The sequence below is a fragment of the Streptomyces sp. NPDC041200 genome, assembly GCF_055591805.1.
Genome location: NZ_JBVIZF010000012.1, coordinates 57,672 through 113,670, shown reverse-complemented (window position 1 = coordinate 113,670; position 55,999 = coordinate 57,672). Strand labels below are relative to the sequence as shown.

Annotated in this window: 50 protein-coding genes and 1 tRNA gene (2 of these 51 only partly in view); 18 read left to right on the top strand and 33 right to left on the bottom strand. The window is 72.2% G+C overall.

What is annotated here, in order from left to right; translation table 11 throughout:
- Positions 1-145: the 3' portion of a mannosyltransferase family protein gene (locus tag ACZ6CL_RS25210; RefSeq protein ID WP_468939022.1), read on the top strand. The gene continues 1,127 nt to the left of window position 1, outside the view; the window shows 145 of its 1,272 coding nt (coding positions 1,128-1,272); its start codon lies beyond the left edge, outside the window; it ends in the stop codon at positions 143-145.
- A gap of 42 nt (positions 146-187) precedes the next feature.
- Here the strand turns inward: ACZ6CL_RS25210 and hppD are convergent, their stop codons facing one another.
- Positions 188-1,333, bottom strand: coding sequence for a 4-hydroxyphenylpyruvate dioxygenase (gene hppD, locus ACZ6CL_RS25205; protein WP_468939019.1), 1,146 nt, complete (start codon positions 1,331-1,333; stop codon positions 188-190).
- A gap of 134 nt (positions 1,334-1,467) precedes the next feature.
- On the opposite strand from hppD, the gene ACZ6CL_RS25200 reads away from it, so the two are divergent.
- The 3 genes from ACZ6CL_RS25200 (at position 1,468) to ACZ6CL_RS25190 (ending at position 2,808) form a co-directional block, all read left to right on the top strand.
- Positions 1,468-1,935 carry an Lrp/AsnC family transcriptional regulator gene (locus ACZ6CL_RS25200; RefSeq protein ID WP_468052780.1) on the top strand — a complete coding sequence of 156 codons (468 nt, stop codon included), beginning with the start codon at positions 1,468-1,470 and terminating at the stop codon, positions 1,933-1,935.
- A 74-nt stretch (positions 1,936-2,009) separates the two neighbouring features.
- Positions 2,010-2,603 carry an ArsR/SmtB family transcription factor gene (locus ACZ6CL_RS25195; protein ID WP_468939016.1) on the top strand — a complete coding sequence of 198 codons (594 nt, stop codon included), beginning with the start codon at positions 2,010-2,012 and terminating at the stop codon, positions 2,601-2,603.
- A gap of 22 nt (positions 2,604-2,625) precedes the next feature.
- On the top strand, positions 2,626-2,808 hold the full coding sequence (locus ACZ6CL_RS25190; protein WP_468939013.1) for a hypothetical protein: 183 nt from the start codon (positions 2,626-2,628) through the stop codon (positions 2,806-2,808).
- A 17-nt stretch (positions 2,809-2,825) separates the two neighbouring features.
- Here the strand turns inward: ACZ6CL_RS25190 and ACZ6CL_RS25185 are convergent, their stop codons facing one another.
- The 7 genes from ACZ6CL_RS25185 to ACZ6CL_RS25155 all read right to left on the bottom strand — a co-directional run bounded on the left by ACZ6CL_RS25185 (position 2,826) and on the right by ACZ6CL_RS25155 (position 10,788).
- Entirely contained in the window at positions 2,826-3,626 is an 801-nt protein-coding gene (locus tag ACZ6CL_RS25185; protein WP_468939010.1) for a S16 family serine protease, read from the bottom strand.
- 66 nt (positions 3,627-3,692) lie between these two features.
- A complete protein-coding gene (locus ACZ6CL_RS25180; protein WP_361487424.1) occupies positions 3,693-4,334 on the bottom strand; it encodes an IclR family transcriptional regulator in 642 nt (213 codons plus the stop codon).
- 228 nt (positions 4,335-4,562) lie between these two features.
- Complete coding sequence (locus ACZ6CL_RS25175) at positions 4,563-6,359, bottom strand: DEAD/DEAH box helicase (RefSeq protein ID WP_468939007.1); 1,797 nt, start codon at positions 6,357-6,359, stop codon at positions 4,563-4,565.
- Between the two features lie 119 nt (positions 6,360-6,478).
- Entirely contained in the window at positions 6,479-7,993 is a 1,515-nt protein-coding gene (locus ACZ6CL_RS25170) for an MFS transporter (RefSeq protein WP_468939006.1), read from the bottom strand.
- A gap of 97 nt (positions 7,994-8,090) precedes the next feature.
- Positions 8,091-9,161, bottom strand: coding sequence for a YeiH family protein (locus tag ACZ6CL_RS25165; RefSeq protein WP_468939004.1), 1,071 nt, complete (start codon positions 9,159-9,161; stop codon positions 8,091-8,093).
- Between the two features lie 37 nt (positions 9,162-9,198).
- Positions 9,199-9,759: a cysteine dioxygenase family protein gene (locus ACZ6CL_RS25160; protein WP_468939002.1), complete on the bottom strand. Its 561-nt coding sequence runs from the start codon at positions 9,757-9,759 to the stop codon at positions 9,199-9,201.
- Between the two features lie 123 nt (positions 9,760-9,882).
- On the bottom strand, positions 9,883-10,788 hold the full coding sequence (locus ACZ6CL_RS25155) for a LysR family transcriptional regulator (protein ID WP_468939000.1): 906 nt from the start codon (positions 10,786-10,788) through the stop codon (positions 9,883-9,885).
- Positions 10,789-10,936: 148 nt separating this feature from the next.
- Here ACZ6CL_RS25155 and ACZ6CL_RS25150 point away from each other — a divergent pair, with 148 nt between their 5' ends.
- From ACZ6CL_RS25150 to ACZ6CL_RS25135, 4 genes are all read left to right on the top strand, one after another.
- Entirely contained in the window at positions 10,937-11,821 is an 885-nt protein-coding gene (locus ACZ6CL_RS25150; RefSeq protein WP_468938997.1) for an alpha/beta fold hydrolase, read from the top strand.
- A gap of 117 nt (positions 11,822-11,938) precedes the next feature.
- Positions 11,939-12,013 (top strand) — tRNA-Cys (locus ACZ6CL_RS25145).
- A 312-nt stretch (positions 12,014-12,325) separates the two neighbouring features.
- Positions 12,326-16,360, top strand: coding sequence for an amino acid adenylation domain-containing protein (locus ACZ6CL_RS25140; RefSeq protein ID WP_468938996.1), 4,035 nt, complete (start codon positions 12,326-12,328; stop codon positions 16,358-16,360).
- Positions 16,361-16,549: 189 nt separating this feature from the next.
- On the top strand, positions 16,550-17,320 hold the full coding sequence (locus ACZ6CL_RS25135; RefSeq protein ID WP_468939319.1) for a sulfite exporter TauE/SafE family protein: 771 nt from the start codon (positions 16,550-16,552) through the stop codon (positions 17,318-17,320).
- Position 17,321: 1 nt separating this feature from the next.
- On the opposite strand, the gene ACZ6CL_RS25130 is transcribed toward ACZ6CL_RS25135, so the two are convergent.
- The 12 genes from ACZ6CL_RS25130 to ACZ6CL_RS25075 all read right to left on the bottom strand — a co-directional run bounded on the left by ACZ6CL_RS25130 (position 17,322) and on the right by ACZ6CL_RS25075 (position 31,506).
- The gene (locus ACZ6CL_RS25130) at positions 17,322-18,047 is read right to left on the bottom strand and encodes an SDR family NAD(P)-dependent oxidoreductase (protein WP_468938993.1); all 726 of its coding nucleotides are present in this window, start codon (positions 18,045-18,047) and stop codon (positions 17,322-17,324) included.
- A 77-nt stretch (positions 18,048-18,124) separates the two neighbouring features.
- Complete coding sequence (locus ACZ6CL_RS25125; RefSeq protein ID WP_468939335.1) at positions 18,125-18,514, bottom strand: DUF3592 domain-containing protein; 390 nt, start codon at positions 18,512-18,514, stop codon at positions 18,125-18,127.
- A gap of 160 nt (positions 18,515-18,674) precedes the next feature.
- Positions 18,675-20,996, bottom strand: a complete 2,322-nt coding sequence (locus ACZ6CL_RS25120) for a xanthine dehydrogenase family protein molybdopterin-binding subunit (protein WP_468938991.1) — start codon at positions 20,994-20,996, stop codon at positions 18,675-18,677.
- Entirely contained in the window at positions 20,993-23,233 is a 2,241-nt protein-coding gene (locus ACZ6CL_RS25115; RefSeq protein ID WP_468938989.1) for a 2Fe-2S iron-sulfur cluster-binding protein, read from the bottom strand. The genes ACZ6CL_RS25120 and ACZ6CL_RS25115 overlap by 4 nt, the downstream gene beginning before the upstream one ends.
- Positions 23,230-24,129 (bottom strand): FAD binding domain-containing protein, encoded by a 900-nt coding sequence (locus ACZ6CL_RS25110; RefSeq protein WP_385436921.1) that lies wholly within the window; start codon positions 24,127-24,129, stop codon positions 23,230-23,232. The genes ACZ6CL_RS25115 and ACZ6CL_RS25110 overlap by 4 nt, the downstream gene beginning before the upstream one ends.
- A 275-nt stretch (positions 24,130-24,404) precedes the next feature.
- Positions 24,405-26,072, bottom strand: coding sequence for a beta-N-acetylhexosaminidase (locus ACZ6CL_RS25105; protein WP_468938985.1), 1,668 nt, complete (start codon positions 26,070-26,072; stop codon positions 24,405-24,407).
- Between the two features lie 4 nt (positions 26,073-26,076).
- Complete coding sequence (locus ACZ6CL_RS25100; protein WP_468938983.1) at positions 26,077-26,970, bottom strand: carbohydrate ABC transporter permease; 894 nt, start codon at positions 26,968-26,970, stop codon at positions 26,077-26,079.
- Positions 26,967-27,953 carry a carbohydrate ABC transporter permease gene (locus ACZ6CL_RS25095; protein ID WP_468938981.1) on the bottom strand — a complete coding sequence of 329 codons (987 nt, stop codon included), beginning with the start codon at positions 27,951-27,953 and terminating at the stop codon, positions 26,967-26,969. Before ACZ6CL_RS25095 ends, ACZ6CL_RS25100 begins: the two co-directional genes overlap by 4 nt.
- The gene (locus ACZ6CL_RS25090) at positions 27,950-29,278 is read right to left on the bottom strand and encodes an extracellular solute-binding protein (protein WP_468938979.1); all 1,329 of its coding nucleotides are present in this window, start codon (positions 29,276-29,278) and stop codon (positions 27,950-27,952) included. Before ACZ6CL_RS25090 ends, ACZ6CL_RS25095 begins: the two co-directional genes overlap by 4 nt.
- A gap of 150 nt (positions 29,279-29,428) precedes the next feature.
- Entirely contained in the window at positions 29,429-29,866 is a 438-nt protein-coding gene (locus ACZ6CL_RS25085; protein ID WP_468938977.1) for a recombinase family protein, read from the bottom strand.
- Positions 29,867-30,012: 146 nt separating this feature from the next.
- A complete protein-coding gene (locus ACZ6CL_RS25080) occupies positions 30,013-30,309 on the bottom strand; it encodes a DUF3039 domain-containing protein (protein WP_079152402.1) in 297 nt (98 codons plus the stop codon).
- 15 nt (positions 30,310-30,324) lie between these two features.
- Entirely contained in the window at positions 30,325-31,506 is a 1,182-nt protein-coding gene (locus ACZ6CL_RS25075; RefSeq protein WP_468938974.1) for an MFS transporter, read from the bottom strand.
- Positions 31,507-31,605: 99 nt separating this feature from the next.
- Here ACZ6CL_RS25075 and ACZ6CL_RS25070 point away from each other — a divergent pair, with 99 nt between their 5' ends.
- Complete coding sequence (locus ACZ6CL_RS25070) at positions 31,606-32,520, top strand: LysR family transcriptional regulator (RefSeq protein ID WP_468938973.1); 915 nt, start codon at positions 31,606-31,608, stop codon at positions 32,518-32,520.
- Here the strand turns inward: ACZ6CL_RS25070 and ACZ6CL_RS25065 are convergent.
- Positions 32,513-33,103, bottom strand: a complete 591-nt coding sequence (locus ACZ6CL_RS25065; RefSeq protein WP_398304505.1) for a YqgE/AlgH family protein — start codon at positions 33,101-33,103, stop codon at positions 32,513-32,515. The genes ACZ6CL_RS25070 and ACZ6CL_RS25065 overlap by 8 nt on opposite strands.
- Before the next feature lie 240 nt (positions 33,104-33,343).
- Here ACZ6CL_RS25065 and murA point away from each other — a divergent pair, with 240 nt between their 5' ends.
- Positions 33,344-34,687, top strand: coding sequence for a UDP-N-acetylglucosamine 1-carboxyvinyltransferase (gene murA, locus ACZ6CL_RS25060; protein ID WP_450878817.1), 1,344 nt, complete (start codon positions 33,344-33,346; stop codon positions 34,685-34,687).
- Positions 34,688-34,864: 177 nt separating this feature from the next.
- Here the strand turns inward: murA and ACZ6CL_RS25055 are convergent, their stop codons facing one another.
- Positions 34,865-35,146, bottom strand: a complete 282-nt coding sequence (locus ACZ6CL_RS25055) for an HU family DNA-binding protein (protein WP_009717479.1) — start codon at positions 35,144-35,146, stop codon at positions 34,865-34,867.
- A 255-nt stretch (positions 35,147-35,401) separates the two neighbouring features.
- Positions 35,402-36,823 (bottom strand): NAD-dependent malic enzyme, encoded by a 1,422-nt coding sequence (locus tag ACZ6CL_RS25050; protein ID WP_468938967.1) that lies wholly within the window; start codon positions 36,821-36,823, stop codon positions 35,402-35,404.
- Between the two features lie 282 nt (positions 36,824-37,105).
- Here ACZ6CL_RS25050 and ACZ6CL_RS25045 point away from each other — a divergent pair, with 282 nt between their 5' ends.
- Positions 37,106-37,312 carry a cold-shock protein gene (locus ACZ6CL_RS25045; protein ID WP_009717477.1) on the top strand — a complete coding sequence of 69 codons (207 nt, stop codon included), beginning with the start codon at positions 37,106-37,108 and terminating at the stop codon, positions 37,310-37,312.
- A 241-nt stretch (positions 37,313-37,553) separates the two neighbouring features.
- Here the strand turns inward: ACZ6CL_RS25045 and ACZ6CL_RS25040 are convergent, their stop codons facing one another.
- From ACZ6CL_RS25040 to ACZ6CL_RS25015, 6 genes are all read right to left on the bottom strand, one after another.
- A complete protein-coding gene (locus ACZ6CL_RS25040; protein ID WP_468938965.1) occupies positions 37,554-40,037 on the bottom strand; it encodes a HelD family protein in 2,484 nt (827 codons plus the stop codon).
- A 76-nt stretch (positions 40,038-40,113) separates the two neighbouring features.
- The gene (locus tag ACZ6CL_RS25035; RefSeq protein WP_468938963.1) at positions 40,114-40,884 is read right to left on the bottom strand and encodes an anti-sigma factor family protein; all 771 of its coding nucleotides are present in this window, start codon (positions 40,882-40,884) and stop codon (positions 40,114-40,116) included.
- Positions 40,881-41,369: a sigma-70 family RNA polymerase sigma factor gene (locus tag ACZ6CL_RS25030; protein WP_468939316.1), complete on the bottom strand. Its 489-nt coding sequence runs from the start codon at positions 41,367-41,369 to the stop codon at positions 40,881-40,883. Before ACZ6CL_RS25030 ends, ACZ6CL_RS25035 begins: the two co-directional genes overlap by 4 nt.
- A 265-nt stretch (positions 41,370-41,634) precedes the next feature.
- Positions 41,635-42,252 (bottom strand): CGNR zinc finger domain-containing protein, encoded by a 618-nt coding sequence (locus ACZ6CL_RS25025; protein ID WP_468938961.1) that lies wholly within the window; start codon positions 42,250-42,252, stop codon positions 41,635-41,637.
- 183 nt (positions 42,253-42,435) lie between these two features.
- Complete coding sequence (locus ACZ6CL_RS25020; RefSeq protein ID WP_468938960.1) at positions 42,436-43,590, bottom strand: uroporphyrinogen-III synthase; 1,155 nt, start codon at positions 43,588-43,590, stop codon at positions 42,436-42,438.
- Between the two features lie 166 nt (positions 43,591-43,756).
- Positions 43,757-45,157 carry a nitrate/nitrite transporter gene (locus tag ACZ6CL_RS25015; RefSeq protein ID WP_468938957.1) on the bottom strand — a complete coding sequence of 467 codons (1,401 nt, stop codon included), beginning with the start codon at positions 45,155-45,157 and terminating at the stop codon, positions 43,757-43,759.
- A gap of 369 nt (positions 45,158-45,526) precedes the next feature.
- Here ACZ6CL_RS25015 and ACZ6CL_RS25010 point away from each other — a divergent pair, with 369 nt between their 5' ends.
- From ACZ6CL_RS25010 to yicI, 4 genes are read left to right on the top strand one after another with little or no spacing between them, the layout of a single operon-like run.
- The gene (locus ACZ6CL_RS25010) at positions 45,527-46,843 is read left to right on the top strand and encodes an ABC transporter substrate-binding protein (protein WP_468938954.1); all 1,317 of its coding nucleotides are present in this window, start codon (positions 45,527-45,529) and stop codon (positions 46,841-46,843) included.
- Positions 46,840-47,736, top strand: coding sequence for a carbohydrate ABC transporter permease (locus ACZ6CL_RS25005; RefSeq protein WP_468938953.1), 897 nt, complete (start codon positions 46,840-46,842; stop codon positions 47,734-47,736). Before ACZ6CL_RS25010 ends, ACZ6CL_RS25005 begins: the two co-directional genes overlap by 4 nt.
- Positions 47,733-48,554 carry a carbohydrate ABC transporter permease gene (locus tag ACZ6CL_RS25000; protein WP_468938952.1) on the top strand — a complete coding sequence of 274 codons (822 nt, stop codon included), beginning with the start codon at positions 47,733-47,735 and terminating at the stop codon, positions 48,552-48,554. Before ACZ6CL_RS25005 ends, ACZ6CL_RS25000 begins: the two co-directional genes overlap by 4 nt.
- Positions 48,555-48,578: 24 nt before the next feature.
- Positions 48,579-50,876 carry an alpha-xylosidase gene (yicI, locus tag ACZ6CL_RS24995; RefSeq protein WP_468938950.1) on the top strand — a complete coding sequence of 766 codons (2,298 nt, stop codon included), beginning with the start codon at positions 48,579-48,581 and terminating at the stop codon, positions 50,874-50,876.
- Here the strand turns inward: yicI and dacB are convergent.
- The gene (gene dacB, locus ACZ6CL_RS24990) at positions 50,857-52,422 is read right to left on the bottom strand and encodes a D-alanyl-D-alanine carboxypeptidase/D-alanyl-D-alanine endopeptidase (protein ID WP_468938949.1); all 1,566 of its coding nucleotides are present in this window, start codon (positions 52,420-52,422) and stop codon (positions 50,857-50,859) included. The genes yicI and dacB overlap by 20 nt on opposite strands.
- Before the next feature lie 105 nt (positions 52,423-52,527).
- On the opposite strand from dacB, the gene ACZ6CL_RS24985 reads away from it, so the two are divergent.
- Entirely contained in the window at positions 52,528-52,980 is a 453-nt protein-coding gene (locus ACZ6CL_RS24985; protein ID WP_468938946.1) for a DUF3592 domain-containing protein, read from the top strand.
- 9 nt (positions 52,981-52,989) lie between these two features.
- Here ACZ6CL_RS24985 and ACZ6CL_RS24980 read toward each other — a convergent pair whose 3' ends face one another.
- Together ACZ6CL_RS24980 and ACZ6CL_RS24975 are read right to left on the bottom strand one after the other, a co-directional pair.
- On the bottom strand, positions 52,990-53,424 hold the full coding sequence (locus ACZ6CL_RS24980; RefSeq protein WP_468938943.1) for a glutaredoxin domain-containing protein: 435 nt from the start codon (positions 53,422-53,424) through the stop codon (positions 52,990-52,992).
- A gap of 3 nt (positions 53,425-53,427) precedes the next feature.
- On the bottom strand, positions 53,428-54,069 hold the full coding sequence (locus ACZ6CL_RS24975) for a TetR/AcrR family transcriptional regulator (RefSeq protein WP_468938941.1): 642 nt from the start codon (positions 54,067-54,069) through the stop codon (positions 53,428-53,430).
- Between the two features lie 99 nt (positions 54,070-54,168).
- On the opposite strand from ACZ6CL_RS24975, the gene ACZ6CL_RS24970 reads away from it, so the two are divergent.
- Complete coding sequence (locus ACZ6CL_RS24970) at positions 54,169-55,095, top strand: zinc-binding dehydrogenase (RefSeq protein ID WP_468938938.1); 927 nt, start codon at positions 54,169-54,171, stop codon at positions 55,093-55,095.
- Positions 55,096-55,136: 41 nt separating this feature from the next.
- Positions 55,137-55,838 carry a bleomycin resistance protein gene (locus ACZ6CL_RS24965; RefSeq protein ID WP_468938936.1) on the top strand — a complete coding sequence of 234 codons (702 nt, stop codon included), beginning with the start codon at positions 55,137-55,139 and terminating at the stop codon, positions 55,836-55,838.
- Between the two features lie 109 nt (positions 55,839-55,947).
- Here ACZ6CL_RS24965 and ACZ6CL_RS24960 read toward each other — a convergent pair whose 3' ends face one another.
- Positions 55,948-55,999: the 3' portion of a GNAT family N-acetyltransferase gene (locus ACZ6CL_RS24960; protein ID WP_468938935.1), read on the bottom strand. It continues 491 nt past the right edge of the window; only the last 52 of its 543 coding nucleotides appear in the window; the start codon falls outside the window, past its right edge; it ends in the stop codon at positions 55,948-55,950.

Sequence of the window (55,999 nt, the reverse complement as noted above, 5' to 3'; positions counted from 1 at the left end):
CACCCTGCTGTGGTGGCCGCTGTGGATCGGGCTGGCGGGCTGGAGCCTGCGCAGACCGCAGGTCAGGACCGTCTACTTCTGTCTCGTCGCACCCGTGAGCACCGTCTTCACGCTCACCTTCCTGTCGGGGCGGTGGGCGGGCTGACCGCGCCTCGCCGGGGCCCGGTGGCGGGCCCCGGCCGGGCGATCAGAGGTTGCCGCGCTTGGCCTGCTCGCGCTCGATCGCCTCGAACAGCGCCTTGAAGTTCCCCTTGCCGAACCCCATCGACCCGTGCCGCTCGATCATCTCGAAGAAGACCGTCGGCCGGTCCTGCACCGGCTTGGTGAAGATCTGCAGCAGATACCCGTCCTCGTCCCGGTCCGCCAGGATCTTCAGCTCGCGCAGGGTCTCGATGGGCACCCGGGTGTCCCCGACCCACTCCCCCAGGGTCTCGTAGTACGAGTCGGGCGTGTCCAGGAACTGGACGCCCGCGGCGCGCATCGCGCGGACCGTCGCGACGATGTCGTTCGTGGCGAGGGCGATGTGCTGGACGCCCGGGCCGCCGTAGAACTCCAGGTACTCGTCGATCTGCGACTTCTTCTTCCCCACCGCGGGCTCGTTCAGCGGGAACTTGACCTTCCGGGTGCCGTCCGCGACGACCTTCGACATGAGGGCGGAGTACTCGGTGGCGATGTCGTCGCCGACGAACTCCTTCATGTTGGTGAAGCCCATGACCTTGTTGTAGAAGGCCACCCACTCGTCCATGTGACCCAGCTCGACATTGCCGACGCAGTGGTCGATGGCCTGGAACAGCCTCTTCTGGGGCGCGTCGACGATCGGGGTGGCGGCGACGTAGCCCGGCAGGTACGGGCCGTCGTAGCCGGAGCGCTCCACGAAGGTGTGGCGGGTGTCGCCGTACGTACGGATCGAGGCGAGCACCACCGTCCCGTGCTCGTCCTTGACGTCGTGCGGCTCCTCGATCCCGGTGGCGCCGTGCTCGATCGCGTACGCGTACGCGGCCCGCGCGTCCGGGACCTCGACGGCGAGGTCGATCACGCCGTCGCCGTGCTCGGCCACGTGCTCGGCGAGGAAGCGGCCCCAGGGGCCGGACGGCTTGATGACGGAGGTGAACACGAAGCGGGCACTGCCCGAGACGAGGACGTAACTGGCGGTCTCCCGGCTGCCGTTCTCCGGTCCGGAGTAGGCGACGAGCTTCATGCCGAAGGCGGTGGCGTAGAAGTGGGCGGCCTGCTTGGCGTTGCCGACGGCGAAGACGACCGCATCCATGCCCTTCACCGGGAAGGGGTCTGCCTGCCGCGCGGTGGTCGGGGTGGGGTTCAGGATCTCAGTCATAGGGGCAGCGTCTCCCCGTGGCTCAGGGTGCGCAACAGTTCGCGAATTCGCTGCGCAGACTGCATAGCGAAAGCGCGGATCAGGGCAGCATTCTGTACAGAGTGACCACCATCACAGACCACCCCGGAGGCCCCATGGGAATCGACGCGCTCGACGCCCGCCTGATCGAGCTCCTCGCCCGGGAGCCCCGCATCGGCGTCCTGGAGGCCTCCCGCCGCCTCGGCGTCGCCCGCGGCACGGCACAGGCGCGGCTGGACCGGCTGCGCACCCAGGGCGTGATCCGCGGCTTCGGCCCGGACGTGGACCCGGCGGCGCTGGGCTACCCGGTCACGGCCTTCGCGACCCTGGAGATCAAACAGGGCCAGGGCCCGGACGTCCGCTCCCATCTGGCGGGCGTCCCGGAGGTGCTGGAGCTGCACACCACCACCGGCGAGGGCGACATGCTCTGCCGTCTGGTCGCCCGCTCGAACGCCGACCTCCAGCGGGTGATCGACCGCGTCGTGGGCATCGAGGGCATCGTCCGCGCCTCGACGGCGATCGTGATGGAGAACCCGGTCCCGCTCCGGATCATCCCCCTGGTGCAGCAGGCGGCGGAAGACTGATCCGCCTGACGGGCCCGGGAGGGTGTGCAAAAAACCCGTTGCAAAGAAGTCTTTGCACACTTACTCTGCTCCGCATGGCCCAGAACGACGACGCGGACGACGACGTACGGGTGCTCGACCCGCGCTCCCTGCGCGGGCTCGCCCACCCCCTGCGGATGCGGCTGCTCGGCGCGCTGCGCGAGTACGGACCGGCCACCGCATCCCAACTGGCCGACCGGCTGGGCGAGTCCAGCGGCGCCACCAGCTACCACCTGCGGCAGCTGGCCGCGCATGGCTTCGTGGAGGACGACCCGGAGCGCGGCAAGGGGCGCGAGCGGTGGTGGAAGGCGGCGCAGGCCCGTACGAGGGTGGGCACCGAGGAGCTGCTGCGGCACCCCGATCCGTCCGTGCGCGGCGCGATGAACACGCTGCTGCACGAATGGGCCACCCTGCACGGCCAGGAGCTGTCCACCTGGCTCGGCACCCAGCACGAATGGCCCGCGGAGTGGCACACGAACTGGGACATCAGCGACTTCACCCTGCGTCTGACGCCCACCCTCGCGCGGGAAATGATCGACAAAGTGCACGAAGTGATCAACGGCTACCGCGAGCAGGAGCTCGACCCGGACACCGAGCACTCCGCCCGGTACCGCGTCCATCTCCACGGCTTCCCGCGCGACGAGGACTGACCCGACCCCTGGGGGAGAGCGAATGTACGACGACCACGTCCACCACTTACTGCACCGCCTGCGCGCCCAGCAGCTCCGCCGCGACGCCCCGCGCAGACCGTCACGCCGTGCGGATCCGCTGCGGACCCGGCTCGGCTGGCGGCTCGTGGAGGTCGGGCTGCGGCTGGCGACGCCGCGCGTGCCCCACGTACCGCGCTTCGACTGAGCAGCGCCCAGCCGTGCCTAGCAGTGCGGGACCGCGCCGCCCGACTGGAGGTTGTTCAGGGCCTTCACGGCGCCGTCGAGGGTGGTGACGGGGATCAGCCGCAGCCCCTTCGGCAGCTCGGTCTCGGCGTCCTTGCACTCGTCCTCGGGGACCAGGAAGACCGTGGCGCCGTCCCGCTTGGCGGCCTGGGTCTTGAGCGGGACGCCGCCCACCGGGCCGACCTTGCCGCGATCGTCGATCGTGCCGGTGCCCGCGATGGCGCGGCCGCCGGTGAGGTCGCCGCCGCGGCCGTCGCCGTCCAGCTTGTCGACGATCCCGAGGGAGAACAGCAGCCCGGCGCTGGGGCCGCCCACGTCCGCGAGGCGCAGCTTCACCTTGACGTCGCCCGGCGACTTGTTGAGGTAGCCGAGGGCGGCGCTGGTGGCCGTGTTCTGCGACTTCCGCATCTCGTCGGCGTTGTGCCGCTCGATGTCCTTGGTCGTGTCGCCCACGTACACCGCCTCGCGCGGCAGCACCGCGCGGTCGGTGCGGAACCAGCCGCTGACCACGTCGCTCAGCCGGACGGTGGCCTCCGGTCCGGTCGCCGCGATCGTCGTCATCCGCAGCTGGCCCTCGGTCTTACGGGTGTCGCTCCCCGAGACGGTGATCACCTGCTTGCCGCCGTCCGCCCCGAGGACGTTCACGGTGGTGCCCGGCTGGGCCACGGTGAACGGCAGGGGGGCGAGCGCGGCGACCGCGAGCAGGGCGACGACGAGCACGGCGCACACGGTGAGGATCCGGGCGCGGCGGGAGGCGGCGCGGAGGGAGACGACAGGCATAGGAGTGAATTTAGTTGACCGGCGGGGCGGACGACGCGCCGCCCTGGTCAGCACCCGTCACCGCCGTCACCGCAGGGCGTCCGCGACCTCCCGGGCCGCGTCCACCACCCGCGGGCCGACCCGCTCCGGCACCGCGTCGCACAGCATGACCACGCCCACGCTGCCCTCGATCCCGGTCACCCCGACCAGTGGGGCGGCCGCGCCGCTCGCGCCCGCCTCCAGCTCACCGTGGGTGAGCGCGTACCCGGGGTCGTCGGGGCGGCCCGCGCGGGCGGCGAGGATCGCGCGCCCGGCGGCGCCCCGGTCCAGCGGGTGGCGGAAACCGGGCCGGTAGGCGACGTGGTAGTCGGTCCAGGTCGGCTCGACGACCGCGACGGCCAGCGCCTCGGTGCCGTCGACCAGGGTGAGGTGGGCGGTGGCGCCGATGTCTTCGGCGAGGGACCGCAGCGCGGGCAGCGCCGCCTCCCGCACCAGCGGATGCACCTGGCGGCCGAGCTGCAGCACCCCGAGCCCGACCCGGGCCCGCCCGCCGATGTCCCGGCGGACCAGGGAGTGCTGTTCGAGGGTGGCCAACAGCCGGTAGACCACGGTGCGGTTGACGCCGAGCTTGGTGGACAGCTCGGTCACGGTCAGCCCGTGGTCGGTGTCGGCGAGCAGTTTCAGGACGCGCAGTCCCCGGTCCAGCGTCTGGGAGGTCTCCGCGGTCACGACGCCCCTCCTCGGTGATGGGTGGCGGCTCTCCGCGAGGGTGCTCCGCCGGTCGCGGTGGTACGCAACGGCTGCACTCCGGGGCGACGCTGCCACGGGGCGTGTGCGTGCACGAACGGTAGCGAGCGGGTTCGCTCAGCGGAAGACTTTGTCCAGAATCCGAGCAGATCCCTCGCTCACCGCGTCACCGCAGGTGCGCGGCCGAGTGACCGCGTCACCATGGCCGCGTCACCGCATCCGGGTGGCCCACTCCTGCACCTTCTTGATGCGCTCGCGGAGCTGCCCCGCCGTCGCCTCCGCGCTCGGCGGCCCGCCGCAGACCCGGCGCAGCTCGGTGTGGATCACGCCGTGCGGTTTGCCGCTCTGGTGGACGTACGCCCCCACCAGCGTGTTCAGCTGCTTCCGCAGCTCCAGCAGCTCCTTGTGGGTGACCACCGGCCGCCGCTCGGCGGGCACCTCCAGCAGGTCCGCTTCCGCGTCCGGCCTCTTGCGGCTGTGCGCGATCTGCTTGGCCTGCCGCTTCTGGAGCAGCATCTGCACCTGGTCGGGTTCCAGGAGCCCGGGGATGCCGAGGTAGTCCTGCTCCTCCTCACTGCCCGGGTGCGCCTGCATGCCGAACTCGGCGCCGTCGTACAGCACCCGGTCGAAGACCGCGTCCGACTCCAGCGCCTCGAAGGGCAGCGCGTCCTGCTCGCCGGTGTCCTCGTCCTGCTGCTTCTCGGCCTCTTCGAGGAGCTTGTCCTCCTCCGCGTACGGGTTCTCCTCCTCGCCGTCCTTCTTCGGCTTGTCGAGGACGTGGTCGCGCTCGACCTCCATCTCGTTGGCGAAGCCGAGCAGGTTCGGGATGGTGGGCAGGAAGACGGACGCGGTCTCGCCGCGCCGCCGCGACCGTACGAAACGGCCGACGGCCTGGGCGAAGAACAGCGGCGTGGAGATCGTCGTCGCGTACACCCCGACCGCGAGGCGCGGCACGTCCACGCCCTCCGACACCATGCGGACCGCGACCATCCAGCGGTCATCGGAGTGGCTGAAGTCCTCGATGCGCTGCGAGGCGGCGGCCTCGTCGGACAGCACCAGGGTGGCCTTGCTGCCGGTGATCTCGCGGATGAGCTTGGCGTACGCGCGCGCCGAGTCCTGGTCGGATGCGATGACGAGGGCGCCCGCGTCCGGGATGGCCTTGCGGACCTCGGACAGCCGGTTGTCGGCGGCGCGCAGCACGTTGGGCATCCAGTCGCCGCGCGGGTCGAGCGCGGTGCGCCACGCCTGGGAAACCGCGTCCTTGGTCATCGGCTCGCCGAGCCGCGCCTCGATCTCGTCGCCCGCCTTGGTGCGCCAGCGCATGTTGCCGCTGTAGGAGAGGAAGATGACGGGCCGCACGACGCCGTCGCCGAGCGCGTTGCCGTAGCCGTACGTGTAGTCGGCGGAGGAGCGGCGGATGCCGTCGTTGCCCTCTTCGTAGGTGACGAAGGGGATGGGGTTGGTGTCCGACCGGAAGGGGGTACCGGTGAGCGCGAGCCGCCGGGTCGCGGGCTCGAACGCCTCCAGGCAGGCTTCGCCCCACGAGCGGGAGTCACCGGCGTGGTGGATCTCGTCGAGGATGACGAGCGTCTTGCGCTGCTCGATCCGGTTGCGGTGCAGCATGGGCCGTACGCCGACGCCCGCGTAGGTGATGGCGATGCCGTGGTACTCCCGGCTCAGCGGACCCGCGCTGTACTCCGGGTCCAGCCTGATGCCGATGCGGGCCGCGGCCTCCGCCCACTGCTTCTTCAGATGCTCGGTGGGCGCGACGACGGTGATCTGCTGGACGACGTGGTGGTGCATCAGCCAGGAGGCGAGCGTCAGCGCGAACGTCGTCTTACCGGCGCCGGGGGTCGCGACCGCGAGGAAGTCCCTCGGCTGCTCCTCGATGTACTTGTCCAACGCGCCCTGCTGCCAGGCGCGCAGCTTGCTCGCGGTACCCCAGGGGGCCCGTCCGGGGAAGGCGGGCGAGAGGTGATGGCTGGTGGAGGCGGCAGTAGTACTCACGGTCTCCGTCAGGCTGGCTCGGCGGGATCGATGGGGAACCGCGTCAGCCTACCGGTGCCGTGCTTCATGCTTCGGGGGTACGTCCCGATCCCACCCGAGGGTGGGATCAGGCTCACATCTCACCGCTGTGCCGGAAGCGGCCGCAGCCGCGTGGTCAGCCAGGCGCCTGCCAGGGCCACGACCGCCATCGCGACGTAGACGGCGGCGAAGGCCGCGGGGTGGGTGGACGTGGCGGCCGGGGTGGTGGGGCCGTGGGTGGTGGGAGTGATCGCGGCGCCGCCGAAGGCGACGAAGAGGACACCGCTCAGCCCGACCAGGGTGATGTTGCCGAGCGCGTCGGAGGCCTGGAGCGAGGAGGAGTTGCTGCCCGCCTCCTCGGGCCGGGACAGCTTCAGCATCAGGACGCTCGCACTGGCGATGGTGATCCCCATCCCGTAGCCGCCGACCGCCCACGCGACGGCGATGGTCCACACCGGGACGGTGTCGGAGAGCGCCAGTGGCACCAGGGCGATGGATACGGCGATCAGCAGCATGCCCAGCCCCATCAGCCGTTCCCGGTACGGCTCCAGCCGGGGGCGGCTCTGGGTGTAGGAGCCGAGCGCCCAGGTCAGCCCGCCGCCCGTGAGGGAGAGCCCGGCGGCGGTCGCGGACAGGCCGCGCTGGGTGACCAGCATCAGCGGAACGAAGCTCTCCGCTCCCAGGAAGGAACCCGCCGCGACCCCGCGCAGCAGCACCACCGACGGCAGCCCGCGGGCCGCGCGGAAGGTGCCCGCGGGGAGCAGCCGCAGCACGCACGGTACGAGCAGCGCGAGACCGGCGGCGGCCGGGAGGAGGGAGGGCCAGGCCAGGTCCTGGGCCGCGTACTGGAGCAGCCCGGCGCCGACCGCGACGGCCAGCGCGAGCAGGATGCGGCGGCGGTCCATGGCCGCGGAGCGGCCACCGGGCGGCAGCGTGCGCAGGGCCGGGAGCATCACCGTGAGCGGCAGCAGCACCAGCACCGGGATGGACAGGAACACCCAGCGCCACCCGGCCTGTTCGGTGATGGCCCCGGCGACGACCGGCCCGACGATGACGGGCAGCACCCACGCCGCGGAGAAGGAGGCCAGCACGGCGGGCTGGAGCCGCCGCGGATAGGCCCGGCTGACGACGACGTACAGGGCGACGATCACCAGGCCGCCGCCGATGCCCTGGACGGCGCGCCCGCCCACGAACATCCACATCCGCTGCGCCGTCCCTGCCACCACCAGCCCCACGCCGAACGCCACGATGCCGGTGAACAGCGGCGGGAGCGGTCCCTCGCGGTCGCACCACTCCCCCGACAGCGCCATCGCGAACAGGCTCGCGGTGAAGTAGGCGGAGAAGGCGTACGCGTACAGCGCGACGCCGTCCAGCGCGCGGGCCGCGACCGGCATGGCGGTGTTGACCGCGCTCGCCTCGAAGGCGATGAGGGAGACGACGGCGACGATGCCGAGGGTCAGCGCGCGGTAGCGGCGGCCGAGGATGGTGTCGTCCCCGAAGTCCGTGGCCGTGCCCGTGGCCGTGCCCGTGTCCGTGTCCGTGGCCGGCCCGGCCGTGCGGGAGGGCGTGCCCGTGGGGGTGCCGCGTTCGGCGTCAGACGGGTCGAGAGCGGTCATGGCGGTCAGAGTAAGAGCCGTCGCGCGGGGTGGCACCTGTCTGAGGTCGGGGATTCGCCTCGGTCATGAGGCGTACGCCGTCAGGCCCCCGGTCGCGTCACGTGGTGAGCAGGACGCCCGCGTACGAGACCCCCGCGATCACCCCCCAGGCGCACAGCCCCAGCGCCGCGACCCGGCCGCCGGTGCGGGCGAGGGAGGGCAGGTGGACCGCGCTGCCGAGGCCGAAGAGGGCGGCGGCGAGCAGGAGTTCCTGCCCGGTGGCGGCGGCGTCGAGCGCGGCCGCGGACGGCAGGCCGGTGCTGCGCAGCACGACCATGGCGAGGAACCCGGCCACGAAGAGCGGCACCAGCGGAGGCCGCCGGGAGGCCGTGGTGGTGCGCCGGGCTCCGGCCCGGGCCCGTACGGACATGGCCAGCGCGGCGACGAGCGGGGCGAGCAGCGCCACCCGCATCAGCTTGACCAGCACCGCTTCCTTCAGCGCCGCGGGCCCGGCGGTCTGCGCGGCCGCCACGACCTGGCCCACGTCGTGCACGCTCGCGCCCACCCAGCGGCCGAACTGCGCGTCGCCGAGCCCCAGGGGCTGCTGGAGCAGGGGCAGTACGGCGATGGCGAGCGTGCCGCACAGCGTCACGAGCGCGACGGAGGTGGCCACGTCCCGTTCGTCGCTGTCGGACACCTCGCTGACCGCGCCGATCGCGGACGCGCCGCAGATCGAATAGCCGGTGGCGATCAGCAGCGGCTGGTCGCCGCGCAGCCCCATCCGGCGCCCGAGCCACCAGGTGCCGCCGAAGGTGGCGGCGACCACGCAGAACACCATCGCGACGGTGGCCCAGCCGAGGCCGAGGACGTCGTTCAGGCTGAGCTTCAGGCCGAGCAGCACGATGCCGAGCCGCATCAGCCGCTTCCCGGCGAGGGAGAGCCCGGCCCGGCAGCGGCCCCGTACGAGCCCCCGGGCGCCGGGCAGATGGGCCGCGCCGATGCCGAGCACCACGGCGGCGGTGAGCAGGGGTACGGCGGGCACGGCCCGGTGGACCAGCCACGCGGCCGCGACCCCGCAGGCGGCCAGCCCGAGCCCGTACGCGGTGGCCGGTATCCGCCGCCGGGGAGCCGCGATCGTCCCGGCAGGCGTCGCGGCAGGCACTCCGGCGTGCGCCCCGGTCACCGCCATGCCGTCACCGCCGTCGCGCGCAGGACGCGGGGCCCGGTCACAGGTCGTCCACCCCGGGGGTCTCGTACACCCGCCGCACGCTGCTGCCCAGCCGCACGATGTCCGCGCCGTAGACGTGGATCGAGATCGCCTTCGTGCCGCAGGCGTTCCACACCCTGTGGATATCTCCGGGCGGGGCGAAGCCGCAGACCGCCCCCCGCGGGTTGATCACGTCCTCCACGGCGACCAGCCGGGAGGCCGAACCATCCGGGACGAGGCGGTAGCGCCGTTCGTGCTCCTCGCCCTCGTGAACGCCGGTGACGCACCAGGACACATGGTCGTGCACGCCGGTGCGCTGGCCGGGCAGCCACACGAGGGCGACGACGGAGAAGCTGCCGTCGGGCTCGGCGTGCAGGACGTGCTGACGGTAGTGATCGGGGTCGCCCTCGCGCTGGGCGGGGGTGAGCAGATCGGGCGCGCCGAGGTAAGGGGCGAGGCGTTCGCCCACCAGATAGGCGGTCACATCGGGCGGCAGGCCGCGTCCGACGGCCTCGCGGACGCCGTCGACGAAGGCGCCGAGGGGGGCCGTGACACGAGAGGACGGATACGCGGTGGTCATATCGGCAGCGTGCGGACGGACCGACCATCACGTCCAACGACAGATTGTTGGGCGGGGGTCAACCTCCGCTTATATATATGCCGTTGTACGGGCCCGCGCATGGGCCCTCGTACGAAGGGGGCGTCAGCAGCCGACCCGGTTCCCGGCCACGGCCTTCAGCTCCTCCAGCACCCGCGCCGTCGCCGGGATCTCCAGGTGCTCCCGCAGCACATACGCCGAGACATGGCGCCGCGACGCCGGGTCGAGGGCGCGCCCGGTGACCTTCTGGTGGCACAGGAACGACAGCACCAGACCCGGCATCATCGCGACACCGAGCCCGGCCGCGACCATGCTCTGCACCACCAGGTTGTCGTCGGTGGTGAAGGCGATGTCGGGCGCGAAGCCCTGCTCGGCGCACTCGTGCAGGAAGTTGGCGCGGCAGCGCAGGCATCCGGCGATCCACCGCTCCCCGCTCAGCTCGGCGAGCTTGACCGCGCGCCGCCGGGCCAGCGGATGCCCGGTCGGCAGCAGGACGGTCAGCTGGTCCTCCATCAGCGGGATCTCGACGAGGTCGGGCGGCGTCTCCTCACGCAGCCCGGGATAGGTGAAGGCGAGGGTGATGTCGCATTCGCCGCGGACGACGCGGTCGAGCGAGTCCGGCGGCTCGCCCTCCAGCAGGTCGACCCGCACCCCGGGGTGGGCGGCGGCGAGCCGGGCCATGGCCTCGGGGATGAGGGTGGCGTTGGCGCTGGGGAAGGCGCACACCCGCACCCGCCCGGCGCGCAGTCGGGTGATGGCGTTCATCTGGGCCTGGGCGGCGGAGATGGAGGAGAGGATGGTGTCGGCGTGCCGGGCGAGCGTCTCGCCCGCCTCGGTGAGCCGCATGCCCCGGCCGACGCGGATGAACAGCGGGCTGCCGACGGTGCGTTCGAGCGCTTTCATCTGCTGCGTTATGGCAGGCTGCGTATAGCCGAGCGCCCGGGCGGCGGCCGAATAGGAACCGGCCCGGACCACCTCGTGGAACGTCCTGATGTGCCGTGAATCGAACACACGAGCATCATAGAGGGAAACCATAAGCGCGTTTTGGGGGAACGGAACATCACCCCTCGCGGCGCTTTTGAGTCACCCCGGCCCACCCGCCCCACTGGATATCCCACGTCACGCTGCCAATGCCCGGCTGATCAGGCAGGCTGGCCTTATGCCGCACTACACGTCGTACGACCAAACGGAGCTGGCCTACCGCGTCCTGGAGGCCCGCGACGGGTCCGCGCGGCCGCCGCTCATCTGCCTGGCGGGCGGGCCGGGGCGGGACGCCGCGTACCTCGGCGACCTCGGCGGCCTCGACGCGCACCGCACCCTGGTCATCCCCGACAGCCGCGGCACCGGGGACTCGCCGCCCGCCGCCGACCCGAGCGGTTACGCGTTCCCGGGGCTGGCCGAGGACCTGGAGGCGCTCCGCCGCCACCTCGGGCTCACCCGCTTCGCGCTGCTCGCCCACGACGCGGCGGCGGCCACGGCGCAGGCGTACGCGGCGGCCCACCCGGAACACCTCAGCCAGCTGGTCCTGGTCTGCCCGGGCGCGCGGATGCAGGGCGAACTGCCCGAGGACGCCCGGGAGATCTTCGAGTCGCGCGCCGACGAGCCGTGGTGGCAGGAGGCGTACGTGGCGATCCAGATGCTGCCCGACACGACGGACCTCGCCGAGGTGCGGGAGCTGCTGCTGCGGGCCGCCCCGATGGCGTACGGCCGCTGGGAGGAGCCGCAGCGGGCGCACGCGGCGGCCGAGGGCGAGCAGCTGGGTCCGGTGCCCCGCGCGGGCTTCTGGCAGGGCGTGGACGAGGCGGGCCGCCGCGCGGTGCTGGCCCGGCTGCGCGAGGTGCCGTGCCCGGTGCTGGTGATCACCGGCGACCGGGACGCGGTGACCGGCGTACGGGCCGGGGAGCTGGTCGCCGAGTCGTTCCCGGCCGGGCGCGCCCGGCCGCTGCACGGCGTGGGCCACTACCCCTGGGTGGACGAGCCGGAGCTGTTCGGCCCGGTGGTGGAGGACTTCCTGGAGCACCCGCACGCACCGGGCCGCCCGTAATGCCCGGGCTTCCGCCGCCTTCATGAACGGCATATGTCAGTCGTATGGCAGCGGCCGCTGAACCGTTGATGCCCTCCTGGGCGCCTGCCTAAGGTCGTATGCGACGAGCACGACATTGGCCGTGTGCCCGAGTGGTTCAGGGGCTCGCCTGCAAAGCGAGTTACGTGGGTTCGAATCCCGCCACGGCCTCCACAGCGCCCCGCGGGGCTCTCATCGGGCCACTCATCCCCGGCACCCGGCCTCTCTCCTGGTGAACTACCGGACACCCTCTGGACACATAGGCCTTACGAGGCGCATGCTCAGAATCGCGAACGCCGTTCACGCAACTGGTCACCTGACCTTTTTCACATTCTCCCCACTAAATGGTCTCCGACTCCCCGCAGTGAGCGCGTTTTCGGCGCATAGGGTCCTTGTGGTGCCTGCAGTCCGCGATGGAGAACCCGCCGTGACTGAACAGGCACCCTTTGTTTCGACCTGTGATCCTGTGTTCCGTCTGGGGGAAATGTGCAGCCCGCCGTACCGGCCACCCGTCTGCCACTGTCGACCGGCCAGAGCGAGATCTGGTTCATTCAGCAGCTGGAGCCGCCGGAGAGCACGACGTTCAAGGTCGGCGAGTACCTTGAGATTCAGGGCCCCATAGACGCCGCGATATTCGAGCGGGCACTGCGTCAGGCGGTCGCGGAAGCCGAGCCGTACAACGTCCGGGTCGGCGAGGACGACGGAGTGCCGTGGCAGGTCCTCGACCCGGTGACCGACTGGGACTTCCCGGTCCTCGACCTGAGCGGCGAGCGCGATCCGCACACCGCCGCCGTCCGCTGGATGAAGCACGACCTGGCCACCAAGCTGGAGCTGGACGACCACCCGCTCTTCTCCTTCGCCCTGCTCAAGCTGGGCGACGACTGCTTCTACTGGTACCAGGGCACCCACCACATCGTCTCGGACGCGGGCAGCGCCGCCCTGCTGGGCCGGCGCGCCGCCGAGATCTACACCGCGCTCACCGAAGGCACCGACCCGGCCCCGGCGGAAACCGTCTTCGGCTCCCTGCGGACCATGCTCGACCGGGACACGGAATACCGGTCGTCGGAGGATTTCGCCAAGGACCGCGCTTACTGGACGGAACACTTCGCGGATTCCCCCGAACCCGCCCGGCTTTCCGGCCGCCCCGGCGACGAACTCTCCAGCGTGCTGCGCGAGACCGCGTACCTGACCGAGGCGGAAGCGGTCGAGCTGCGCGCCGCGGCGCGTAAATACGCGACCCACTGGTCGGCGATGATTATCGCGGCGACCGCCACCTATCTGCATCGATTGACCGGTAAATCGGACATCATTCTGACGCTGCCGGTCACCGCCCGCACCGATGCCACCCTGCGCGGGATTCCCGGGATGTTCGCCAATGTGGTGCCGCTGCGCATCCAGGTGCGCTCGGATATGCGGATACGCGATCTCGTACGGCAGGTCTCGCGGGAAGTCCGGCAGGCGCTGCGCCATCAGCGCTACCGCCATATCGACCTGGCCCGGGATCTCCACCTCCCGGACGGCGGAAACGGCTTCCTCGGCCCGCACGTCAACATCATGACGTACGACTACGACTTCGACTTCGGAGGACATCGCGTCGTCGGGCACAACCTGTCCAACGGGACCGTCGAAGACCTCTCGATCATGGGATACGACCGCTCCGACGGCACCGGTATCCGCATCGACCTCAACGCGAACTCGAACCTCTACACCGCCGACGGTCTGATCGCCCACCGCGAGCGGTACCTGAACCTGCTGCGCACCCTCGCCGACACCTCGGACAAGGAGCGCACGGTCGGAGCCATCGAGCTGCTGACCGCCGAGGAGCGGCGGCGCGCGGCCGAGGAGTGGAACGACACGGCGCACCCCACCTCGGGCACCACCCTGCCCGCGCTGGTCACGGCGCAGGCCGCCCGCACGCCGGACGCCGAGGCCGTGGTCTTCGGCGACACCCGGCTGAGCTACGCCGAGCTGGACCGCGCCGCCGACCGGCTGGCCCGCCGCCTGGCCGCGCACGGCGCGGGCCCGGAGCGCACCGTCGCCGTCGCCCTGCCCCGCTCCCCCGAGCTGGTCGTCGCCCTGCTGGCGGTGCTCAAGTCGGGCGCCGCGTATCTGCCCCTGGAGCTGGACTACCCGGCTGACCGGCTGGCGTTCATGCTCGACGACGCCGCACCCGCGCTGCTCGTCACCCGCGCCGAGCACACCGAGCGGCTGCCCGCGACGGACGGCGTGGGCGGGGCGGACGGCGTTGCCCGGCTGCTGCTGGACGACACCGATCCGTACGACGCCGAGACGGGTACGGCCGACGCACCGCGGGTGACACTCGACCCCGAGCACCCCGCGTACGTCATCTACACCTCCGGCTCCACCGGCCGTCCCAAGGGCGTCCTGGTCCCCCACCGCGCCATCGTCAACTGCCTGGAGTGGATGCAGGGCAGCCACCCCCTCACCTCCGAGGACCGGCTGCTCCAGAAGACCCCGGCCGGATTCGACGCCTCGGTGGCGGAGTTCTTCTGGCCGCTGGTCAGCGGCGCCGCACTGGTGCTCGCCCGGCCCGGCGGCCATAAGGACCCCGCGTACCTGGTGCGCACCGTCCGCGAGGAGCGCATCACCACGCTCCAGTTCGTGCCGTCGATGCTCCGCGCGTTCCTCGCGGAGCCGGATGTCGCCGAGCAGTGCGCCGACAGCCTGCGCCAGGTGTTCTGCGGCGGTGAGGCGCTGCCGCGCGAGACGGCCGACCGCTTCCACCGCCTGCTGCCCGGCATACCCCTGCACAACGTGTACGGGCCCACCGAGGCCACCGTCGACATCAGCGCCCACACCTGCGAGCCCGGCGCGACCGGTCCGGTCCCGATCGGCGCCCCCGTGTGGAACAGCCGCCTGTACGTCCTCGACTCCGCCCTGCGGCACGCCCCCGCCGGAGCCGTCGGCGAGGTCTACCTCGCCGGGCCGCAGCTGGCCCGCGGCTACCACGACCGGCCGTCGCTGACCGCCGAGCGCTTCGTGCCCGACCCGTACGGCCACGCCTTCGGCGCGCCCGGCGCCCGTATGTACCGCACCGGCGACCTGGCCCGGCGGCTGCCGGACGGCGGCGTCGCCTACCTGGGCCGCTCCGACGACCAGGTCAAGCTGCGCGGCTTCCGCATCGAGACCGGTGAGGTCGAGGCCGCCCTGCGCGCCCTGCCGGACGTCGCGGAGGCCGCGGCGGTCGTCCGCGAGGACCAGCCCGGCGACCAGCGTCTGGTGGCCTACCTGACGGCCGAGGGCGAGGCCGCGCCGTGCGTCGCCACCGCCCGCGAGATGCTCCACCGCGACCTGCCCGAGCACATGGTGCCCACCGCGTTCATGGTGCTCGGCACGCTGCCGCTGAGCCCCAACGGCAAGCTGGACCGGGCCGCGCTGCCCGTGCCGTCCCACGAGGCCGCCCGCGACGGCCGCGCGCCGCGCACGCCCCGCGAGGAGGCGCTGTGCACGCTGTTCGGCGAGGTGCTGGGCGTCCCCGACGTCACCATCGACGACGACTTCTTCCTGCTCGGCGGCCACTCCCTGCTCGCGTCCAAGCTGGCCAGCCAGGCCCGCACCGCCCTGGACACCGAGCTGTCGATGCGTGACCTGTTCGAGGCCCCGACCGTCGCCCGCCTGGTGGCCCGCCTCGACGGGGCGACGCCCGCCGACGCGTCCCAGCTGCACCCGCTCGACACCCTGCTGCCGCTGCGCGGCGAGGGCGGGCGCCCGCCGCTGTTCTGCGTCCACCCCGGCGGCGGCCTCGGCTGGTCGTACACCGGCCTGATGCGCCACCTCGCCCCGGACCAGCCCGTCTACGCCCTCCAGGCGCGCGGCCTGACCGAGGCCGACGTGCTGCCCGCCAACGTCCAGGAGATGGCCGCCGACTACCTGGACCAGATCCGCACCGTCCAGCCGACCGGCCCGTACCACCTGCTCGGCTGGTCCTTCGGCGGGCTCATAGCCCACGCCATGGCCACCCGGCTGCAGAGCGAGGGCGAAGAGGTCGCCACCCTCACCGTCATCGACGCCTACCCGGACAACGACCAGGCCCTCCCCGACCTCCCGGACCTGGGCAAGCGCCAGTGGCTCGGCGTCCTGCTGGACAACATCGGCGGCGGCGACATCTTCGCCCCCGGCTGGCTGGAGGCCCACCCCGACGGCCTCGACGACGGCGACCAGCTGATCGCCGACCTCAGCCGCGAAACCGGCCTGCCGCAGCGGCTCCTGGAGGGCGAGCACAGCTTCCCGCTGCTCGACATCTTCCTCAACGACCAGGAGCTGATGCGCAAGTTCGCCCCCGACCGCTTCGAGGGCGACATGCTCCTGTTCACGGCCGACGAGGAGATCCCGGGCTACGAGCGCGACGCGCTCCACGTCCCCGAGTCCTGGCAGCCGTACGTCTCCGGAGCCCTTGAGGTCCACGGCGTCCCGGCCCACCACTACCACCTGCTGCGCGAGGAAGCCCTGACCCTGATCGGCCCGCTGGTGGCCCAGTCCCTGGACGCCACCCACCGCTGACGCACCTCATCACTCAGGCCGTCCCGGCTCAGCCGGGGCGGCCTGAGTGATGTGCGAGGGGCGAGTCCTCGTCGATCATCGAGGGCAGTATCGGACATGTCCCACGACTGGACGGGCCCTCCCGCAGGCCCCGGATGGCCACCCGCGGCCTTCGGCGCCGCCCCGTTGGCTTACGGTCATCGCATGTCTATGACGCCGTGGGAAATGGTGGCCGTGTTCGCGGCGGGGGTGGGGGCGGGCGGGATCAACTCCGTCGTCGGGTCCGGGACGCTGATCACGTTCCCCGTACTGCTCGCCACCGGGCTGCCGCCCGTCACCGCCACCGTGTCCAACGCGCTCGGCCTCATCCCCGGCTCCATCAGCGGCGCCATCGGCTACCGCAAGGAGCTTCAAGGGCAGGGGCGGCGGGTGCTCAAGCTGAGCGCCGGGGCCCTGGTCGGGGGCCTCGGGGGCGCGACGCTGCTGCTGACGCTGCCCAGCACGGCGTTCGAGCGGATCGTGCCGACGCTGGTGGGCCTGGCGCTCGTCCTGGTCGTGCTCCAGCCGCTGATATCCAAGAAGGTGCGCAGCCGCCGCGAGGCGAGGCCACAGAGCTCCGCCCGGCCGGACGGCGGGCCGCTGCTGCTGTTCGGGCTGACGCTCGCCAGCGTCTACGGCGGCTACTTCGCCGCCGCCCAGGGCATCATCTACATGTCGCTGATGGGCATCCTCCTCGACGAGCCGATGCAACGCCTCAACGGCATCAAGAACGTCCTCGCCGCCGTCGTGAACTCCGTCGCCGCGCTGTTCTTCCTCTTCGCCGCCCACTTCGACTGGACGGCCGTCATCCTCATCGCGATCGGCTCCGCCCTCGGCGGCATGACGGGCGCCGCGGTCGGCCGCCGATTCAGCCCGGCCGCGCTGCGGGCCCTGATCGTGACGGTGGGGACGGCCGCGATCGTGCAGCTGGTGCTGCGGTAGGTCACCGCAGGGTGATCGTGTTGCCGGTGACGAGACCGGCTTCGTCGGACGTGAGGAACACGATGGTCTGCGCGACCTCCGCCGGTTCCGCGACATGGAAATGGGTGCTGCTCGACGCCACGAACTCCCGCACCTCGTCCGTCACCCACCCGGTGTCGGTCACCGGCGGATGCACCACGTTGGCGGTGATGCCGAGGTCGGCCAGTTCCACGGCGGCGGACAGGGTGTAGTTGACCTGGGCGGCCTTCGCGGCGCCGTACGAGACCTCACCGGGAAAGCCGAGGTCCCCGCCCGAGGTCAGCCCGACGATCCGCCCCCACACCGCGCCCCGCGCCCGGTGGCGCCGGGCCAGCTCGCCGATCAGCAGGGCCGGGGCCATCGCGTCCACGGCGAACTGCCGCGACCACGTCTCGGCGGTGACGGGCTGGAGCGGCCGTCCGAACCGGTCGGCCGGGGCCGGGGTGAAGGTGTCCTGCACCCAGCCCGAGGCGTTGTTGATCAGGATGTCGACCGGACCGAGGCGTTCCTCGGCGACGTCGAAGAGGGTTCCGGGGGCGGCGGGGTCGCTCAGATCCGCCTCACAGGCCGCGGCCCGCCCGCCCGCGCGACGGATCTCCCCCGCCACGTCCTCGCCGCCCGGGCCGAGATGGGCGCAGAGCACCGCGACGCCGCGAGCGGCGAGCGCTCTGGCGGTCGCCGCCCCGATCCCGTGGTTCGCTCCGGTCACGATGGCGGCATGGTCCGTTTGCGACGTCTCCCTCATGCGGACAGGAGTAGCAAACGAAGCGCGCCGGGCGAAACCGATTACTGGAGGTGCGGCACCAGGGCCGTCATCCACATCACGCCCAGTAGCAGGAAGGCCAGGTACGACCGGGTCGCCCGCCAGGTGTACGCCAGCAGCCGGGCCTCTTCCGGACGGTCGGCGGGATAGCCCACCGGGACGCGGGCGCCGACATCCGGGGCGGCCCGCGTGGTCAGCAGGCGGGTCTCGAACTCGCGGGCGCGGCCGTCGTGGTCGGTGAACGACAGCGTCAGCTCGGTGTGGTGCTCCTCGCCGTGGTCGACCACCCGGCGCCCGGTCACCTGCCCCTCCGCCTGCCGACCGGTCCGCCTCAGCCAGTGCGCCCGGGCGGGGGTCCAGAGCGCGATGGCCAGGAGGAGGACCGTACTGATCGACATGAGCAGGAGGGGCACGAGCGGACACCTTCCGAAACCGTGGCCAAGGGATCACCGTGAAGGACGCGCTCCCTTGGGGCTTCAGTTGCTCCGGCGGGAGCGGCAACGCGGCGCCATGGCCTCGTGGTCCTCGGCGCCGCGGTACGCCCGTAGCGCGCAGGGGTCCCCGAGCAGGGGCCTACGTGCGGTTGACCACCGCCGCCTGGGGGCGGATCGGGAGGCGGTTGACCGGGCGGCCGGTGGCCGCGCGGACGGCTGCCGCGACCGCCGCCGGGGAGGTGACGACCGGGACGGCGCTGGCCGCCTTCGCGCCGAAGGGGGCCACCACGTCGCGCTCCTCGACCAGTTTGACGATGCGGATGTCGGGGACGTCCACGGCGGTCGGCAGGGCGTAACCGGTGAGGTCGGGGTGGCGGATGACGCCGCGCGAGGTACGCAGGTTCTCGGTGAGGGCGGCGCCGATGCCCTGGGCGATGCCGGACTCGATACGGGTCTTCAGCTGGCGCGGGTTGAGCACCCGCCCCACGTCCTGGGCGACCGTCATCTCCACGACGCGGACCGCGCCGATCTCGACGTCGACGTCCACCACGGCCCGTACCGCGCAGAAGGCGAGGCCCACGAAGGCGTCACCCTGGCCGGTCTCGTCCAGCGGTTCGGTGGGGTGCGGGCGGCACTGCGCGGTGGCCCACAGCTCCTTGCCCTCGAGGGCTTCCTCGACGGTGGTGCTGAGGACCCCGTCGTACGAGGTGATCTTGCCGTCGGCGATGGTCAGCAGCTCGGTGGACATGCCGAACTTGTGCGCCAGCGGCTGGAGCAGCTGGGTGCGGACCATCTTGGCGGCGCGCTCGACCGCTCCGCCCGAGACCCAGGTGTGGCGACCGCGCGAGGCGGGTCCGGCCGGGGGCTGGTCGGTGTCGACGGGGGCGACGTGGACCTCCTCGATACCGAGGACGTCCTGCACGATCTGGCGGGCCAGCGTGGTGAAGCCCTGACCGGTCTCGACGGCCGCGCAGATGACGGTGGCGACCGGGCCCGTGACCTTGACGGTCGCGGTGGACACCTCGTCGGCGCCCTCGGCGCCCAGCATGTGCACCATGCCCAGCGCGTAGCCGACGCCGCGCCGCACCGCGGCCGGGTCGCCCGCGCCCTCGGGGCCGCCGGGCAGCAGCCAGTCCTCCTCGGCATCATCGGCCGGGAGGTCGGGCAGCGGGGCGTCCCGGACGGCCTGCAGCACCTCGGCGACCGGCGCCGGGCAGGTGACGGTCTGTCCGGTGGGCAGCAGATCGCCGGTGGCCATGGCGTTGCGCATCCGGATCTCGGCCGGGTCGAGGCCGAGCTTGCCCGCGAGCTTGTCCATCTGGCCCTCGTACGCGGCGCACACCTGCATCGCGCCCTCGCCGCGGACATGGCCGGAGGGCGGGTTGTTGGTGCGGACCGCCCAGCCCTCGATGAAGGCGTGCGGGACGACGTACGGGCCGCAGGCGAACGACACGGCGGCGGCCAGGGATTCCGACGAGGAGTCCGCGTAGGCGCCCGCGTCCAGCAGGATCTGCGCCTCGATCTTCACCAGCTTGCCCTGCCCGTCCGCGTGGTGGCGGTAGCGCAGCAGGGTGGGGTGGCGGTGGGCGTGGCCGAGGAAGGACTCCTCGCGGGTGGCGGCGAGCTTGACCGGGTGGCCGGTGCGCAGCGCGAGCAGCCCGAGCGGCAGCTGCATCCCGGGGTCCTCGCGCTCCCCCATCGCGCCGGGCACACCGGTGACGACGACCTTGACGCGCTCCGGCTCCAGGCCGAAGCAGGCGGCGGCCAGATCGCGGTCGGCGTGCGGGTCGGTGGAGGCCGTGTAGATCTCCACGCCGCCGTCCGGGCGCGGTACGGCGAGGCCCGCCTCGGCGCCGATGGGCGCCGGGTCCTGGCGGCCGATCCGGTACAGGCCCTCGACGATGACGTCGCCGATGACCTCCGGATCGCCGAAGGACAGCGGGATGTGGCGGACCAGATTGCCGTCGGGGTGCAGCGGTTCGGCGGAGAAGGCCTGCTCGGGGTCGGTGACCGGCTCCAGCACCTCGTACTCGACGGCGATGGCGGCCGCGGCCAGCCGCGCCGTGTCGGGGTGGTCGGCGGCGACCGCGGCGATGGGCTCCCCGTGATGGCGCACCAGGTCCTTGGCGAAGACCGGCCGGTCGGCGACCCGGCGCCCGTGCGAGGCGTCCCCGGGGACGTCGGCGTGGGTCACCACGGCGTGCACGCCGGGCATCCCGGCGGCCGGGGAGGTGTCGATGGAGACGATGCGGGCGTGCGGGTGCGGCGAGCGCAGTACGGCCGCCCACAGCAGCCCCTCGGCCCACAGGTCGGCCGCGTAGGGGAAGGTGCCGGACGCCTTGGCCGTCACGTCGGCGGGCTGGAGCGACACGCCGAGCCCCATGTGGGGCGGCGGGGGGACGGGCGTTCCGGCGGAGGGGGTTGCGGTGACGGCTCCCGCGCCGTCCGCGATTCCGGTCATGATGCCCTTCCCATACCGCTGCTGTTGCCGCCGTCTCCCCGGTTGCCGGTGCCGGGCGGGCCCGCCTGCCGCGGGATGCGGGCCGGGTCGTGTGCCGCCGCCTCGTCCTCGGCGGCGTCCGCGGCCTCCGCCGCCTCATCCGCCGCCTCGCGGGACGCGACGACCTCGCGCACGGCGTCGACGACTCCGCGGTAGCCGGAGCAACGGCACAGGTTGCCGCAGATCGCCTGGCGGGTCTGCTGGTCGGTGGGGGCGTGGTTGCCCTCCAGCAGGTCGTGCACGGTCATCGCGAGCCCCGGCACGCAGAAGCCGCACTGGACGGCGCCGCACTCGGCCAGCGCGCGCTGGACGTCGGACGGCTGGCCGTCCTGGCCCAGGCCCTCGACCGTACGGACCTCCGAACCCGCGGCGGTCGCGGCGGGCACCAGGCAGGAGGCGACGAGCCGCCCGTCGACCTGGACCGAGCAGGCCCCGCACTCGCCCTGCGAGCAGCCGTCCTTGGCACCGGCGAGGCCGAGCCGCTCGCGCAGCACGTACAGCAGCGACTCGCCGATCCAGGAGTCGGTGACGGGCCGGTCGGCGCCGTTGACGTGCAGCACGTACGACGCCTGGGGGTGCTCGCTGTGGGCCGGGTCCACCGGCTCGGCGGCGGCCTCCGGGGCCGCGGCCTCGTCCTCGGCGGGGGCGGCAAGGGGCTCGGCGGGGGCGTCAGGCGCCTCGGGGGCGTCCGCCGGGGCTTCGGGACCCGCGGGCTGCTCCGGGGCGTCTGTGAACGCCTCCTCGGACGCGGGCTGTTCGGCCTCGGCCAGGTCGTCGGCCTCGGGTCCCCCGGAGGGGGCGGGGCTGCCGTGCGGCGGGGTGTGCGCGCCGGGGTGCCCGGCGTCCATCACGAACTCGCCCGAGTCCCCGGCGGAAGGGCCGTGAATCCCGGTGCCATCGGTGAACTCGCGCTGCCAGGCCGCCTCTTCGGGCTCCCGCTCCCGTACGAACGCGCCGGAGTCCCCGGCGGCCGCACCGTGCCAGCCGTGGCCGTCCGTGCCGTGCGGAGGGGTGCCGTGCGCGGGCGTGCCGTGGGCCGGGGTGCCGTGCGCGGGCGTGCCGTGGGCCGGGGTGCCGTGCGCGGGCGTGCCGTGCGCGGGCGTGCCGTGCGCGGGCGTGCCGTGGGCCGGGGTGCCGTGCGCGGGCGTGCCGTGCGCGGGCGTGCCGTGCGCGGGCGTGCCGTGCGCGGGCGTGCCGTGGGCCGGGGTGCCCTGCGCGGGCATGCCCTGGGGCGGCGTGCCGTGCGGCGGGGTCGCCGGGGCGGAGTGCTCGCGCGGCGTGTCGTCGTCGGGCATCCGCAGGGGACGGCGCGCCGGAGCGCCCGGCCGGGCGGCCGGGCCGGGGTGGCCCTCGACCACGTACTCCCCGGAGTCCTCCACGCCCTCGTCGGCGGCCGGGACCGACCACTGGCCGCTGTGCCCCGCCTGGTCGCCGGGGACCGCCTGATCGCCGGAGACCGGCTGGTCGGCATGCGGCTGCTGGTACGGGGCGGCGGTCTGCCGCTGCCGCGCGTTCCGCCCGAACGGCAGCCGCAGCTGGGCGGTCTCCTGCGGATCGCCGACATCGCCGGGGTCGCCCGGCGCGATCGGGCCGCCGTACGGCGGGGCCGCCGGGCCGGGGTGGTCGTCGACCCGGTACTCACCGGTCTCGTCCACGCCCTCGTCGCCCGCGACCGGGATCGTCCACTGGCTGGCCTGCACCGGGGTGCCCTCGCCGTGGGTGGCCCCCGCGGGCAGCGGCCAGTCGTCGACCGGCTCCTCGGTGCGCACCGGCCAGTGACCGGTGTGCGGCACGTGCCCGCCGTGGCCCGCGGGGTCATCGGCGGCCGCCGGCCACTGGGGGGTGCCGTGCGGCTCCTGGTGGCCGCCGTAGGCGTAACCGCCCGTGTCCGTGTGGGGCATGGTCCAGTGGCCGGTACCGGAGTGGTCGTGTCCGGAGCTGCCGTACGGGTCGCCGTGCCCGGTGGACTGCCACTGGCCGTCCTGGGACGGCGCGCCGGGCATCGGCGGCGGGGTGTAGCCGGTGCCGGGTGCGGCGAGCGGGTCCCAGCCGCTGGCCGGGTCGCCCGGCTCCGGGAACTGGAAGTCGGGCGGAAGCTGGACGAAAGCCGTCGACTCCGCGTCGTACTCCGGGCCGTGCGGCATCGGCTGCCACCCGCTCCCCGGGTCCGGCCGGTGCGGCTGCTGTTCGTCACTCACGCGAGTGCCCTCCCCAATGCTCGGCGGGCCAGGGCTGCCACCGTACGCCTCAGATGGATCGCCGCGGGCGGCAGGGTGACCTGCTCGGAGCCGTCCTCCGGCGGCGGCGGGTCGGGGATGCAGGCGGCCGCCACGTACTCACCGAACGCCGTGGTGACCTGCGGATCGAGGTGGCCGCGCTCGCCGTCCCAGTCGATGAGCGAGGCGACCCAGCGCTCGGCCTCCAGCGGGCGCAGCGGCATCGGCGCGACCGCCCCCACCGCGCAGCGCACGCCGCGGCGCGCCGGGTCGAGGACGACGGCGACGGACGCGGTGGCCCGGCCGGGGCCGGTGCGCCCGGTGGCCTTCAGGAAGGCCTGCGGGGCGTGCAGCAGCGGAACCCGGACGAATCCGACGAGTTCACCGGGGCTCAGCATCTCGACTCCGGCGAGCAGATGGCTGACCGGGATCTCGCGGCGCGCGCCCTCGGGCCCGGCGATGACGAGGGTGGCCTCCAGGGCGGCGAGCACGGGCAGCGCGTCGCCGGTGGGGGCGGCGCTGACGATGTTGCCGCCGAGCGTTCCGGCGTTGCGGATCTGCGGGGGTCCCGCGGCGCGCGCGGCCGCGGCGAGGGCCGGGATGAGTGCCGCGAAGTCGGGGCGGCCCATCCGGGCGTGGGTGAGTCCGGCGCCGAGCAGGGCGTGTCCGTCCAGGTAGCGCCAGCCGCGGATTTCGCTGATCCGGCCGAGCCCGACGAGGGCGGCGGGCCGCAGCAGGCCGGAGTTGACGGCGGCCATCAGATCGGTACCGCCGGCGACGGGCACGGCGGCGGGCATGGCGGCCAGAGCCGCCACGGCCTCATCGAGCGAGCCCGGCAACGTCACCGTGTGCGCCGCCTGCGGTGCGTGCGTGGTCAACCCAGCTGCCCCTTCCCCGGTGTCCCGGCTGTTGCGCCGTACGGTACGTGCTCACAGCCCGGACGTGGCAACTCTGGCACATCTCGCACGCCTGCCGTCGCGAGGGTCCAGGAAGCGCGGTTCCATCCCTGACCTGGGGGATGGTACGGGTTTCGGGTGACGTCTCCGTCGAGTGTGGATTGCCACGTTTCAGGGACCCTTGTACGAACTTGCGTAACGGCCGGACGTCCACCGTCCCAGGGGCGGGGCGCGGGGGCGAGCGCCTTGCGCGGGGCTCACACGATCGGGGGCGCTCCCTCGATCGGACGTCCGAGCAGGCCGGGGCGGCGCTGCCAGGGGCGCGGACCGGAGGGCGGGCGATAGCTCACGCCCAGCGCGTCCAGACGGGCGTAGTGTGCTTCCATGCGCCCCTCGAATTCCGCGAAGTCCCGCTCGGGCGGCGGCGGAAGGGCGGACCATACGGCCTCGGCGAAGGCGGCGAGCCGGGGGAAGGTCTGGTAGTCGACCCGTCGCCGGTCTTCCATCACCTCGGTCCAGACGTTGGCCTGGGCGCCCAGGACGCGGTCGGCCTCGGCCTGGTCAAGCTGCGGGGGAACCGGCTCGAAGCGATAGACGTCCTCCAGGGTGCGGACGTAGCCGATGGGGACCGGCTCGTCCTCGCCCGGGGCCTGTCGGTGGTCGAAGTAGACCTGTTGTTCGGGGCACATGACGACGTCGTGACCGGCCCGGGCCGCGGTGATGCCGCCCGCGTAGCCGCGCCAGGATGAGACGGCGGCGCCGTCGGGCAGCGGGGCGTGCGGCGCGCCGCCCTCCAGGATCTCGTCCCAGCCGATCAGCCGCCGGCCGCGGGCGGCGAGCCAGCCGCCGAAGTGCCGGATGAACCAGCTCTGCAGCTCGTCCTCGCCCGCCAACCCCAGCTCCCGGATGCGCTCCTGGGCGGCCGGGGAGGCCTTCCACTGCTCCTTGGGGCATTCGTCGCCGCCGAGGTGGACGAAGGTGCCGGGGAAGAGGTCCAGCACTTCTTCCAGCACGTTCTCGAAGAAGCGGAGCGTGGTGTCGGTGGGGGAGAGTACGTTCGGATTGATGCCCCAGGTGGTCCAGACTCCGAGGGAGGCGGTGTCGATGACGTCCGTGTTGCCCAGCTCCGGGTAGGCGGCGATGGCGGCCTGACTGTGCCCGGGGATGTCGATCTCGGGGACGACGGAGATGTGCCGTTCGGCGGCGTAGGCGACGATCTCGCGGATGTCGTCCTGGGTGTAGTAGCCGCCGTGCGGGCGTTCGTCCCACAGCGGGGAGGCGCGGTGGCCGAGTTTGGTGCGCGTCCGCCAGGCGCCGGTCGCGGTGAGTTCCGGGTAGCGGAGGATCTCCAGCCGCCAGCCCTGGTCGTCGGTCAGATGGAGATGGAGCACGTTGAGTTTGTGGGCGGCGAGCAGGTCGATGTAGGCGAGCACGCCGTCCTTGGGCAGGAAGTGGCGGGCCACGTCGAGCATCAGCCCGCGCCAGGCGAAGCGGGGCGCGTCCTCGACGCTGAGCGCGGGCAGGGCCCATTCGCGCCGGCCGAGGTCGAGGGGCGCGCGCCGGAAGGCGTCCGCGCCGAGCAGCTGGCGCAGCGTCTGGGCGCCCCAGAACAGTCCCGCCTCGCCGCCGCCCTCGATGACGGCCGCGTGGCCGTCGACCACGATCCGGTACCCCTCGGGGCCCAGCCGCTCCCGGAGCCCGGTGTCGAGGCCGAGCACGATGCCGTCGCCGTCGCCGGTGTGCGGGGACAGCGGCAGACCGGTGGCGGCCCCGACGGTGGCGCGCAGCCAGCGGGCCACGCGCTCGGCGCCGGGCCGGGCGTCGATCCGGGTGTCCTCGTCGAGGACGTGGCCCTCCCCGCCGCCGGGCGTGGGGGCGGCCCGCAGCGGTGCGGGCAGGAGGTCGGTGACGGGCTGCTGTGGCATCGCGTCAGTCCTTTACCGCTCCGCCGAGGCCGGAGACCAGGCGGCGCTGTACGAGTACGAAGAAGATCAGCACCGGGATGGTCATGAGGGTGGACGCCGCCATGATGCCTCCCCAGTCGTTGCCCTCGTCCTTGAAGAAGACGAGGAGCGCCATCGGGAGCGTGGAGTTCTCGGTCGCGCTGATGATGAACGACTTGGCGAACAGGAAGTCGTTCCAGGCGGAGATGAAGGAGAAGACGCTGGTAGCGACGAGCCCGGGGAGGACCAGCGGGAACAGGATCTGCCACAGGAAGCGGGCGCGGCTCGCGCCGTCCAGATAGGCCGCCTCCTCCAGGGATTCGGGGACGGCCTTCACGAAGCCGCGCAGCATCCAGATGGCGAACGGCAGCGAGAAGGCGATGTGCGGAAGGATCAGCGAGCCCAGGGTGTTGAGCCCGACCCCGGGCACGGCGTCGCCCAGATCCCGCATCAGGAAGAACATCGGGATGGTCAGCGCCTCGATCGGCACCATCTGCGCGACCAGGAACATCACCAGCAGCGTGGTGCGGAACTTGAAGCGGAAGCGGGTGACGGCGGTCGCGGCGAGGAAGGCGATGATGCCCGAGGCGATCACCACCGCCCCGGCGACCAGCAGGCTGTTGAGGAAGTAGCGGCCGAAGTCGTGCTGTTCGAAGACGCGCCGGAAGGAGTCCAGCGAGGGCGCGGAGGTCCACGGCCGGGGGTGGGCGGACTGGATCTCCCCGGCCGGTTTGAAGGCCGAGAGCACCATCCAGTAGAGCGGGAAGGCGACGACGACGGCCACGGCCAGCGCGGTGACCTCGGCCGCGAGCCGCCAGGGGCGGCGGACGCGGAACGCGCGGCGCGGCCGCGCGAGACCGGCGGCGCTGGAGTGGCTCACAGTTCTTCTCCCTGCCGTCGCAGCAGCCGCAGATAGACCAGGGTGACGGCGAGCAGGATCAGCAGCATCACCACGCCGATCGCCGAGCCCAGCCCGTATTCGGAGGACGCGAACGCCTCCTGGTAGGCGTAGACGTTGAGCACCAGGTTCTGGCCCGCGGTGCCGCCGCCGTTGGTCATCACGTAGATCTGGGTGAAGACCTTGAAGTCCCAGATGATGGACTGGATCGTCACCACGACGAGGATCGGCCGCAGCATCGGGGCCATGATCCCGCGCCAGATCCGCCAGGCGGAGGCGCCGTCGAGGGCGGCGGCCTCCAGGACCTCCGCCGGGATGGCCTTGATGCCCGCGTACACGGTGACCATCACGAACGGGAACGAACACCAGACGATCTCGAACAGCACCAGGGCGAAGGCGCTGTAGCGCCCGTACGTCCAGGAGTAGTCGTGGAAGCCGGAGAGTCCGAACCACGTCAGGACCCGGTCGGCGGGCCCGTAGTCGGGGTCGAACAGGAACAGCCAGACCGTGGAGCCCGTGACCGCCGGGGTGGCCCAGGCGCCGAGCGCGGCCAGCATCAGCGCCAGTCGCGGGATCGCCCGGACCCGGGTGAGCAGCACCGCGAGCGCGCAGCCCACCGCGAGGGTGGAGACGACGCACACGGCGGCGAAGACGACGGTGGTGAGGGTGACGCTCCAGAACTCGCTGTCCCGGAACAGCTCGGCGTAGTTGGCGAAGCCCTGGAAGCTGGTCGGCTGCCCGCCGCTCACCTGGGCCTGGGTGTACTCCAGGAACGAGATGAGCCCGAGCTGGTAGATGGGATAGATCAGCAGCCCGCCGAGGACGACGAGGGCCGGGGCGAGGTAGAGCCAGGGCGTCCCGCTCCCCCGCCCGGCCCGCCGCCGGGCGGCGCGGGCGGGTCGCCGGGGCGGTGACTTCCGGGCCGGTTCCGGCCCGGCGTGCTGGGTGATGGTCCCCGAGGTCACTTGCCGAATGCCTCGTCCATCTTCTTCGCCGCCTCGGAGGCGGCGGCGTCGACGCTCTTACGGCCGCTGATGACCTGCTGGAACATGGTCGGCAGCACCAGCTGGGAGTCGATGGCCGACCAGCCGGGCGAGGCGGGCACGAACGTGGAGCTGGTGTCCAGCGTCTTCACGAAGGGCTTGACGAACGGATCCTTCCGCGCGATGTCCCCGCGCACATCCGTGAAGGTGGGGAGGAAGCCCATGGCGTCGTAGAGCTTGGCCTGGGTCTTCTTCCCGCCCAGCCGCTCCAGCAGGTCGACGGAGAGCGAGCGGTGGGTGCTGCTCTTGAGCACGCCGAGGTTGTTCCCGCCCGCGAACGCCGGGGCGATGCTGTTCGGCTTGACGCCGGGCAGCGGCACGACCGCGTACTTGCCCTTGACCGATCCCGCCTCGATCGCCGCGTGGTTGAAGTCGCCGCCGATCGTCATGCCCGACTTGCCCGCGGCGAAGGCGGCGACGCTGTCGTTGCCGCCCCACTGGGCGCACTTGGCCGGGGGGCAGTTGTCGTCGGTGATGAGCGAGGTGTAGGCCTTGATGCCCTTCTTGGCCTCGGGCCCGTCGATGGCCGACTGGTACTCGTTGGAGCCGAACGGGCCCTTCTCGGTGGCCAGCTCGCCGCCGTTGGCCCAGATGAAGGGCAGCGCGCCATAGGTGTAGGCGCCGCCGACCGAGAGGCCGTAGAGATCGGGCCGCCGCTCGCGGATCTCCTTCGCGGTCGCGATGAGTTCCTTCTGGCTGGTGGGCGGCTTGAGGCCGAGGGCCTTGAAGACGTCGGTGCGGTAGTACAACGCCCGTACGCCGACGAACAGCGGCACGCCGTACACCTTGCCGCCCACGGTCACCGAGTTCTTGGCGGTGGAGTCGGTGTTCGCCGCCTCGTCCCAGGCGCCGAACTCCTTGCTGATGTCGGCGAGTCCGCCGTCCTCCACGTACCCGGCCGTGTCGGTGTTCCCGTACTCGATGATGTCGGGGGCGCTCTTGGGGTCGTTGAAGGCCGCCTTGATCTTCTGCGCGCGGGTGTCGATGGGGATGTAGGTGACGTTCACCTTGACCCCGTCGTGCTTCTTCTCGAAGGCGGACACGACGCCGTCGACGACCCGTTGCTTCGGCTTGTTGTCGACCTCCTGGAAGAGCCAGACGCGCAGATTGCCGCTCTTGTCGTCTTCCTTGGCGCTGTTGTCGGAGGTGGAGGGGGCGCAGGCGGTGGCGGTGAGCCCGGCGACGATCAGCGCCGCGGTGGGGGCGGCGAGGCGACGGGAGAGACGGAGGGGGCTGGAGAGCTTCATGGAAACGCACCCTTAGGCAAGGGCGTTGCACACCATGCAACGCGTGTTTCGCACAGCACAATATGCGGCAGGCTAGGGAACGTTTCGGGTCCGGACAAGAGGTCTCGACCAATCTTTGGTCCAGAAGCCACGAGCCCGGGAAAGCCCTCGTTACGGGTGCGTCAGCTTCTCCCCCGGGTAGGCGGGCTCGGGATACGGCACGGCCTCCACCCGGGCGCCCGCCGCGGCCAGCCGCTCCACCACCTGGGCCCAATCCGGCCAGGTCTTCTCGATACGCCCCAGGATGCGGGCGCTCGGGGCGAGGACGATCTCGCAGCCGGGGTCGTCCGCCCACTCCAGCAGCCGTGGCAGACCCGGCTGCGCGGCGGAGACCACACAACTGCCCGCGGGCCGGTAGCCGCGCTCCCCGGCCAGCCGCCCGCACTGCTCCAGCTGGGCGTCCCAGTCCTTCTCGAACTGGCAGTAGAGCCCGGCGCCTTCCCCGTTCGGCTCGTCGACCTCGCGCGCGCCGAAGACCAAGTACGCCGCCCGCGGCGCCCCGTCCGTCGCAACCGCGTCCCGTAACCCGTTCTCCGTACGCCCGCTCATGGGGCCGACCCTACTGGGATCACCCGCCGCGCGACACGGGGCCGAACGAAGCCGGACAGCACGGCACGTCCGACCCGCGGCCCCCTCTCGGGCCGCGGGTCGGACGTGCCGTCTACGCGAAGCTCCGGCGCCGCCGGGCGGGGAGGCTACTTCTTGCCGTCGCCGCCCTTGCCGTCCTTGTCCTTGTCACCGCCGGCACCCATGCCCTCGAAGATCTCCTTGCACATGGGGCACACCGGGTACTTCTTCGGGTCGCGGCCCGGGACCCAGACCTTGCCGCACAGTGCGACGACAGGAGATCCGGAGAGCGCGCTCTCCATGATCTTTTCCTTCTGTACATAGTGGGCATAGCGCTCGTGGTCGCCGTCACCGTGCGACACCTGAGGTGTCGGCTCAACGAGGGTCCCCGTGCCTGCCCCGCGCTCGGGCTCAAGAGTGCTCATACAGCCCTAGGGTACTCATGCCCGCGAGGTGGAGCGGGTGCGCGCCCCGGTGGCCGACCGGCCCCGGACCGCCCACAGATGCCGGGCCAGACCGGCGGCCGCGACCCCGGCCGCCGCCCAGGGCAGCACGCCCCCGGACAGCCCCGCCGAGAGCGCGGCGCCGCCCAGCGCCGAGCCGACCGCGCTGCCCAGGTAGAGCGCCGAGTTGTTGAGGGCCAGGGCGACGGTGCCGCGCTCCTCTTTCAGCGCCAGCAGCCGGTGCTGCTGCGGGACCTGGAGCGCCCAGCCCGCGGCACCCCAGATCACCAGCGCCGCCCCGGCGAGCGGCGGCACGGGGGCGAGCACGGGCAGCACCGCCTCGGCGGCCGTGATCACGGCCATGATCACGCCGACCAGCGCCGCCACCCGGCCCGCGCCGGCCACCCGGTCGACGAGCCGCCCGATGAGCAGGCTGCCCGCGACACCGCCCAGGCCCCAGGCCCACAGATACGGCGCCACCTCACGCGCCCCGCCCGCCGACTCCAGCACCGGGGCGAGGTAGGTGTACAGGCCCAGGCTCGCGACCGCCGCGAGGAACGACACCTGGACGATCGGGGCCACGGCCCGGTCGGTGACGGCCGTCAGCCGTGCCCGTACCGAGACCGCCGGCGCGGCCGGGACGGTCGGCAGCAGCGCCGCGAGCCCGGTCAGCGACACCGCGCCCAGCCCGGTGACCAGCCACATCGTGGCCCGCCAGCCGGTGTGCTCGGCCAGCAGGACGCCCAGCGGCACCCCGAGCACGGTGCCGCAGCTCATCCCGCCCATCACCACGGCCAGGGCCCGGCCGCGCCGCTCACCGGAGACCAGCGCGGAGGCGGCGGCGGTGGACATCGCCGAGTACACCCCGGCCCCGGCGCCCGCGATCGCCCGCGCGCCCAGCAGCGCGCCGAGCGACGGCGCGAGGGCGGTCAGCGCGTTGCCCGCGGTGAAGACGGCGAGCGCCGCCAGCAGCACCAGTCGCGGCCGGGCGCCGTGCAGCAGCCCCGCGATCAGGGGCGCGGAGATCGCGTAGGCGAGCGTGAAGACGGTGACCATCTGCCCGGCCAGGGACACCGTCGTCCCGATGTCGTCCGCGACGACGGGCAGCAGCCCCGCCATCACGTATGCGTCGAGGCCCAGGGTGAACGACCCCAGGGCCAGCAGCCAGACCTTACGCACAGTTCAACTCCCCTGATCAACCACAGTGACGCCGGAAACGTAGGCACTCTCCGGATCGCCGGGGAAATGCCGCCCGGGACCGATCTATGCTCGATCGGCATGAGTGAACGGCACAGAGAACAGCACGGGGAACGGCACAGGGAACAGGACATCGACGCGCTGCGGCTGCGTCAGCTGCGCGCCTTCCTCGCGGTCGCCGAGGAGCGCAACTTCACCCACGCCGCCGACCGGCTCGGCATCGGCCAGCCCGCGCTGACCCGTACCGTCCGGGCGCTGGAGGAGGCCGTGGGCGCGCGGCTGCTGGAGCGCACCACCCGCCGCGTCACCCTCACCGAGGACGGCCGGGCGCTGCAGGCGGACCTCGGCCCGCTGCTGGCCCGGATGGACGACGCCCTGCGCGCGGTCGGCGGCCGGGCCGTGCTGCGGCTCGGTTTCACCTCGCTGCTGCCCGACCGCTGCGCCGCGCTCACCAGCACCTTCGAGGCCGCCACCGGCGCCGGGGTGCGGCTGGTGCGCCGTGACGCGCCGCTGGCCGGGCTGGCGGCCGGGGCGTGCGACGTCGCGGTCGTACGGGGCGAGGCGCCGCTCGGGGACGAGGTGCGCGCCCGGGTGCTGCTGCGCGAGGCGCGGGTGGCGGCGGTGGCGCGTACGGCGGCGGGCACGGCGCTGGACGCGGTCTCCCGCAGGCGGGTCCTGGACTGGGCCGAACTGGCGCGGTTCCCGCTGGTGGTGAACACCGTCAGCGGCACCACCCGGCCCGAGCTGTGGCCCGAGGACCACCGGCCGCAACTGGCGTGCACCGCGGACAATTTCGACGAGTGGCTGGAGTCGGTCGCGGCGGGCCATGGCATCGGCGTGGTGTCGGAGGCCGCGGCGCGGCGCCACAGCCACCCCGGCATCCGGTTCCTGCGGCTCAAGAACGCCCCGCCGGTCACCGTGCGGCTGGCCGTCCCGGCCCGTAGCCCGCACCCCCTGGCGGAGCGCTTCCTCGCGATGGCGACACCCCCTAGTTGAGTGAGGGGTCGTCCGGGTACGTCGCGACCATCGCCAGCTCGCTGCGCTGGCGGCGCAGCACCGCCCGCCACAGCCGCTCCGGGGAGGGCGACGACACGTCCCCCGGCTCCGACTCCACCACGTACCACGCGCCGTCCGACAGCTCGTCCTCCAGCTGCCCCGGGCCCCATCCCGCGTACCCCGCGAAGATCCGCAACGAGCCCACCGCGGCGGCCAGCAGCTCCGGCGGCGCCTCCAGGTCGACCAGGCCGATCGCCCCGTGCACCCTGCGCCAGCCGAGTGGCCCGGCGTCCTCGCCGCGCGCCGGGGACCGGCCCGACTCCCCCGGCACCACGGCCACGCCCAGCGCCGAGTCCAGTGACACCGGACCGCCCTGGAAGACCACCCCCGGCTCACCCGCCAGCTCGGCCCAGGACTCCAGGATGTCCCCGACGCCCACCGGGGTCGGACGGTTCAGGACCACGCCGAGGGAGCCCTCCTCGTCGTGATCGAGGAGCAGCACCACCGCGCGGTCGAAGTTCGGGTCAGCAAGCGCCGGTGTCGCGACAAGCAGCCGTCCTGTGAGGGAGGACACCTCGGTCATGGCCACATGATCCCGCATATCCGGTCCGGACGGGGAGTGGAAGACGAGACCCGAATGAGAGCAGGTCGGGGCGTACGACAGCAGGAGCGGCGCACGTGACGATCGGTTCTCGGACCGGAACGGAGTGTGGTACGACACATTCCGATCGGATTCATGCGTGCAACAGCCTTACGGAGGCGGCCTCACGGGCCATTAGTCTTGCCTTTTGCCCCCTTGCCCGTCACAGGAACGCGAGACCAGATGACCCGCTCGAACGATGTCCTGCTCGTCCACGGTGGCACCCCGCTGGAGGGCGAGATCAATGTCCGCGGCGCGAAGAACCTCGTGCCGAAGGCCATGGTCGCCGCCCTGCTCGGCAGCGGTCCGAGCCGGCTGCGCAACGTCCCCGACATCCGCGATGTGCGGGTGGTGCGCGGGCTGCTGCAGCTGCACGGCGTCACGGTGCGACCCGGTGACGAGTCCGGTGAACTGGTCATGGACCCCACGCATGTGGAGAGCGCCAATGTCGCCGACATCGACGCGCACGCCGGCTCCTCGCGCATCCCGATCCTCTTCTGCGGTCCGCTGCTGCACCGCATCGGCCACGCCTTCATCCCGGGCCTGGGCGGCTGCGACATCGGCGGCCGGCCGATCGACTTCCACTTCGACGTGCTGCGTCAGTTCGGCGCGACGATCGAGAAGCGCGCGGACGGCCAGTACCTGGAGGCTCCGCACCGGCTGCGGGGTACGAAGATCCGGCTGCCGTACCCGTCGGTGGGCTCCACCGAGCAGGTGCTGCTCACGGCGGTGCTCGCCGAGGGGGTGACGGAACTCTCCAACGCGGCCGTCGAACCGGAGATCGAGGACCTCATCTGCGTGCTGCAGAAGATGGGCGCCATCATCTCCATGGACACCGACCGGACGATCCGGATCACCGGTGTCGACAAACTGGACGGCTACAACCACCGCGCGCTCCCGGACCGCCTGGAGGCCGCCTCCTGGGCGAGCGCCGCCCTGGCGACCGAGGGCAGCGTCTACGTACGCGGCGCCCGCCAGCGCGAGATGATGACCTTCCTCAACACCTTCCGCAAGGTCGGTGGCGCCTTCGACATCGGCGACGAGGGCATACGGTTCTGGCACCCGGGCGGCAAGCTCAACGCGATCGCCCTGGAGACCGACGTCCACCCCGGCTTCCAGACCGACTGGCAGCAGCCGCTGGTGGTGGCGCTGACCCAGGCGTCGGGGCTGTCCATCGTCCACGAGACGGTGTACGAGTCGCGGCTGGGCTTCACCTCCGCGCTGAACCAGATGGGCGCGCACATCCAGCTCTACCGCGAGTGCCTGGGCGGCTCCGCGTGCCGCTTCGGCCAGCGGAACTTCCTCCACTCGGCGGTCGTGTCGGGCCCCACCCGGCTCCAGGGCTCCGACCTGGTCATTCCCGACCTGCGCGGCGGCTTCTCGTACCTGATCGCGGCCCTCGCCGCCCAGGGCACCTCCCGGGTCCACGGCATCGACCTGATCAACCGGGGCTACGAGAACTTCATGCACAAGCTCGTCGAGCTGGGCGCCAAGGTGGAGCTGCCGGGCGGCGCGGACGCCGTCTAGCGGGCTCTCCCGCCTCCGTGGCGGGCTCTCCCGCCTCCGTGGCGCGCCGCCCGGGCCCGCAGGCCCGTGAGCGGCCGCCACAGGCCGCAGAACGGGCCGTGAGAGACGGCGAAGGGCGGCCACCCGCACCGGGTGGCCGCCCTTGTGTGTGTCGCCAGGCGTGAGGCGCCAGGCGTCTTACTTGCCCTTGGCGGCTTCCTTCAGCTTGGAGCCCGCGGAGACCTTCACGCTGTAGCCGGCCGGGATCTCGATCGGCTCACCGGTCTGCGGGTTGCGCGCGGTGCGAGCGGCACGGTGGGTGCGCTCGAAGGTCAGGAAGCCGGGGATGGTGACCTTCTCGTCGCCCTTGGCGACGACCTCACCGGTCACCTCGGCCAGGGCCGCCAGAACGGCGTCGGCGTCCTTGCGGGTCACCTCGGCGCGCTCGGACAGAGCGGCCACCAGCTCACTGCGGTTCATGTTGTACTCCCGTGTTCATCTTGCCATTAGGCGTGAGATCGAAGCCGATGCTGCCAGGGCCCTCGGACAGTCCCCGGACCCGGGTCTGCAGTTCCAGACCCTCGCGCCCGGAACGCATCCTGCCCCCACCTGTGGCGGGAAAGCCAATCCGGAACCCCGGAGAGTCACACGAAATGCGCCGTGGCGGTCGTTTTTCTGCCCGCCACCCTATGGCGGCCCCAGGTAGCCCAAGGGCCGCGACGCGCCGTGCCAGGCTCAGACCGCGGTGGTCCCGGTCACAGGCTTCGCCGCTTCACGCACGGCTCCGGCGACCGCCCCGGCGACCTTGTCGTTGAAGACGCTCGGAATGATGTAGTTGGCATTCAGTTCGTCGTCGTGGACGACATCCGCGAGCGCTCCGGCCGCGGCCAGCATCATGTCGGTGTTCACCGTACGGGACTGGGCGTCCAGGAGGCCACGGAAGACACCCGGGAAGACCAGCACGTTGTTGATCTGGTTCGGGAAGTCGGAGCGGCCGGTGGCGACGACGGCGGCGGTCTGGCGGGCGATCGCCGGGTCCACCTCGGGGTCCGGGTTGGCCAGCGCGAAGACGATCGCGTCGTCCGCCATGGCGGCCACGTCCTCGCCGGAGAGCACGTTCGGGGCCGACACGCCGATGAAGACGTCCGCGTCCCGCACGGCCTCGCGCAGGGTGCCCGTGACGCCGTCCGGGTTGGTGTTGTCGGCGATCCAGCGCAGCGGGGAGTCCGGGTCGGCGGAGACCAGGTCCTCGCGGCCGGAGTGCACCACGCCGTGGATGTCGGCGACGACCGCGTGCTGGACGCCCGCGGCGTTCAGCAGCTTGAGGATCGCGGTGCCCGCCGCGCCCGCGCCGGACATCACCACCCGGACGTCCGCGATCTTCTTGTTGACGACCCGCAGCGCGTTGGTGAGCGCCGCGAGCACGACGATCGCCGTGCCGTGCTGGTCGTCGTGGAAGACCGGGATGTCCACGGCCTCGCGCAGCCGCGCCTCGATCTCGAAGCAGCGGGGGGCGGAGATGTCCTCCAGGTTGATGCCCGCGAAGCCGGGGGCGATGGCCTTGACGATCTCCACGATGGCGTCGCTGTCCTGGGTGTCCAGGCAGATCGGCCACGCGTCGATCCCGGCGAAGCGCTTGAACAGGGCCGCCTTGCCCTCCATGACCGGCAGCGCGGCCTTGGGGCCGATGTTGCCCAGCCCCAGCACCGCGGAGCCGTCGGTGACCACCGCGACGCTGTTGCGCTTGATGGTCAGGCGGCGGGCGTCCTCGGGGTTGTCCGCGATCGCCTGGCAGACCCGCGCCACGCCGGGCGTGTAGACCATGGAGAGGTCGTCACGGTTGCGGATGGGATGCTTCGACGACATCTCGATCTTGCCGCCGAGGTGCATCAGGAACGTACGGTCCGACACCTTGCCGAGCGAGATGCCCTCGATACCGCGCAGCTTCTCGACGATTTCGTCGGCGTGCGCGGTGGAGCTGGCCGCGATGGTGACGTCGATACGGAGCTTCTCGTGGCCGGAAGCGGTCACGTCGAGGCCGGTGACGGAGCCACCGGAGGACTCCACGGCCGTGGTCAGCTGGCTGACCGCGGTACCACTCGCGGGGACCTCCAGCCGGACCGTCATCGAGTACGAGACGCTGGGCGCCGTTGCCATGACCGTCTTCCTCTGCTTTCCCTTGTGCCAGGTTTCCGGGCCCGGACGACCGGGCCACGCCCTCGCATGGTTGCACCTACCTTCTGGTACGAGGTAACCCGGCCCGACTTTCGGACATATTGTTCTGACATACCAGGGTGGGGTCAGCCGAGTGGAAAGCCCCACTCCTTCGCGGGAACGCCGGGCGAGGCGGGCCGTTCCCGCAGCCCACGGCCCTAGGCTCTGGCGCGCACAGCGCCGAACGACGTCCACCGGCGTCGAGGAACACGAGGAGCAGCGGGCATGGCTCAGGGCACCGTCAAATGGTTCAACGCCGAGAAGGGCTACGGCTTCATCGCCCAGGAGGGCGGCGGGCCGGACGTCTTCGTCCACTACAGCTCGATCAACGGCAACGGCTACCGCAGCCTTGCGGACGACCAGCGGGTCGAATTCCAGATCGTGCAGGGCCGCAAGGGGCCACAAGCCGAAGAGGTCCGCGTCCTCGGGTGAGGACGCGGACCTCTCCGCTATGACGTTGTAGGTGGCACCGACCCGCCATGCTCGCCTCGCGGCAAGTGGTCGCTCGTAGCGACGATGGTTGGGCCCGGGGGCTTGGATCGAGCCGGTGCCACAGCAAGGCTAACAAACCATGCCCGGAAGCGATTCCCCGCCGGAGGGCCCGATTTCGCGCCGTCCCCCGGTCGGCCCCCGGCGGGCCCCGGCGGGCCCCCGGTCGGCCCCCGGTCAGCGCTCAGTCGGCCCTCAGCAGGTCCGGGACGCCGTCGCGGTCCGGGTCGTCGCGCTCGCCCGGGACGACCGTCAGCCGCTGGGTGGCCCGGGTGAGCGCCACGTACAGCACCCGCAGCCCGGCCGGTGACTCGTCGGCGATCTCGGCGGGCGAGACCACCACCGTCGCGTCGTACTCCAGCCCCTTGGCCTCCAGGCTGCCCAGCGCCACCACCCGGTCGCCGAGCCCGGCCAGCCAGCGGCGGGCCTGCTCGCGGCGGCCCATGGCGACGACGACGCCGACCGTGCCGTCCACCTCGTCCAGCAGCCGCGCCGCCTCGTGCCGGACGTGGCTTCCCAGGTCGCCGTCCGGGTGCTCGGGGAGCGGCGCGAACCTCGGTACGGCGCCGGTCGAGCGGACCGCGCGGGGCGCGGGGGTGCCGGGCATCGCGAGCGCCAGGACCTTGGCGGCCAGGTCGGCGATCTCCGCCGGGTTGCGGTAGTTGACCGTCAGGGTGAAGCGGCGGCGCGGACGGGTGCCCAGCGCCTCGTCGCGGGCCCCGGCCGCCTCGTCCGGGTCGGACCAGGAGGACTGGGCCGGGTCGCCCACCACCGTCCAGGTGGCGTGGCGGCCGCGCCGCCCCACCATCCGCCACTGCATGGGCGTCAGGTCCTGGGCCTCGTCGACGATGATGTGCGCGTAGTCCGCGCGCTCCTGCTCCGCGCGGCCTCGGCGGGGCGCGCTGCGATCGGCGAACGTGGTCAGCTCGTCCAGCCCGGTGAGCTGGTCCAGCGGATCGACCTCACGGGGCCTGGCCGGGCGGGCCGGGGCGCCCAGGATGGTGTGCAGCTCGTCCAGCAGCGCCACGTCGTGCACCGACAGCGGGCCCTGCCCGTCCGGGCCCAGCCGGTTCAGGGAGCGGGCCACCTGACGGGCCTCGCGCGGGTTCAGCACCCGCCGTGACCAGCGGCCCAGCCGCTTCTCGTCGGCCATCGCGGCGAGCACGGAGCGCGGGGTCAGCTCGGGCCACCAGGCGTCCAGGAAGTCGGTGAACGCGTCCTCGCCGGAGATGTCCTCGTCGAACCCCTCGCGCGCCTCGGCGGCCAGTTCCGGGTCCGTATAGCGCCGGGGGCCGCCCGTACGGGCCCACAGCGCGTCCAGCAGCAGGCGGCGGGCGCGCGGGCGCAGCAGGTTGACGGGGGCGGTGCCGCCCAGCGCGCTCTGCCGGATGCCGCGCAGCTCCTCGGCGTCCAGCTCGACGCGGGCGCCGAAGGCGACGACCCGCAGCCGCTCGGGCGGCCCGCCGGGTCTCTCGCCTCTGCCGGGCGCCCCGGCGGCGTCGGTCGCGTCAGCCGCTTCGTCGAGGGTGAGCTGGCCGCCTTCGTCGGCGGCGGGGGTGCGGGCCGGCAGCTCCAGGGCGCCGCGGGCCGCCTTGCGCAGGACCTTCATCATGCGCGAGGAGCCCTTGATCCGGGCCACGGCCGGGGTGTCGTACGTGGTGGCCTCGGCGCCCTCGACCAGGGAGCCGACCGCGCGGATCGCCACCTGGCCCTCCTCGCCCAGCGAGGGCAGCACGCCCTCGGTGTACGCGACGAGCAGCGGGGTGGGGCTGACGACCAGGATGCCGCCCGCGTACCGCCTGCGGTCCTGGTAGAGCAGGTACGCCGCGCGGTGCAGCGCGACCGCGGTCTTGCCGGTGCCGGGGCCGCCCTCCACCTCGGTGACGGAGGCGGCGGGAGCGCGGATCACCAGGTCCTGTTCGGCCTGGATGGAGGCGACGATGTCGCGCATGGTGTGGCCGCGGGCCTGGCCGAGCGCGGCCATCAGCGCGCCGTCGCCGACCACGGGCAGGACCTCGCCGCCGAGGGTCGCGGTCAGCTCGGGGCGCATCAGGTCGTCCTCGACGCCGAGCACCCGGCGCCCCTTGCTGCGGATCACGCGGCGGCGCACGACCCGGCCGGGGGCGACCGGGGTGGAGCGGTAGAAGGGGGCGGCGGCGGGCGCCCGCCAGTCGATCACCAGCGGGGAGTAATCGGCGTCCAGCACCCCGATGCGGCCGATGTGCAGGGTCTCCGCGATCTCCGCGCGGTCCCCCTCCCCGCCCTCCTCGCCCGGCCGGATGGCGTCGTCGGCGGGTTCCACGGAGGTGTACGCGCCGTCCGGGCCGCGCTCGCCGTCCTTGCCGAGGAGCAGATCGATGCGGCCGAAGAGGAAGTCCTCGAACTCGCTGTTCAGCCGGTTGAGGTGGACCCCGGCCCGGAACACCTGGGCGTCGCGCTCGGCGAGGGCGCCCGGAGTGCCGACCTGGCCGCGCTGGGCGGCGTCGTTCATGAGGAACTCCGCCTCGTGGATCTTCTCCTCGAGACGGCGGTACACGCGGTCCAGATGGGTCTGTTCGATCCGGATCTCACGGTCCCGGACCCCGTCCCCACCGTCACGCGGCGGGGCCGTCCGGCTTTCGTGCGTGACGTTCCGCGTGGCGTTCTGCGTGGCGTTATGCGCGGCCACCCAAGCCCCCTTCTGTGTACATAGGGCAGCCGTCAACCGTACACCTACCCGTGCGCGCCACTCAGATACTGACGACTCAGATGTTGACTTCGGCCAGCCGCTGGCCGTCGAGGGTGCGGACCTCGAAGCGGGCGATGTCGCTCGCGTTCATCGCGGCGCCGCCCTGCGCGTACAACGGCTCCTTGTTCCAGCGGGAGCCGTCGCCGTCCTTGATCCCGTAGCCCGCGCTGGGCACGGCCCAGGTCGTCACGGTCTCCTCGTGGCCGTCCTTGCCGATGGCGATCAGATCGCAGCTCTTGGGCCCCTTGAGGTTGCCCAGCTTGAGCGCGATGGAGGTGCCCCAGCCCTTCTCGGCGAGCGAGACCGAGGCGTCCACCTTGGTCTTCGGGTCCACAGAGCTGAACTTCTTGCCCTGGTCGTAGGCCGCCTGCGCCGGGCTGGCCGCGGCGACCGGGGGATTAGCGCCGCCGCCGTCGCCGGAGCCCGAATTGACCGCCGCGCCCGCGAGCGGGCCGCCGACGATCATGATGCCCGCCGCGGCGACGAGGAAGAGCCGCCTGCGGTTCTTCGTGCGGCGGCTGACCGTCACCTCGTCGAGCAGTCGGTCCAGCAGCTCGGGCCCGGGGCGGGCGGTGAGGGTGGCGGGGTCGCGGACGGCCGTGCCGTCCGCGTTGGTCGCGTAGTCCGACAGCAGTGGTGGGATGCCCATCAGCCCGTCCAGCTCTTCCGCACACCGCTCGCACCCGATCAGGTGCTCCTCGAAACGCGCCGCGTCGGGCGCGTCGAGGACGCCGAGCGCATAGGCGCCGACGGCGGTGTGCTGCTGGTCGTCCGCTGTCGGCATCATGCCGAGACCCCCCGTTCCTCAAGTGAGAGCTTGAGCGAACGCAGCGCGTAGTAAACCCGGGATCGTACGGTCCCGGGCGGCACGCGCAGCACTCCCGCAGCCTCACTCACCGTCCGTCCCTTGAAGTATGTCTCGACGAGGGCCTCTCTGTGCGCATCGGACAGGTCATTCAGGGCATCGGAAATGGTCATCTGACGGAGCGCCCGGTCGATGTCATCCGCTGCGGGCATGACATGCAGGGGGGCCGCGTCAACCTCATGGGGGCGGGCACGGCGGCTTCGGTGGCCGTCGATGACGATGCGGCGGGCCACGGTAACCAGCCACGGGCGTACGGAGTTTCCGCTGCGCTGCAGCTGGTCGGCGTTGCGCCAGGCCCGTAAAAGCGTCTCCTGAACCACGTCCTCGGCGCGGTGCCGGTCGCCTGCGACCAGGCGCAGGACGAAGGCAAGAAGCGGGCCCGCATGCTCCGCATAGAGCGCGCGCATCAGCGCGTCGTCCGGTGTCGTCCTCTCGGTCACGAGGGCATCTTTGCGTACGCAAGGCGCTGGGTCGAGGGGCGTACGGGCTGGAATGATCCGCCGTTCATTCACAACCCTGTGACATTCCTCCCACTTCTCCACTGAACATTTCCCTAGACCCGACACGTACTTGAGGCCGAGAACCCGGCGCCGGGCGGGCGTCGGCCACCATAAAGGGCTCCCTCCCCAAACACCGCCCCGCAGGCCCCGGTCCCCCCATCCGGGGCCTGCGTCATGTCTGAAACTCGTTCATGTTTTGCTCGTGCTTTGGGTTTAAACGGCGTCGGTGGCGCGCCACGCGCTCCCGGTTGCCGCACAACTCGCTGGAGCACCAGCGGCGTCGGCGGCCCCGAGAGGTGTCCAGGTACAGCAGCGAGCAGCTCTCCCCCTCGCAGCGCCGCAACTGCCCGCGCGCGACGGGGTCGGTGAGCAGGGCGACGGCGTCGCGGGCGATCTGGGCGAGCAGCGCCCCGCAGTCGGGGGTGGCGGCGAGCCGGGCGACGAGGGTGCCGTCGGTGGCGCGTACGGCCCGTACGGCGGGCGGGGCGGTGGCGGCGAGCGCGTTCACCCGCTCCAGGTCCGGGCCCGCGGCCCTGCCGTCCACCTCGGTGTGCACGATGCGGTGGAGGAGGTCGCGGGCGGCGCGGAAGCGGGTGAGCCAGGCCGTGTCGACGGCGTCGAGGGCCGTGCCGCGCGGGATGAGGCCGGTGCCGAGCAGCCAGGCCCGGAGGGGTTCGACGCCGTCGAGGCGTTCTACGGGGGTCTCGGTGAGGCGTCCGTCGACGGTGGCCACCAGGTCCAGGCTGATGCGACCGGAGTCGAACCGCAGGTCGAAGGCGTCCGCCGCCATGCTCCTGTCACCTCCAGGGGTTCCGGGCACCCTCCCAGAGTGCCCGCCCGGGCCGTGGCCCGGTACCCCGCCGCCGTGGTGGTGGAGGCTCTGCCCCCACACCCCCGCTCCTCAAACTCCCCCAGCTACCGCTGGGAGGTGCCCCCGAGCAGCTGGGTGTGTGACCTGGTTGCGCGGGTGCGGCTACTCGTCGGCGTACTTGGCGTCGGCCGCCGGGTCCAGCGCCAGCCGATAGCCCCGCTTCACCACCGTCTGGATCAGCTTGGGCGACCCCAGCGCCGTGCGCAGGCGAGCCATCGCCGTCTCCACGGCGTGCTCGTCGCTCCCCGTGCCCGGGAGCGCGCGGAGCAGGTCGGCGCGGCCGACGACCCAGCCCGGGTGGCGGGCCAGGGCCCGCAGCAGGGCCATCCCGGCAGGCGGCACGGTCCGCAGCTCGCCGTCCACGACCGCCGCGTGGCCACGGATCTCCAGCCGCTGCCCGGCGACGGGCAAGTGCCGGGTCCGGCCCGGGAGTTCGGCGGTCAGCAGCTGCACCAGGGGCCCGAGCCGGAAGCGTTCGGGCTGGCGGGTGGGGATGTCCAGGGCCTCCAGCGGCTGCGCGGTGACCGGCCCGACGCACGCGGCCAGCACATCCTGGCGCAGCGCGTCGAGCAACTTCCCCCGCAGCCCGCGCCGCTCGGCCCGGTCCAGCAGGCTCACGGCGGCCGGAGCGCTGGTGAAGGTCACGGCGTCCACGGCACGCGCGACCGTCGCGTCCAGCAGCCGGTCGACGGGCCCGATGTCCTCCGGCGGCATCCACCGGTACACCGGCACGCCCACCACCTCCGCGCCCCCGGCCCGCAGCGACTCGACGAAGCCGGGCAGCGGTTCGCCGTGCAGCTGGACGGCGATGCGGCGCCCGTCGACGCCCTCCTCCAGCAGCCGGTCGAGCACCTCGGCCATCGACTCGGAGGCCGGGGACCACTTCTCGGTGAGCCCCGCGGCCCGTACGGCACCCTTCACCTTGGGCCCGCGGGCCAGCAGTTCGACGTCGCGCAGCCGGTCCAGCAGGGCGTCGCCCAGCCCCCAGCCGTCGGCGGCCTCGACCCAGCCGCGGAAGCCGATGGCGGTGGTGGCGACCACCACATCGGGGGCGTGGTCGATCAACTGCTTGGTGGAGGTCAGCAGTTCGGCGTCGTCGGAGAGCGGCACGATCCGCAGCGCGGGCGCGTGCAGGACGGCCGCGCCGCGCCGCAGCAGCAGGGCGCCGAGTTCATCAGCACGGCGCGCGGCGGTGACGCCGACGGTGAACCCCGCGAGGGGGCCGACGGTCGGCGTCTGGTGGTGGTCTCGCTCCATGTGGCTCTGGCTCTCGTCCCGGTTCAGTGTCGTATGCGCGCCTTGAGGTGAGTCGTCATCTTGGCGCCGTCCCATGACGGACGCGGTTCACGGAGGTTTCCCGGGTGTAACGGGGCGTACGGTCACGGGCAACGCCTTACGACCGTACGCCCCCGCGAAGGATGGCTCACACATCCGCGTACGCGGGCTCCCGCGCCGTCCGCGCCTCCGGCGCACCCGCACCCGCACCCGCGGGCCGGGCGGCCGCCGGGGTGCGGCGGAGGTATACGGCCCAGGTCACGGCCGAGCACAGGGCATAGAAGGCGAGGAAGGAGACGAACGCCGGGGTGCCGGAGTGGGCACTGCCGAAGGACTGCCGGAAGGCCAGGTTGATGCCGATCCCGCCGAGCGCCCCGACCGCCCCGATCAGCCCCATCGCCGCCCCGGACAGCCGCCGCCCGTAGGCCGCGGCCTCCTCGCCGGTGAGCCCCTGAGCCACCGCCTTGGCCTGGAATATGCCGGGGATCATCTTGTACGTGGAGCCGTTGCCGAGCCCGCTGAGGACGAAGAGGGCGATGAAGCCGGTGAGGAAGACGGGCAGCGACCGCTGCGCGGAGGCGTAGACGACCACGAGCGTGGCGACCGCCATCCCGGCGAAGTTCCACAGCGTGATCCGGGCGCCGCCGTACGTGTCGGCCAGCCGCCCGCCGACGGGGCGGATGAGGGAGCCGAGCAGCGGGCCGATGAAGGTGAGCGAGGCGGCCTGCAGCGGGGTGCGGTCGAACTGGTTCTGCAGCACCAGACCGAAGGCGAAGCTGTAGCCGATGAACGAGCCGAAGGTGCCGACGTAGAGCAGCGACATGATCCACGTGTGGGCGTCCCGCGCCGCCTCCCGGGCCGCCCCGCCGTCGTTCTTCACCGGCGCCAGGTTGTCCATGAACAGCGCCGAGAGGACCGCCGCGACCACGATCAGCGGAATGTAGACGGCCAGCACGATCCGCGGGTGGGAGGCCCCGGCCGTGCCGATGACCAGCAGGCCGATCAGCTGGATGACCGGCACGCCGATGTTGCCGCCGCCCGCGTTGAGCCCGAGCGCCCAGCCCTTCTTGCGCAGCGGGTAGAAGGAGTTGATGTTGGTCATGGACGAGGCGAAGTTCCCGCCGCCGACCCCGGTGAGCGCCGCGACCACCATGAACGTCGTGTACGAGGTGCCGGGCTCCATCACCACGGCCGCCGCGGTCGCGGGCACCAGCAGCATCGCGGCGCTGATGATCGTCCAGTTGCGCCCGCCGAAGCGGGCCACGGCGAACGTGTACGGCACCCGGAGCACCCCGCCGACCAGGGTGGGCATCGCGACCAGGAAGAACTTCCCGGCCGGGTCGACCCCGTACTCCGGCCCCATGAACAGGACCATCACCGACCACAGGCTCCAGATGGAGAAGCCGATGTGCTCGGAGAGGATGGAGAAGACCAGGTTCCGCGTCGCGATCCGCTCTCCCTTCTCCCGCCAGAACGTCTCGTCCTCCGGATCCCACTCCTCGATCCAGCGGCCTCCCTTACGGGCGGCGGTGGTGGTCGGGGCAGTCATCACGCCTCCACAGTGCTCGGTGTCGCTGCCGACAGTAGGGACGGCGGATTACCGGGCTGTGCCGAGAGGTGACCGCCACGAAACCTTGCTCTCACCCGCGGGGGCGGGGTGCGGTGAGGCGCCTCTCGCCCGCATGGTCCGGGCGGCGGCTGTCCCGCGGGTCACGGCCTGGTGATCGGCCCCGCCTGACGTGCCGCCCGGCCGGGGCGACCGGTGGGCTTCCGCCCGTGCGCCTGATCCACGGGCTTCCCCAGCATTTTGTCAACGCCATTGACATACCTCTGCGCGCCCGCCTATACCTCTGCCCATCGAAGCGCTTCGACGAACGTTGCACGTGCACATTCCTCCCAACCCTCCCGGAGGCAGTGGATGTTGACGGCACGGAAACGGACGAGACGACGGACGACACGAGCGGTGGCCGGAATCGCGGCCGTGGTCGCGGGGGCCCTGGTCCTGGCGGGGTGCGGGGGCGGTGGGGATGAGGCCGGGGACGGCAAGACGCTCACGCTGTGGCATTACGAGGCGCCCAACGGCGCCATGGGCGCGGCCTGGAGCCAGGCGATCGAGGAGTTCAAGAAGAGCCATCCGGGCGTGACGGTGAAGTTCGAGGAGAAGGGCTTCGAACAGATCCAGAAGACCGCCTCGATGGTGCTGGGCTCGGACAGCGCACCCGATCTCATGGAGTACAACAAGGGCAACGCCACCACCGGCCTGCTCTCCAAGCAGGGGCTGCTCACCGATCTCTCCCCGGAGGTCACCAAGCGCGGCTGGGACAAGCCGCTGAGCGCCGGGGTGCGCACCACCAGCCGGTACGACGCGCGGGGCGTGATGGGCTCCGGCAAGTGGTTCGGGGTGCCGAACTACGCCGAGTACACGATGGTCTTCTACAACAAGACCCTCTTCGAGAAGCACAAGGTCAAGGTCCCGGCCACCTTCGCGGAGTTCACCGCCGCGCTGAAGGAGTTCAAGGACAAGGGCGTCACCCCGCTCGCCAGCGCGGGCGCCGAATACCCCGCCCAGCAGTACGTCTACCAGCTGGCCCTGTCCAAGGCGGACCGCGCCTGGGTGGACGCGTACGAGCAGTACAAGGGCGAGCCGGACTTCCACGACGCCGCCTGGACCTACGGCGCCACCACCTTCGCCGACTGGGTGAAGAAGGGCTACATCGCGAAGAGTTCGAGCGGCGCCAAGGCCGAGGACGCCGGCGCGGCGTTCATCGCGGGCAAGTACCCGATGTTCTTCTCCGGCAGCTGGTGGTTCGGCCGCTTCAAGTCGGAGATCAAGGACGAGTGGGGCACCTTCCCCTTCCCCGGCTCGAAGCTGACCCTCGGCTCCGGCGGCAATCTGTGGGTCGTCCCCAAGGGCGCGAAGAACAAGCAGCTCGCGTACGACTTCATCGACATCACGATGAAGAAGGGCATCCAGAACACCCTGGGCAACAAGGGCGGCGTGCCCGTGGCCGCCGATCCGGCCGCGATCACCGACCCCAAGGCCAAGAGCCTGATCGAGGACTTCACCGCCTACTCCGACCGCGGCGGCCTCGCCTTCTACCCGGACTGGCCGGTGCCCGGCTTCTACGACACCCTCGTCTCCGAGACGCAGAAGCTGATGACGGGCAGCGCGAAGCCCGACGCGTATCTGGACGCGCTGGAGAAGGCGTACGAGGCGGGCGCGCCGAAGGGATGAACCGGCCGCGCGAGTATCCGTACACGCTCTTCCTGATCCCCGGCGCGCTGGCCTTCCTCGCCGTCATCGTCGTGCCGTTCCTGATGAACACCGGGATCAGCTTCACCCACTGGCAGGGTGTCGGCACCCCCGAGTGGGCCGGGCTGGCCAACTACCGGGCCCTGCTGGACGACGAGGCCTTCTGGGAGTCCTTCCGGCACAGCCTCGCCATGGTGGTGGCGATGGCGGCGATCCCGACCGCGCTCGGCCTGGTGCTGGCGGCCGCGCTGTTCGACTTCGTCGGCAAGCACTTCGGCGCCCGCACCGCCAGCGTGCTGCGCGCCTGCTTCTACCTCCCGCAGGTGCTGCCGATCGCGGTGGCGGGCATCGTCTGGAGCTGGATCCTGGCCCCCGAGGACGGCGCCCTCAACGATGTGCTGAAGGCGGTCGGCCTCGGCTCGCTGCGCCACGACTGGCTGGGCGACCCGGACCTCGCGCTGTACAGCGTGATGGGCGTGATGGTCTGGGTCCAGCTGGGCTTTCCGCTGGTGGTGTTCATGGCCGGGCTGCAGCGCGTCGACCCGTCCCTGTACGAGGCGGCCGAGCTGGACGGCGCCTCGTGGTGGCGGCGGTTCTGGCATGTGACGCTGCCGCAGATCCGCCCGGAGATCTCCGTCGTGCTGCTGTGGTGCACGATCGCCGCGCTCAAGGTGTTCGGCGCGGTGTACGTGCTCACCAAGGGCGGCCCGGGCGGGGCGACCAATGTCCCCTCGTACTTCTCCTTCCAGTCGTTCTTCGAGAAGACGCAGGTCGGGTACGGCTCCGCGGTCTCGACCGTGCTCACCGTGATCATCCTGGCGCTGGCCCTGGTCGCCCTGAGCCTCCAGACGAGGGCGGAGGACCAGGAGCGATGAGGGCCCTCAGGCGATATCCGGTGCTGGCCGCGCTGATCGTGGCGGCCGTCCTCATGGTGCTGCCGTTCCTGGTGGTCGCCCTCAACGCGGTCAAGTCGCCCGCCGAGTACTCCGCGAACGGGCCGCTGAGCCTGCCGAAGGGGCTCTACCTGGACGGGATCACGGACTTCTGGGAGCGGGTCGACTTCGGTCAGAAGCTGATCAACTCCGTACTGATCTCGGGCTCGGTGGCGATCGGCGCCGCGGTGCTGTCCGTGCTCAACGCGTACGCGATCGGCATCGGCCGGGTGAAGGGCCGCCCCTGGGTGCTGGCCTTCTTCGTGCTGGCGAACATGCTGCCGCAGGAGGCGCTGGTCTATCCCGTCTACTACCTGTCGAAGGAGGCGGGGCTGTACGACACCCGGCTGAGCGTGATCCTCGTCTTCATCGTCATCCAGGCCGCGTTCGGCACGTATCTGCTCTCCTCCGTCCTCGGCGCCTTCCCCCGGGAGGTCATCGAGGCGGCCCGGATCGACGGGGCGAACAAGTGGCAGGTGCTGTGGCGGGTGGTGGTGCCGGTCAGCCGCCCGACCATCGGAGTGCTGCTGGTGTTCTTCTTCATCTGGACCTGGAACGAGTTCCTGCTGCCGCTGGTGATGCTGATCTCCAACGACAACCAGACGGTGTCGGTCGCCCTCGGCGTCCTCCAGGGCCAGCGGCTGATGGACGCCACCATGACCAACGCGGCCGCCCTGCTCGGCGTGATCCCCGCGGTCATCTTCTTCCTGATCTTCCAGCGGACCCTGACCCGGGGCATCGCCGCGGGCGCGGTCAAATGACTCACATAACGAGGAGGGCCCCGCATGAAGTTCAGCGACGGCTACTGGCTGCTGCGCGAGGGCGTCCGCGCCGCCCACCCCACCGGGGTCCTCGACGTGGAGACCGGCCCCGGCCACCTCACCGTGCACGCCGCCACCCATCCGGTGCACCGCCGCGGGGATCTCCTCAAGGGGCCGGTGCTCACCCTGACGTGCACCGCGCCGATGCCGGGCGTGATCGGGGTCCGGCTCACCCACTTCGCGGGCGGGGCGGACCGGGGCCCGTCGTTCGAGCTGGCCGGTGGCTCGTACGGGGAGGCGTCCTGCGATGTGTCCTGCGATGACGACGAGGCCCGGCTCACCTCCGGCGCGCTCACCGTACGCATCGCCCGCACCGGCCCCTGGCGCGTCGCCTTCGAGGCCGACGGGCGCCCGCTCACCGGCAGCGGGCCCAAGGACACCGGCATCATGGAGACCGCCGACGGCCGCCACTATCTGCGCGAGCGGCTGCTCTTACGCGTCGGCACCTCCGCGTACGGCCTCGGGGAGCGCTTCGGCCCGCTGGTGAAGAACGGCCAGACCGTCGACATCTGGAACGCCGACGGCGGCACCGCCACCGAACAGGCCTACAAGAACGTCCCCTTCTACCTCACCGACGCGGGCTACGGCGTCTTCGTCGACCACCCCGGCCAGGTCTCCTTCGAGGTCGGCTCGGAGGCGGTGTCCCGCGTCCAGTTCAGCGCCGAGTGCCAGGAGCTGACGTACTACGTCATTCACGGGCCCACCCCGAAGGACATCCTGCGCACCTACACCGCGCTCACCGGCCGTCCCGCGCTGCCGCCCGCCTGGTCCTTCGGGCTGTGGCTGTCCACCTCCTTCACCACCTCCTACGACGAGGAGACGGTCACCGGCTTCGTGGACGGCATGGCGGAGCGCGAACTTCCGCTGTCCGTCTTCCACTTCGACTGCTTCTGGATGCGCGAGCACCACTGGTGCGACTTCACCTGGGATCCGCGCGTCTTCCCCGACCCGGAGGGCATGCTGCGGCGGCTGCGCGAGCGCGGCCTGCGCGTGTGCGTGTGGATCAACCCGTACATCGCGCAGCGCTCCCCGCTCTTCGCCGAGGGCCGGGCGGCCGGGCATCTGCTGAAACGGCCGGACGGTTCCGTATGGCAGTGGGACCTGTGGCAGCCCGGGATGGCCCTGGTCGACTTCACCAGCCCCGCCGCGCGGGCCTGGTACGCCGGGAAGCTGACCGCGCTGCTCGACATGGGCGTGGACTGCTTCAAGACCGACTTCGGCGAGCGGGTGCCGCTGGACGTGGTCTACGCGGACGGCTCCGACCCCGAGCGGATGCACAACTACTACACCCACCTCTACAACCGCACCGTCTTCGAGGCGCTGCGCGAGCGGCGGGGCGAGCGCGAGGCCGTCGTCTTCGCGCGCTCCGCGACCGCGGGCGGCCAGCAGTTCCCGGTGCACTGGGGCGGCGACTGCGAGTCCACGTACGAGGCAATGGCCGAGTCGCTGCGCGGCGGGCTCTCCCTCGGGCTGTCCGGCTTCGGCTTCTGGAGCCATGACATCGGCGGCTTCGAGGGCACCCCCGACCCGGCACTCTTCAAGCGGTGGATCGCCTTCGGCCTGCTCTCCTCGCACAGCAGGCTGCACGGCTCGTCCTCCTACCGCGTGCCGTGGCACTTCGACGAGGAGTCGGTCGCGGTACTGCGCTTCTTCACCCGGCTGAAGCTGCGGCTGATGCCGTACCTGTACGAGGTGGCGCGGCAGGCGCACGGCGAGGGCCTGCCGGTGATGCGCGCCATGGTCCTCGAATTCCCCGGCGACCCGGGGTGCGCGGGGCTGGAGCGGCAGTACATGCTCGGTGGAGATCTGCTGGTCGCGCCGGTCTTCGACGACGAGGGCGAGGTCGCGTACTACGTCCCGGAGGGGGTGTGGACGCACGTGCTCAGCGGCCGGACCGTGCGCGGCCCGCGCTGGGTCCGCGAGCGGCACGGTTTCCTGAGCGTGCCGCTGCTGGCGCGGCCGGGCGCGGTGATCCCGTTCGGCGCGGCGTACGACCGGCCGGACGCCGACTGGGCGGACGGCATCACGCTGCGGGTGTACGAACCCTCCGCCCTGCCCGGCACCGGGGTCACCGTCCGGGTCCCGGCCCCGGACGGCTCGACGGCCGTCGCGTTCACCGTCGTACGGGACGGGGACGCGCTGCACGCCGAGGCCGAGCGGGCCCCGGGGCCCTGGCGGGTGGAGGTGGTGGGCGGGCCGTCCGCCGACGCGGAGGCGGGGACGGCCGCCCTGACGCTGGCGCTCAGCAGCGCCGGGGCTTGACCCAGGAGCACTCCAGGTCCGCTGTCTGTGCGCCGCCGCGTACGGCCCGGGGCCGCACCGCCTCGGTCCCGTCCCCGCCGGACTTCGCGAGCGTCACCACGATCGCGTCCTCCAGGCTCTTCACCGAGGGGGCGAGGTAGTTGTTGAGGACGATGCTGTAGACCAGCTCCCGGCCGTCCGCGTCGGTGACGTACCCGGAGAGCCCGGACGCGCCGGTCAGGGAGCCGGTCTTGCCGCGCGCGTTGCCCGCGGCCGGGGTGCCGCACATGCGCGAGCGCAGCGTGCCGCCGGTGAGGCGGTCCGGGGCGCAGGCCACCGGCAGGGAGGCGTACCAGTCCGCGTACCAGGGCTGCTGCCGGACCGCCAGCAGCAGCTCGGTGAGCTGCCCGGCCGCGATGTTGTCCATCCGGGACAGCCCGGACCCGTCGACCTGGCGCACCGCTCCCATGTCCACGCCCAGCTTCTTGAGGTAGTCGGCGATGGCGGCCAGGCCCGCGCTCCAGGTGCCGCGCCCGGCCGTCTCGTGACCGATGGCCTTGGTGAGGACCTCGGCGTGGATGTTGTTGGACAGCTTCATGAACGGAACCAGCAGCTTCTTGAGCGGCATGGAGCGGTGCGAGGCGACGGGACTGGCCTGCGCCGGTGTGCCCTCACCGAGCCTCGTGGCCCCCGCGACCCGCACCCCGTGCCTCTTGAGCGCGTCGGCGAACACGGCGGCGGCGTACCCGGTGGGCTCCCAGACGCTGACCCACTCCTTGGCGGTCTGCGCCCCGGCCGCGATGGCGCCGCTGACGGTGATGGTGTTGGTGCCGTGCCCGCGCTCAACGGTGAGACCGCCGCTCCCGGTGGTCGCCCGGTTGTCGATACGTACGTACCGGGTCGGGGGCGTAACGGTGACCTTCGGCCGCTCCCCCGTCGCCGCACCCGGCGCGACCTCGACGATGACGCTGCCCGCGTCGTAGTCGGTGTCGGGGGCGACGGTGAGCGCGGAGATGCCCGCCGCGTAGTACGAGGACTCGTCGTCGGCCGCCCAGGAGCGGCCCGCGCGCTGCGCGTCGAACCGGGTGTCATCGGCGATCAGCCGCCCGGTGACCCGGCTGATCCCCGCGTCGGCGACGCTCTTCGCGAGCCGGTCGAAGTCCTTGGCGAGCAGGGTCGGATCACCGCTGCCGCGCAGATACAGATCGCCGCGCAGGGTGCGCCCGTGGCGGGTGCCGTCGCCCAGGACATCGGTCCGGAAGGTGTGGTCGGGCCCCAGCAGCCCCATGGCGGCGGCCGAGGTGAACAGCTTGGTGTTGGAGGCGGGCATCAGCCGGTCGTCGGCCCGGTGCCGGTACAGAGCGTCGCCGGAGTCGGCGTCTGCCACCACCACCCCGGCGGCCCCGCCCTTCAGCAGGGGGTCGGCGAGGATCGTGTCGAGAGCTGTGTCGATCCCGGCGCGCGAGGCATCGGCCCCGGCCGGGGAACTCCAGGTGAGGGTGCAGACCAGCCCGATGACGAGGGGCCAGGCCCAGGCGCGCGCACGACGGTTCAAGGGTCTCCTCATGCCACGGGAGGATCCCGCACCCCGCCACTTCGCGACAGAGCGCCCGGAAATGACAACCTGAGTTCCGGATCGGGGGAACCGAACACGACGGGAGGCGAACCACCAATGGGCATGCCCGGAGCCGATCTGCTGTGCATCGCGATCGGCCTGTTCCTCTACGCCTGCGCCGTGCGCGACGCCCGGCTGGTGCGACGGCTGCGCCGTGAGGGAGTCCGTACGGAAGGGCTGGTGGTCGCCAACGTGGACCACCAGGTCCGGAACCAGAACCGGAAGCAGAACCAGAACCTGAAGCAGAAGCAGAAGCAGAACCGGAATACGATCCCGACGCCGGTCATCCAGTTCCACGACCGTCAGGGCCACGAGGTGGAGTTCACGACCGCGATCCAGGGCATCGGCCTGGGGCTGGCGACCGGCCGGAGGGTGGAGGTGATGTACCTCCCGGGCGAGTCGCAGAAGGCCCGGGTATGGATGCGGCGCCAGCTGGTGGGCCCGGCGCTGGGCATGATCCTGGGCGGCACGCTCTTCCTCGGCTTCGGCCTGCTGTTCGCCTTCAGCTGACGGCCGCCGTCAGACCACACCGGGGAGCTGGTCGCGTACCCATTCAGGGTCGGGGTTGGTGTGCGGGCGGCCCGCCACGACGACCGTCGGCACGGTCTCGTCGCCGTCGTTGGCCGCCCGCACCGCCGCCGCTCCCTCCGGGTCGCGCCAGATGTCGACCCAATGCGCCCGGCGGGCGCGGTGGCCCAACCGGGTGCGCAGCCGGAGGCAGTACGCACAGCCCGGCCGCCAGTAGACGACGGGCCGGCCGTCGGCCGCGCTGCGGCGCTGCGCCTCCAGCGCACCGATCGACCGCGGGAAGACGAGCGGCGAGTTCACGCCCGCGAGCAGCGCGAACACCAGCAGGAGTGCCGCGGCCGTACCGGGGCTCCCCTTGAAGATCAGCCCGGTCGCGAGACCGGCACCGCAGAGCACCAGCAGCACCGGCAGAGTCCACGCGCGCATCGGTCAGCCCTCCACGGACATCGTGAGGCTGCCCGGCAGGGCGGCGACGGCCTCACGGAGGCGTACGGCCAGGTCCCGCTTGGCCAGGGGCGGGGCACTGCCTGCCTGGTCCACCCAGCCCGCGAGCGCGCAGTGGAACGCGGCGATCAGCATGTCCACGGCCAGCCGGGGCCGTACGTCGCCCGGCGCCCCGACCCCGAACCTGCGGCGCAGGACCTCCAGCGCCCCCTGGGTGGTGGCCTCGCAGAACTGAAGTCCGTGCGCCGCCATCGAGGGCGTCCGCTCGGCCAGTCGTCGGCTGACCAGGACCCGGCGGGCCCACCCGTCGTCGTCCATGCGGTCCAGCGCGGCCAGCAGCGCGTCCCGCCCCAGCTCCACCAGCGTCCGCGAGCCCGGGTCCACGGCCTCCAGCTCCTCCAGGAAGGCCCGCCAGAGGTCCTGTTCGGGGGCCATCGCGACGTCTTCCTTGCTGGTGAAGTTGCGGAAGAAGGTGCGCTTGGAGACCTCCACCGCCTCGCACAGCTCATCCAGCGTCACTCCGCCGAAGCCGTGCTCGGTGAACAGCTCCAGCGCGGTGTCGATCAGCGCCTGACGGGTGCGCAGCTTCTTGCGTTCGCGCAGCGACGGGGTGGGGGCGGCAGTCACGACGCCGAGTGTAACGCGGACGCGAACGCCACTTGCGCGCTTATGCCACTCAGTGGCATAACTGAGTCTCTCACCACCTCCCGGAAAGGCGAACGCCCCATGCGCGCCCTGCTCGTCGACTCCACCACCCCCTCCGGTCTCCGCCTCGGCGAAGCCCCCGACCCCGAACCCGCCCCGCACGAGGCGCTGGTCCGGGTCACCGCCACCTCCCTCAACTACGGCGAGACCGCCCACCGCGCCGAGGCCCCTGACGGCACGGTGCTCGGCTGGGACGCCGCCGGGGTGATCGAGCGCGCCGCCACCGACGGCTCCGGCCCCGCCGCCGGAACCCCCGTCGTCACCTTCGGCGAGGCGGGCGGCTGGGCGGAGCTGCGCGCCGTACACACCGGCCTGATCGGCATCCCGCCCGCGGGCGCCGACCCCGCCGCCCTCAGCACCCTCCCGGTCGCGGGCGGCAGCGCGCTGCGCGCCCTGCGCCGCATCGGCGACACCCTCGGCCGCCGCATCCTGATCACGGGCGCCACGGGCGGCGTCGGCCGGTACGCCGTCCAACTCGCCCGCCTCGGCGGCGCCCACGTCATCGCCTCCACCAGCGACCCGGACACCCACGGCGACTCCCTACGCACCCTGGGCGCCCATGAGGTGATCGCGGGGCCGGGCGAGATCGCCGAACCGGTACACGGCGCGGTGGACCTCGTAGGCGGCCCGCAGCTCGTGGCGGCGTACGACACCCTGGCCGCGCACGGCACCCTGGTCTCCGTAGGCCATGTCACGGGCCAGCCCGAGACGTTCCCCTTCGGCGCCCTCTACGGGGACGCGGGCCGCCACGACCGCTCGATCGTCACGTTCTTCCTCCTGGAACACCCCGACCTCGGCCCGGACCTCACCTGGCTCGCCGAGCGCCTCGCGGCGGGCGACCTGGCCCCGCAGATCGCCTGGCGCGGCGGCTGGGACCGCGCCGAGGAAGCCGTCGCGACCCTCTTGGACCGCCGCCTCCACGGCAAGGCGGTCCTGGACATCGGCTAGCCCCCTCCCCTTGCTAGTCAACTTTGACTAGCATGTCCCGCATGGGCGAGAAGACCATTCCGATGCTGCCGTGCCGGACCATTCAGCCGGTCCTCGACTTCTACACCGTCCTCGGATTCGAAGCGACCTTCCAGCAGAGGAGCCCCAATCCCTACGCGGTCGTGGAGCGCGGCGGCATCCAGCTTCACTTCTTCGGGATGAAGAGTTACGAACCGGCCGAGTCCTACAGCACGTGCTATATCCACACCGATGACATCGATGAGCTGCACGAAGCCTTCCGGACCAGGCTCAAGGCGGCGTACGGAAAGATCCCGACCCGCGGACTGCCGCGCATCGGGCCGCTGAAGGACACCTCGCACGGCGTACGGCAGTTCCTGATGACCGACCCGGGTGGCAACTGCCTGCGCATCGGCCAGCAGACAAGCCAGAATCCCTACCACCGGCCCGCCCCCAAGGAAACCTTCCCCCGAGCCCTGCATCACGCGTCCCTCCTCGCGGACTCGCGAGACGACCCGGCGGGCGCCGCGAAGATCCTCGACCGGGCGTTGCACACGGAGGACGAGCGGCCCACACCCGTGCAGTCGCTTCGCCTCCTCGTACTGCGCGCGGACGTCGCCAGGCGCCTCGGCGACGAGGACACCGCGACGTCCGCACTCACCCAGGCCGCCGCGGTCGACCTCACCGCACAGGAGCGGGAATCGGCACACGACGACCTCGAACGCCTGGAGGAGCTGCGGGACTAGGGTCCGGTGGACTGTCAGCCGTGCAGGGCCCGACCGCCGCATGGTGACCGCGAGCCCCCGGGAAGCGCGGGATGTCTCGCCGGGTAGTGCCGACCGCCGACGGTCGGCACTACCCGGCGACCACCCCGGCCCGCACCGCACGCACCATCACCGTCAGCACC

What these genes read in the sequence shown, in the direction of transcription:
- ACZ6CL_RS25200 (WP_468052780.1), top strand. Translation starts at nt 1,468, where the DNA reads ATGGGAATCGACGCGCTCGACGCCCGCCTGATCGAGCTCCTCGCCCGG.
- yicI (WP_468938950.1), top strand. Translation starts at nt 48,579, where the DNA reads ATGAAGTTCAGCGACGGCTACTGGCTGCTGCGCGAGGGCGTCCGCGCC.
- ACZ6CL_RS25010 (WP_468938954.1), top strand. Translation starts at nt 45,527, where the DNA reads ATGTTGACGGCACGGAAACGGACGAGACGACGGACGACACGAGCGGTG.
- ACZ6CL_RS25135 (WP_468939319.1), top strand. Translation starts at nt 16,550, where the DNA reads ATGACGCCGTGGGAAATGGTGGCCGTGTTCGCGGCGGGGGTGGGGGCG.
- ACZ6CL_RS25065 (WP_398304505.1), bottom strand. Translation starts at nt 33,103, where the DNA reads ATGACCGAGGTGTCCTCCCTCACAGGACGGCTGCTTGTCGCGACACCG.
- ACZ6CL_RS25035 (WP_468938963.1), bottom strand. Translation starts at nt 40,884, where the DNA reads ATGATGCCGACAGCGGACGACCAGCAGCACACCGCCGTCGGCGCCTAT.
- ACZ6CL_RS25000 (WP_468938952.1), top strand. Translation starts at nt 47,733, where the DNA reads ATGAGGGCCCTCAGGCGATATCCGGTGCTGGCCGCGCTGATCGTGGCG.
- ACZ6CL_RS24980 (WP_468938943.1), bottom strand. Translation starts at nt 53,424, where the DNA reads ATGCGCGCGTGGACTCTGCCGGTGCTGCTGGTGCTCTGCGGTGCCGGT.
- ACZ6CL_RS25055 (WP_009717479.1), bottom strand. Translation starts at nt 35,146, where the DNA reads ATGAACCGCAGTGAGCTGGTGGCCGCTCTGTCCGAGCGCGCCGAGGTG.
- murA (WP_450878817.1), top strand. Translation starts at nt 33,344, where the DNA reads ATGACCCGCTCGAACGATGTCCTGCTCGTCCACGGTGGCACCCCGCTG.
- ACZ6CL_RS25050 (WP_468938967.1), bottom strand. Translation starts at nt 36,823, where the DNA reads ATGGCAACGGCGCCCAGCGTCTCGTACTCGATGACGGTCCGGCTGGAG.
- ACZ6CL_RS25030 (WP_468939316.1), bottom strand. Translation starts at nt 41,369, where the DNA reads ATGCGCGCGCTCTATGCGGAGCATGCGGGCCCGCTTCTTGCCTTCGTC.
- ACZ6CL_RS25165 (WP_468939004.1), bottom strand. Translation starts at nt 9,161, where the DNA reads ATGGCGGTGACCGGGGCGCACGCCGGAGTGCCTGCCGCGACGCCTGCC.
- ACZ6CL_RS25150 (WP_468938997.1), top strand. Translation starts at nt 10,937, where the DNA reads ATGCCGCACTACACGTCGTACGACCAAACGGAGCTGGCCTACCGCGTC.
- ACZ6CL_RS25080 (WP_079152402.1), bottom strand. Translation starts at nt 30,309, where the DNA reads ATGAGCACTCTTGAGCCCGAGCGCGGGGCAGGCACGGGGACCCTCGTT.
- ACZ6CL_RS25005 (WP_468938953.1), top strand. Translation starts at nt 46,840, where the DNA reads ATGAACCGGCCGCGCGAGTATCCGTACACGCTCTTCCTGATCCCCGGC.
- ACZ6CL_RS24985 (WP_468938946.1), top strand. Translation starts at nt 52,528, where the DNA reads ATGGGCATGCCCGGAGCCGATCTGCTGTGCATCGCGATCGGCCTGTTC.
- ACZ6CL_RS24965 (WP_468938936.1), top strand. Translation starts at nt 55,137, where the DNA reads ATGGGCGAGAAGACCATTCCGATGCTGCCGTGCCGGACCATTCAGCCG.
- ACZ6CL_RS24970 (WP_468938938.1), top strand. Translation starts at nt 54,169, where the DNA reads ATGCGCGCCCTGCTCGTCGACTCCACCACCCCCTCCGGTCTCCGCCTC.
- ACZ6CL_RS25090 (WP_468938979.1), bottom strand. Translation starts at nt 29,278, where the DNA reads ATGAAGCTCTCCAGCCCCCTCCGTCTCTCCCGTCGCCTCGCCGCCCCC.
- ACZ6CL_RS25020 (WP_468938960.1), bottom strand. Translation starts at nt 43,590, where the DNA reads ATGGAGCGAGACCACCACCAGACGCCGACCGTCGGCCCCCTCGCGGGG.
- dacB (WP_468938949.1), bottom strand. Translation starts at nt 52,422, where the DNA reads ATGAGGAGACCCTTGAACCGTCGTGCGCGCGCCTGGGCCTGGCCCCTC.
- ACZ6CL_RS25025 (WP_468938961.1), bottom strand. Translation starts at nt 42,252, where the DNA reads ATGGCGGCGGACGCCTTCGACCTGCGGTTCGACTCCGGTCGCATCAGC.
- hppD (WP_468939019.1), bottom strand. Translation starts at nt 1,333, where the DNA reads ATGACTGAGATCCTGAACCCCACCCCGACCACCGCGCGGCAGGCAGAC.
- ACZ6CL_RS25185 (WP_468939010.1), bottom strand. Translation starts at nt 3,626, where the DNA reads ATGCCTGTCGTCTCCCTCCGCGCCGCCTCCCGCCGCGCCCGGATCCTC.
- ACZ6CL_RS25120 (WP_468938991.1), bottom strand. Translation starts at nt 20,996, where the DNA reads ATGACCGGAATCGCGGACGGCGCGGGAGCCGTCACCGCAACCCCCTCC.
- ACZ6CL_RS25070 (WP_468938973.1), top strand. Translation starts at nt 31,606, where the DNA reads ATGAGTGAACGGCACAGAGAACAGCACGGGGAACGGCACAGGGAACAG.
- ACZ6CL_RS25045 (WP_009717477.1), top strand. Translation starts at nt 37,106, where the DNA reads ATGGCTCAGGGCACCGTCAAATGGTTCAACGCCGAGAAGGGCTACGGC.
- ACZ6CL_RS25190 (WP_468939013.1), top strand. Translation starts at nt 2,626, where the DNA reads ATGTACGACGACCACGTCCACCACTTACTGCACCGCCTGCGCGCCCAG.
- ACZ6CL_RS25160 (WP_468939002.1), bottom strand. Translation starts at nt 9,759, where the DNA reads ATGACCACCGCGTATCCGTCCTCTCGTGTCACGGCCCCCCTCGGCGCC.
- ACZ6CL_RS25015 (WP_468938957.1), bottom strand. Translation starts at nt 45,157, where the DNA reads ATGACTGCCCCGACCACCACCGCCGCCCGTAAGGGAGGCCGCTGGATC.
- ACZ6CL_RS25170 (WP_468939006.1), bottom strand. Translation starts at nt 7,993, where the DNA reads ATGACCGCTCTCGACCCGTCTGACGCCGAACGCGGCACCCCCACGGGC.
- ACZ6CL_RS25105 (WP_468938985.1), bottom strand. Translation starts at nt 26,072, where the DNA reads ATGCCACAGCAGCCCGTCACCGACCTCCTGCCCGCACCGCTGCGGGCC.
- ACZ6CL_RS25195 (WP_468939016.1), top strand. Translation starts at nt 2,010, where the DNA reads ATGGCCCAGAACGACGACGCGGACGACGACGTACGGGTGCTCGACCCG.
- ACZ6CL_RS25085 (WP_468938977.1), bottom strand. Translation starts at nt 29,866, where the DNA reads ATGAGCGGGCGTACGGAGAACGGGTTACGGGACGCGGTTGCGACGGAC.